The organism is Deltaproteobacteria bacterium, from assembly GCA_029860075.1.
Classification (GTDB): Bacteria; Desulfobacterota; JADFVX01; order JADFVX01; family JADFVX01; genus JAOUBX01.
Genome location: JAOUBX010000020.1, coordinates 1 through 57,671 on the forward strand (window position 1 = coordinate 1; position 57,671 = coordinate 57,671).

Below are 57,671 nucleotides of genomic sequence, written 5' to 3' on the forward strand. Positions count from 1 at the left end.
TGTGCTCTAAAGGGCCGGGAGAAACGTCCATTGGAAGAAGTCATTAACAAGGCTGCAGCTTGGCTTGAGTCAGATGAGCTTGCAGGTGAAATAAGGGGGAATGTGAATGATAAAGGGAAAGCTGTGTGAATATTTTTCAGGATTTGGCTTCAAAAGATTGTCTGCTACAGAAGTTGACCCCGAAACCTCCCATGGTCATGAGTTTCAAGGGATAGGTGCATTTAGGGAGCTTTTTGGGACGGAACGCCATGAGTTTTCAGCCACATTTATTCATCTGTCCGATATTCATGATGATGGCCTTATCAGTCAACAAGGTGATCTTAGCTGGTATGATTCCAGGGAAAACCAGCCCCATCGGTCACCGGAATACCGTCTATATTACCATGCCGAAGTCACCCTTGTACAAGAGTACATCAATCCAGAAGATCTGATAATTGTTGCCCGCGAACCGGATGGTAACATTGTAGTCATGATGGCAGAGGCTGGCAGCACTTACGAGCAACAGCTCATGTGGCTTTTTGATATTGTCGAGGAAGAACTCTTCACGAAATTCATTGTCCGAGATGTTGATGATGACGAAACGCTTAACTATGCCTCACGTATCATACTGGAAAATCTTGGTATCGAGATCATTGAAGAAGCGGAAAACTGGCTCGATGTAATGCTGGACAGGTTTGGTAAGGCATTTCCCAAAACCAGAGTTTTCTCGGCATTCGCCCAGGAAACCTTACCTGAAGTTTCACCGATAGACAACCCTGATACCGCCCTTGTCCAGTGGATGGATCAGGAAGAACTGCTTTTCAGAACCTTTGAACGACATCTGGTGACAGAACGACTAAGAGAAGGATTTGGCACCCATGGCGATGATGTTGATGCCTTTATCAGCTTTTCGCTAAGCGTTCAGAACCGACGGAAATCACGTGTCGGCCATGCACTTGAAAACCATCTTGAGCAAGTTTTTATTTCACATAACCTTAGTTATTCTAGGAACAAGGAAACAGAGAACAGGGCAAAACCTGATTTTATTTTCCCGGACATTGATAAATACCATTATCCTGAATTCCCTGATTGTCGCCTTTCCATGCTGGGTGTAAAGTCATCCTGTAAGGACAGATGGCGTCAGGTCTTGTCGGAAGCTGCGAGAATAAATGAGAAGCATCTTCTGACAATGGAGCCGGGTATTAGTGAAAACCAGACGAGCGAAATGCAATCAAACTCACTTCAGCTTGTTGTGCCTTCATTACTGCACAGTACATACAAGCCTGAGCAGCAAACTTGGCTTTTCGATGTTGCGGATTTTCTGGATATGGTGAGAGAGCGTCAATCAACTGATTAACAAGAATACAAACAAATAGATTGAACAACGGTTTATGGACTTTAAGAAAGGAATAGATGGTCACATCTGCATTATTAAGTTTTTACTGGACAAGAGCAGCAAGGAATGAGGCCGTGTCTTGAGTCCTGAATTCAAAAGTTCCATTTAGAACAAAAGATATTTACAATCAGAAATGATTGAGGTATAAGAAAACAAATGTTATGGGGGATAAGCAAATGGGGGAGAGAGTTTATATTAACGGAAAAGTAGAAAGCCCGGACCGGTAACGGTTTTGGGCTTTTTTTATATTTAGGGTCAGGGGATATGCTTTATTAAAAAATTAGAGTAAAAGAAAAAAGAACTATTTAATATTCAGTTGCCTTTTTTTGATAAGCTTCAGAAACTGAATCATTACTTGTTTGTACTAAACGGAGGTCATGTATGTTTGGAATTGGCATGCCGGAAGTTATAATCTTGACCATCGTATTTTTATTCATATGGTTTTCGATCAAGATTGCTAAATACTCTTTTCGGCAGATGAATAAGGTCGAGAATCAATCACTCGGTAGTGAATCAGAACGAGGTGATCATCAGCTAAATATTGATATCAACGACTTTCGGTTTATTGCGGATAATCTAATAAGTGAAAAGGAAGTAATTTTAACCGAAGAAGAAATCCCCCTGGACAACAGTCATGGGTCAAGCCCAATCGTGAGTGAGCATGAATTTACAAGAACTGTTATCAATTCATTTCGATTAGATAAGGTTCAAACTATGTCTGGTCTTGTAAAAAGCAGCTTATGGACTCTTGTTGAAACAGAGGTGAAAAAAAATTTGACAAAATCTATTGGTATTCAGATTGGGGAACAGATTACACGAAGAGTAAAGGTTAGGATAGAGGCAGGGCCGGGGCAAGTCGTTCGATATAAGCTTATCTGGAAGCAGAAACAGCGTGAAGGAAAAGCACTTGTTAATATTCAAAATAAAGAGATTCAAATACCATACACCACAATGTATGGTTTGTTTCATTCGGTTAAAAGTATCGAGGTATAAATAAAGAGAAATAAAGGGTCACACCTACCGCACATCTGCATTATTAAGTTTTCACTGTATAACAGCAGCAAGTAACGGGGCAGTGCCTTAAATCCTGAATTCAGGAACAAAGACCTTAGCCCCGAATTGAAAAATTGTTTTGATGGGTTGCACCCATTCTGCGAAGCTATATATAGGGGAATTAGTTGTGGTGCATTGGGACTCCTTTCAGAGTTAAATAGCTCTTTCAGGAGGATTAGTTTACCACCTGTTCAACCCAAAGATAGGTAACACTTTAACCTATAGACATGGGTAACACTTTTTGGGTACTGGTTTAGGTTGATGGACCAGCAGGGTTGGACCAAGTTAAGTAGTTGATATTTAATAGTAATGGCTTTAAAAAAGACTCTTTTCAGCCTTTAGAAGCACCATTTTGAGCTCAAAAAGAAGGTTTTAAAATAAATTTACAAATCAAGGGAGGACTTAAAGATGGGCGTTTATTATAACTGTTATCTCATACCTGAAATTGAAAAGATGAATTATACACCCGATGGAGATACACTCGTTTCACTGGCAAACAAGCTTTTCGAACTTGAGTGGGCAGGGAAGGCTGAAAGCTATGAGACCTTGCAATGCAATGGCGATTGCATGATCAGGAATAAAATGAAAGAAGAAGAGAGAGAGAAGCTACCTTGAAGCAGTTGGCCGATTCGAGAAAGGCTTTTTCCTTCGATCTCCCATATTATGGTGATGCGTCCTCTATTGACGACGAATTTCCACCGGGTGTGGTTTTCAAGGAAAACAAATCTCTTGCAACTATTAGGGATGTGCTTCTCCCCAAACTCCTCGCCGGTGAAATCTCAATAGGAGAGGCCGGGCGCAAAATGGAGGAGGTGGCATGAGCTATCTCCTTTTCATGGATGAAAGTGGACATGATCTCAGGGAATCACCTTATGAGGTTTTGGCGGGCTTCTGGAGTTGAAGGCAAAGAAACTGCTCAAGAAGAAGACATTCAAAATTGCCTCTCAACTGCCTGACATTAAGTCGACTGAAAGAACACAACTGGCGCAGCAATGCCTTATAAAAGGTCAGAAATCATTGGGGAAAGACGGCAGCGGCGCTACAAAATCTGAATTAACAGCACTGTGTCAGGCTAAAATTGCATTTGTAGAGCATTTACTGGAATTATGTGCAAACTATCGTGTAAAAGCCTTTGCCAGTATTGTAGACCGTGACGCGAAACGCCCCGAGGGCAAGGGATTTTTGAGGAAAGACTACGCTTTTTTATTTGAACGTTTTTACTACTTCCTTGAAGATCAAAGAGGTGAACCACAGGGTCTGGTTGCTTTTGATGAACTTGACAAGTCGCAGTGTCATCTGCTGCTGGACCAGATGACTCATTATTTCAGGGAAACGGCAAAGGGGCGCATGCGTTCGTCTTTAGTTATCCCTGAGCCCTTTTTCGTGCATAGCCATTTAACAACAGCGGTACAGATTGCCGATATTGTGGCCTATATTACAGCATGGGGCGTAAGGTTGCCTGGGATGAAAAGGGAAAAACGAACAGAGTTGGATGGCCTTGCAGAGCAGATTTGCACACTGCGATATAAAACGAGCCGTGAAAACAGGGGCTCAGAACATGCTATATGGAGTTTTGTTTTATTGAACGATTTGAGAACAAAAAGACAAAAGATGAAATAGTTTTTTTTTGACAATAAAAAAGGCAATGCCAACTTACGTCGACAAAGCCTCCATAAATAATTATGCTTAAGTGGCTTTAAAAAAGCAATGAAAAAGTGAGAAAAAAATTTCACTTAAAATAATGCATTTTAGAGCGATAAAAAATGCTCTTTTTAACACGGCAAAAAAGCTCCGGTCTTTTGCAGGAAATGTCCGGACCTTTAATTCACAGCTCCGGACATTTAAAGCCCGTACTGCCCATACAGGCGATAGTGCCAGTTTGGGGTCGTCATGCCAAGTACTTGATAAATAAACGATAAGGTCTTAATATAGGGCGGATTTAAGAGATATATTCACTTTTTTGAGGCTAAAAAGGGCGATATAGTCCCCAAAAGCCAAGCTGAATCGAATTATGGGGACAGGCTACTTTAAGGGTAAATAGGGCAGGGGCTCCCCTTTAAAGTTCCCCCTGAAGAGAAACCATGACCAACATAGTCGCCTTCAAAACAGATAAGATTTATGAACTGGAGATGGTTAAAGATGCCCTGAAGGAGGCGGGTATCCCCTTTTTTATCCGTGAGGATACCATGGTAGGGTTACATCTTCCTATTCCCATTGCACCCGTTCCTGTTCCGGGTGTTTCCTTCCTTGTTCTTGTTCCTGAAATTGCATTTGAAGAATCCAGAGCGCTTATCAAAACCCTTCCTGTTGAAGAGACAGAGGCTGATCCTGTGCGGCGTTTCAACCCCCCAAAAGAAGGCAAGCAGCTCTTTAAAATGGAAGGAAGGCATTATGCTGTCATAATTTTCCTTATCTTTGTTTTTTTCATATCTCGGCTTTTCTCACATTAATAAAAAGCATCACCCGGCTTGAAGAATGAAAGCCAATGCAAAAATAGAGATTAGTTAATGTGCCGGGTTTTACCACCCCCGCCCCCTCCTGAAACAGGAGGGGAGTTACAAGTTCCCCGCCTTGATAATGGATTTATGCCCCTTGAGGGTAGGGGCCAGGGGTGGTTGAAAAAAACACCAGGAGATACCCCCTCCGGCCCCCTTGACAAGAGGAAATAAAGCCGCTCTTTTTACGCTCAAAATAAGGGCTTAGGCAGCAGTATTCCATTTACCAATTTTACAGTCTCCCCTTTTTTATTATTGCACTTAAAAGCTGAATGTTCCCGGCAAAAAATGCAAAAGTGCAATATCTGTCTTGACATAACAAAATGATAGAGTAGACTCTCAGTGAGAGTTAATTGCCCTAAGTCCGACAGGCTCCTGGATGTAAGGGCGGAAAGTGGCGGATAGTTTTAAGGTGGATAAACTGCCGAAAAATGAATTTCAGGGTATGCCCGGCTTTTAATTTTTGGGGAAGGGGGGTGAATCGTAAGACCAAAAAAATGAAGTTTTCCAACCATTGCTTGATCATAAGAGAAGTAATTCATAAAAAATGAGAGAAGTTAAATAGGAATGAGTTCAATCATTAAAGTGTTCTGTTTTTTTAATCATTTTTTTCAGTATCCAATCATTCAGCTTTGAACAAAACAGGTGGTTTTTGTAAGGGTCGTATCGATTGTGGCAAATTCATTCAGTAAGGAGTTCCTCCCTGTTAGGCCACAATATGTGAAACATTGTATTATCCAAATATCTAAAATAAAAGCAGCTTGTACAGTGCAATTCTGATTTTTGATATTATCCGGCAACTGTCTGATGACAAAAGCTCAAAAAATTGCATTGATTTTACACTTAACAAGCAAAGGAGGACAAGAAATGAAAACTTTAACCAGCATTATAGGCGTGTTAACGCTTTTACTTACAGGGAGCGCTCTGGCAGGAGTATGCCCGAGTTCGAACGTTATTGAAGAACCGCCTGCTTTCCAGTGGACGGATGCAGGGGGCTATTGGAGCGGCACTCTGGAACTGGGTGAAGCTAGCCTGAACATCGGCAGTGATACTTTTACAACACGCGCCTATCGTCAGGCGGGCGGAAACTTTACTATCCCCGGCCCGACGCTCAACATGATACCGGGAGAAACTTATGTCCTGACATTTAAGAACCTGCTGCCCTATGCAGAACCCAGTCCGGAGCATAACAACTTAAAGGATCCCAATATTTCCAACATTCACACCCATGGTCTTCACGTATCACCTGAAACTCCTGCTGATGATGTGACACGCCTCATTAACGGCGGTTTCTGCGGTGACTATGTGTATGAAGTTCCGGCTAACCATATGGGTGGAACACTCTGGTACCACCCTCATCACCATGGTTCAACTTATCTGCAGGTAGCAGGCGGTGCATTTGGTCTGCTTATTGTTGACGATTCCAATGACGGTATACCGCAGGGCGTTGCCGGCATGACGGAACGTGAGCTTGTTGTCGGTTTTCTTGATCCCGGCGCTGCCGGGGCCGGTGGCGACACTCTCATGTCCGGCACACTTTCACCTGGCTGGACGGTGAACGGCCGGGCGCTGGGGAACATGTGTATGCCCGCAAATGAATGGCAGCGCTGGCGCCTTTTGCTTGCTGACCACGGCGCCAAGGTTAAAACCGTGTCTGTTCCCGGATGTGATGTGGCTCTTCTGTCTCGTGACGGTGTATGGCGAACAGTTGCACCTTTGGACCTCCCAACAAGCTCCATTGACCTGACCGGCGCCTCTCGTGCCGACCTGGCCGTGAGGTGTAGTGCTGATTCAACCATCTCGGTCGATGGGAAGCCCGTTGCCAATGTTTACGCCGACGCCGCCTTGCCTGCCGATTTAGCTGTCGGACCTTATGATAACGGCGCTTCGGGAAGCACCTGGTCTGCCATACGTCCGCCATATTTACGAGACCTTCGGGCTGAAACTCAGGTTGAAACTCGTAATGTTAGTATGGGAGCCCGTACAATCAATGGAGATAAGTTTGACGGTAACGTTCCGACCTTCACGGTCCCCGCAGGTAGTGTACAGGAATGGAAGATTAAAGGCGCTACCAATCACCCCTTCCACAAACACGTCTACCACGTTCAAATGAACGGCGCCTGCGGCGGTAATGATGCTTTTGAGGACGGTGAATACTATGACACAATTGCCGGTAACTGTCTTGTACGCTTTGATTTGAACCCTGCAACTTCCAGCGTTTATAATGGTATGACGGTTATGCATTGCCATATTCTGACCCATGAGGATGAAGGCGCCATGGGCTGGACTGATGTTGTCGGTGGTTTTCCTCCTCCGGCTTTCCCCGGTCCCGGTTATCAGGCTCTCTACCAATGTAATTAATGGCTCTACTCCTGGAGGACCATTGGATATTTCCTGCGCCGGCAGTTTTGACATGACGGCCTGATTGCCGGTAATGGTCCTCATTGCCGGGAGTGCGCCACCAAAACCCTATCAAAAACCACCTGCTTGTATAGGGGACAACAAGAATAATGTCTGTCTAAATCTGTAAGTTCAGTTGTTTTATTTTTAAGAAGAAGGGGGAGCATTAAGCTCCCCTTTTTACGTTCAAAAAGAGGATTTTAAGCAACGGCTTCTCTCAACCTTTCTTCTTTTCCGGCAGGATTATCAGGGTATTAAAAAACCTGTCACCCTCTCTTCCCGCGGGAGAAAGGATGACAGGCTGGAGTGAAGCAGATCAAGCTGAGCAGTTTAAATAATACTTTACTTTCCTTACTATTTTCCGTGAATTACCGTTCCGATTATCTGCACAACGCCCGGCTCTCCCACGATTGCCCGAAGTACAAGGCTGTTTTCGAATTCAATAGGCTGCTGAAAGCCGATGGTTACGGCATCAATGCCGACTGCCGAAGTATTGACGACAACGCCGAAAGGATTGTTCTGAGTTAATCCCCAGTTTTTGAGCGCTGCAATATTGCGCTGAACGATGACCTTTCCGTCAATTTCGAGAGATACGGCGGTGAGACCGCTGGCGCCGCCCTGTTTGGTCATACGGGCCGCAACAAAGGTTCCGGGGCCTGTAATGTTAACCAGATCGTGCGTTGAGCCGCTGGCGGGATTTGTAATCAAACCTTCGGCATCGTCAGCTTCCTTAATGGTGGCGCAGTTGCAGCATTCCTTATTCTGAAGATTTTCTGCAATGTCAGCCAGTGTATCTTTGATATCCTCGAGGTTGTCCCCCACATCTTCCAGTTTGTCGGTAATGTTGCCCAGGTTCTGTGGAACCCCCTTGTCCCCTGCATTGGCAACGAAGGTAAATGAAAATACAAATGAAAATACAATGCCTGAGATTAAAATCTTTTTAGTTCTTTCAATCATTATGTCCTCCTTCAAATAAGCGATTAAAGTAAAAGTATTTTTTAAGGTCTGCAACAAATTGACAGATAACAGCTTTTGCTTCACCTCCCCTTAAAGCTGATTTATTGTGAATAGAAGGAGGGAGTGAAGAGAGCATCCCCCCCCTTTTTTTTAGATGGAAAAAGAACCAACCCGTCCATAAATTAACATTACTTTCCATAGATTACAAGATTGATTTTTCTTTTTTTAAATATATTTTTGCTCAGCCTTGGCGGGTCCGTAAATGATGGGGCTTGATTGAGTTAACTAGTTGATATGAAAGGTAAATAATGTCAAAAGTGCCCTTTTCCTGAAAGCATGTGCCGAAAGTTAAGCCCCCTTGACAGGGGGGAGAAAAATAATCCAAAAAGACTGTTTAGATAAAAGCCCCGGCCTGGCCAGGGCTTTTGCGAAACCTGCGAACTGAATATGAGGCCAGGGTATACTTTGTGTGAGAAATATGGCAATAGAATTTGCAATGGATATTTTGTTTTGATAGTATCTGAAAATACAAACTAACCCGATAAAAAAAGGAAGGTGACCTATGAGCGAAATATATGAGGCAGCAGGAGAAGGTTTGGAAGGAAGTGTTAAAAATAATTCCGGCGGAGGGAAAGATATTGAACTTCCGGAAGGAGTAAGCGGCTGGAGCTGGGGTGCTTTTTTATTGAACTGGATATGGGCAATAGGTAACAGTACGTGGATAGGCCTTCTTGCTATCCTCCCTTATGTTGGGTTGATCTTTTCAATAGTACTGGGCTTTAAAGGAAGAGAGTGGGCATGGAGAAATAAAAGGTGGGACAGTTTCGAGCACTTTGAAGCAGTGCAAAAACGCTGGTCTTTTTGGGGTGTTTTGATCATTGTCGGTATTGGGGGGCTGGGTATATTATCCGCAATTCTTATTCCTGCTCTCCATGAATATAGAATGAGCGCTGGTGGCTCATAAGGTATGGCGTTTTTTTGTAAATGAGAATTCAGGTCTTCTATTTTAGCGGCATCTTATCTTCAAAAATTAAATGACCTTCCCCCCTCTGTTCTCATCTTAAAAGCCCCTTTTTGATCTCAAAAAGGGGCTTTATTGTTTAGTGCTTGAAGTATGAATGTTTAAGGACATATCCCTTTACCCTTAAGCGAAGTTTAAACAAAAATTCCGCATGGAAGAATTTATCCGCCAGGATCATGAAGGTTCACGGAAAGAAGAAAAGGGGAGGGGGAGAGAATAAAATCCAACAAAATGTCCGGTAAAAGTCAGCTTCTGCCTGGCTCTGCTGCAACCTGCAAAGTATTGAGTATAATAATAGGGTACCTTTATTAAAAAAACCGCAAAGGGGGACATGCCAATGCCGGAAGAAGATCTGCAGAGGACTAAATTTCTTAAACTGCCTTTTTCATTTGACAGGGACAAACTGGAGGAAGATCTATCCAGGATTGCAGATGATGAGTGGATAAATCACTTTAATGTGAAAGCCTGCGAAAAAAGATGGTGTTGCGTGCCTCTCCGTTCTGTAGAAGGCAAAAAGGACCATATTGTTTCATCGCCCCATGAAACATTTGAAGATACGGAGATACTTGATCGCTGCCCTTATTTCCGGGAGGTCATTGATAGCTTCAACTGTGAAAAGACTTCCGTCAGGCTAATGTCTCTGGAAGCAGGCGGGATTATCAAAGAACACTCCGACGGTGATACTTCTTTGGAAGATGGTATGGTTCGCCTCCACATACCTATTCAGACGGACCCGGAAGTGATATTTACTATCGGCGGTGAAAAAATTCATTTCAGCCGTGGAGATACGTGGTACATCAATGCGCATGTCAGGCATGGGGTGCAAAATAAAAGTAACCTTCGCAGAATACACTTAATGCTCGACTGCCCGACCAATCCCTGGTTGGAAAAGGTTTTTAAAGAGGCCGGATATATGGCGAATAAGAAACCTAAATATGGCGATCCCGGCGTAACAGATGAAAATGTGAGAGAGGTTATCAGGCAATTAAAATCAATGGGAACAAAAGCAGGTGATGAGCTTGCTGAAAAGCTTACGGCCAAAATGGGCCGGGAGCCTGCCGGACTTAGGGACTCGTAGTGAGGGAAAGTAATTTTGAGCCGGACTTTTCCGCAGCAGCTTCAGCCTAAGTCCGACAGGCTCCCGGTACTCACAGAGCTATGCCCTTATTGTTCGTACTCGGGGGTGTTATAGGATTAAACTTCAAAAAAATGAGTTTCAGGCAAAAGTTCCTCTTTCACACATTTTTTTTCGACAGGATTTAACTTTCTCTTTTTTCCATCATTTTCGCAGTTAAAAAATAGCTTCTCCCTGCGCCCTCTGCATTCTTTGCCGTGAGAATCCTTTTCAACCTGCAACTGTTTTTATTATGAGGATTCATGGATATTTGTTGTTGACAAGTAAATATAATTATGAGTAAATTTACTCATAGTATTGAGTAAATTGTTAAGTGGTTGAAATATAAATGTTTAAACGGCCTATTTTTTATACTCTCCTTGAGAGACTAAGCGAAGCAAGGCGCTTTATACAAGTCCTTTCGGGACCACGTCAGACGGGGAAAACGACTATTTCCCGCCAGATTATGGAAGCGTGCGGTATGCTGTCTCATTACGCGTCGGCTGATGAACCTATGTTGAAGGACCGCATCTGGGTTGAGCAGCAGTGGGAGGCGGCAAGACTGAAAGAAAGGCAGAAGGGTAAAGTGCTCCTCATTCTTGACGAGGTACAGAAAATACCGAACTGGTCTGAAACGGTCAAGCGCCTGTGGGATGAGGACAGTGCCCGGAAAAGATCGCTTTACGTGGTGCTGCTCGGTTCTTCCCCCCTGCTTATGCAGCGGGGGCTTACGGAAAGTCTGGCGGGACGCTTCGAAGTTCTCCCTGTTACACATTGGTCATATGGGGAAATGAGGGATGCTTATGGATGGGATCTCGAAAAGTATATTTTTTACGGAGGATATCCCGGTGCTGCTCCAGTGGTGGATGATTATCAGCGCTGGACGGCATATATCATAAATTCTCTCATAGAAACGTCTATATCAAGGGATATCATGTTAATGACCAGAATAGATAAACCGGTACTACTGAGGTTGCTTTTTGATCTTGGTTGCAGCTATTCAGGGCAGGTCCTCTCCTATCAAAAGATGGTAGGACAATTGCAGGATGCGGGAAATACAACGACACTGGCCCACTACCTGAACCTTCTTGAGGGAGCCGGGTTGCTTACAGGCCTTCAGAAATATGCAGGACAAAAGGTAAGGCGGCGGAGTTCCAGTCCTAAACTCCAGGTACTTAATACTGCCCTCATGACCACTTCATCGGGCCTTACCTTTGACGAAGCCAGAAAAGATTGTGATTATTGGGGGAGGCTTGTTGAATCGGCAGTCGGTGCGGCGCTGGCCAACGGAATCAGGGGATCGAATATAAAGCTCTTCTACTGGGCCGGCCGGAACAAAGAAGTTGATTTTGTACTTTGCCGGGGAAAAGAGCTTGTCGCAATTGAAGTAAAGAGTGGACGAAGAAAAGCGGTATTACCGGGCATTGAGGCTTTTGAGAGAGAATTTCCTCTTAAGAAGAAACTCCTTGTAGGAGCGCAGGGAATATCTCTCGAGGATTTTTTTATTACAAAACCGGAAGCCTTGTTTTAACCCGATAAGAGCATTTTTGTCACTGTCCCCGGCGCAACGCCTTGATTTTACATCACTTTAATAAAGATACACACTTAAGCTGTAGTGAAGCATCAGCATTTTGAAGCTAATATGCTACACTATAAATATATGTCCAGGTTTCCTTCCGGGTTTAATCAAATGCACTCAAAACTTATTATGAGGAACGATGAAAAAAACAATTATCTTGCTTTGTATTTTGTTCTCGTCAATAGCAGGGGCTGAAGATAAAACAATTTCTATTTGCAGTTTTGAATGGCCGCCCCATCACGGGAGAACTTTAAAAGATGGAGGATATACGGCTGATATCATTAAAGCTGTTTTCGAACCGCAAGGATATATAATCAAAAAAGAATATTATCCCTGGAAGCGTGCACAATCCTTAGCTATTGAAGGGAAAGAGTGTGACGCCATCACTGAAATTTACATTAATGAAGAGAGACTGGATTACTACTGGTACGGCGCCCCTTATTCAATTCACGAGGTCTATCTTATAGCGCTTAAATCCCATTCAATAAAAAATTACAATAACTTACGGGAATTAAAAGGATTAAAGTTTGGATACAATAGCGGGGGATCACTCTCTCAAGCCTTTGATTCGGCTGATTATATTCAAAAGTTCGGAACAAAAGGATATGAACTGGGGATAAAAATGTTGTTGGCACAGCGCTATGATTTTTACGTGAGCGCTAAATCAGTTGCTTTTTATGAAGCAAGAAAACTCGGGCAACATGAAAAAATTCATGCCATCGGCAAACCCTTGCAAAGCCAGGCTGTTTATATGGCTTTTTCAAAAGCAAATCCAAAAAATATATCGAGACTGCGAGACTATAACCGGGGACTTTTTTTACTCCACCAAAGTGGAAAATATTTGGAAATTATGAAAAAGCACGGCTTTGAATAAAAGGCAGAGGGTCACTATAGAATGAAGCCTGTTTTAAAGTATAGAAAGGATTATCGGCTATCCTATCAGGTATTGATTTATATCATGCTCTGCAGCGCTTTTTTTACCGTTATCGGAACGGGAACTCAGCTCTATTTTGACTATGACAGAGATATAAAAAGAATATACGAGGATTTGCGGCATATTGAACAGGGATATCTTCAGCCTATTGCAGGTAATGTATGGGCCATGGACAGCTTGCAATTAAGGAAAAATTTGCAGGGCGCTTTACAATTACCCGATATCGAATACCTGGAGGTCAATGAATTCAGAGATTCGGCTGATGCCATAAAAGAAAAAATCGGAAAAAAAGTGTCGGATAATATTATCTCCAAAACATTTATTTTTAAATACGGCCAACAGGAAATACCCTTAGGCAGTCTATTGGTCGTTGCCAGTAAAGATAATGTTTTGGAGCGATTGAAAGAAAAAGTACTTTTAATATTAGCGACGCAGGCCTTAAAAACCTTTTTTGTATCTATATGTATTCTCGTTATTTTTTATAGTCTCATTATGAAGCGCCTCAATCTTTTAGCGAGGTATTTCAGCGCCTTTGATATAAACAAATTAGATGCCCCCCTTTCCATTCAGCGAAAAAGAGAACCTGACTACCCCGATGAGTTCGGTCGTCTTGTCAATTCAGTAAATTTTATGAGAACCCGGCTGAAAGAAAGCATTGAAGAAAGAAACCGTTCCCAGGAATCCCTGAAAGCGAGTGAAGAAAGATACGAACTTGCTATGCAGTTTGCTAATGACGGCCTTTTTGACTGGAATGTGGAAACTAATGAAATCTATTATTCGCCGGGATGGAAGCGATTACTTGGCTATAAAGATAATGAAATTGAAAATAAGTTTTCCGAATGGGAAAGGCTTACCCATAAAGATGATATCAAAGCTTCCATGGAGATGCTAAATGAACTTCTTGAAGGAAAAAGAGACCGCTTCGAGAAGGAAATGAGGATGCTGCATAAAGACGGTCATTGGGTTGATATTTTATCACGGGCAAATGTTACTTACAATGAAGAGGGAAAAGAAGGCCGCGTTGTGGGAACCCATATTGATATTACCGAGCGCAAGCGATCGGAGGAAGCGCTGCGAAAGAGCGAGGAACGATTCAGAACGGTTTTTAAGGCAGCCAATGAAGTGTCTTTTATCGTAACTGACGTCCGGGACCCGGACCCCATCGTGTTGGAATTTAGTCCGGGCTCTGAAAATATATTTGGCTATAGTAAAAGCGAGATAATTGGAAAACATGTCTCTCTCTTTTATCTGCCCGATGATGCAGTGAAATTCCCTGAAGCGCATAGGCAAATGCGAGAAAGTAAAAAGGGATTTTCCGGTGAGACCACCCTGGTAAGAAAGTCGGGCGAAAAATTTCCCGCTTTATTTTCAAGCTATCCATTGTTTGACGGAAAGGGTGAAATGTACGCTACTTTAGAGGTCTGCTTTGATATAAGCGAAGAACAAAAGCTTGAAGCTCAACTCTATCAGGCACAGAAGATGGAATCAATAGGGAGACTTGCCGGCGGCGTGGCTCATGATTTCAATAATATGCTGAGTCTCATCATGGGTCATACGGAAATGATTCTCGATGATTTAGAGGAGACAAGTCCGCTTTTTCCCAGGCTTGAGGAAGTCAGAAAAGCTGCGGAACGCTCAACTAATCTCACCCGGCAACTGCTGGCCTTTGCGCGCAAGCAGACGATGGAACTAAAGGTACTCCATCTCAATGAAGTATTGGAAGAGATGTTAAAAATGTTAAGACGTTTAATCGGTGAAGACATTGATCTTTCATGGTGTCCCAAAAAGGATTTATGGCCCGTTAAGTTAGATCCCTCGCAAATAGATCAAATCCTGGCCAATTTATGCGTCAATGCAAGAGATTCTATTACAGGTATCGGCAAAGTTGTCATTGAGACAGATAATATGAGCATTGATGAGGACGCTTGCCGGGATCATGTCGGTTTGAAGGCCGGCGACTACGTTATGATCGCAGTGAGCGATAATGGTTGTGGAATGGATAAAAAAACGCTCAAGTATATTTTTGAACCCTTTTTTACGACAAAGGGCGTTGGTAAGGGAACGGGATTAGGACTGGCTACAGTATATGGCATTGTTAAACAGAACAATGGCTTCATTGACGTTTATAGCGAGCTTGATGAAGGGACTGTTTTTAAGGTCTACCTGCCTCGCTATACCGGAAAAATTGAAGAGGAAAAAAAGATAATTACCACTGCGGTGGCAGCAGGTCACGGTGAAGTTATTTTGCTGGTAGAAGATGAAAAATCAATTTTAAAGATGATGTCAGTGATGCTCGAAAGTCTTGGTTACACTGTCATTGCCTCCGGCAGTCCGGCTGAGGCTATAGATATCACCAAATCATATACCGGTGAGATTGATCTTCTTTTGTCTGACGTTGTCATGCCTGAAATGAATGGAGGGGCTCTTGCCGCCAAGCTGCTGCAATCCTGTCCCGATCTCAAGTGCCTTTTTATGTCGGGGTACACGAGAGACGTGACTGTGCATCACGGTGTGCTGGATGAAGGCGTGCATTTTATTCATAAGCCATTTACTAAGCAGGACCTGGCCGTCAAGGTGCGCCAGGCTTTAGATGAAGGCAAAGGACCGGCTCAGGGATGATTAAGCTATTCCCTTGATATCAATGGATTAAGGCTCCGGAAATACGGGAATAAACATACTTGAAACTATTGATGGATTTAAGAGTTATTCATTGACCGGGGTCACATGGCCCCGGTTTTTTTGATATTATTACAATAGTAAGGAAACCTTGCTTTCGGGGTAAGCGCTTCATGGTAAATAATAGAACCTGAAATGCCTTTTTTCAGGCATTGAATGAGTGCCGGGGCCCATTGATAGTGGTTAGCGGCATCAGGCTTGATTGATCGAGGAAGATATCGGGAATATTCGCTCAAAGCAAGAAAAAGGGGTGCGTTGTTGCCATAGATAAGTATTGGCATTTTATAAAAATTTATTTAGTAACTTTATAGCAAGAGGAGGCGATATGGAACAGGCTGATAGCGAGAGGTATATCTTTATAAGTGATTTGCATTTGGGAGATAATAACAGTTACCGGCCCGATAAGCAAGGCGCCTATCCTTATGGGTGGACCAACAAGCATGTTGTGGAGCTGGAAAATTTCCTGACTGAGCTGGATCAGCATGAGGAGACGTCCGGCACCGGGGAGGTAATGATCGTCGGTGATCTTGTGGATACCTGGGTTTGCCCCTCAGCGTTGAATCCACCGTCATTTGATGATGTGCTGAGTGCTGAGCACAATAGCGGTGTTATTTCGGCGCTCAACAGGGTGGCCTCTCAGAAGAAGCTTAAGTACATTCCCGGCAATCACGATATGCTCATCAAAAGGGAGACGCTCCTTAAATATATTTCAGGCCTGGAGGTGGTGGGCAATGCTACCGGCCATGTGAAGTTTTATGACGGTCTTCTTGTGGCTGAGCACGGTCATGAGTATTGTCTGTTTAATGCCGTTGATACCTGGTCAAGGCATAATGGGCATCTTCCGATGGGGATTTTTATGGCCCAGCTTGCGGCCGTTGGCACTTACGAGAAAAATGATAAGCCCGACTATCTGGAAATACTCGAGAAGTTCGTAAAAAGCTTCTCCCCCAATAAAGACTTTGCCAAACAAGTGCTTAACGCCATCAGGAATTATGAAATCAAGGATGTCGGTGCCGTTGCAACGGATCCTTTTCTCATGAATAACATGGATGGTTTGGGAGCGGAGGTATCCTATGACGAGGTCATAAATGTTTTCGGCGATATCTATGACCAGTGGGATAAATGTTCAGGGTCGGGAATCCCTGCAACGCTGGCCGCTGCCGGCGACGGTGGTATATTAAGGCCGGCGGCGGAGCTTAAGTACCTTATCCCCGGCCATGCGAAAATTGCCATATTCGGTCATACCCATAAGTATGAGGTTAAAAGGGGGTATGTCGGCGCAGAGGACAGCGAAAATGCCCCTCATGAAGCATCCCGGGCATCTGTCATATACGGGAACTGCGGTACATGGATAGATTCCAGGAACTGTAACTTCATCGTAACCGAAAAATGCACGGTGAAAGATGAAAACCGTATTTACCTGCGGGGCTATGAATACACCTTCTCCAGGGAGAAACGGAAGGGCGCTATATCAGGCCCGCTGGATGAGGCTTATGTTGTTGTTTGATTTTTGCAAAGCTCCCGCCAGACAAGGACAAAAGAAGAAAAAGAGGGCTCTTTTGTCAAAAATCTGATTTGAACCTTTCACTGAAGGTAACTCAGCCCAAATAGTGCAGGTGGGTTCTTTTTCAGAAGCTGGAATGACACCCTTTATTTTGATGCTAAAAGCATTGCATATATTAACAAGCTGCAAGCACTAAATGTCGAACTGGCCGATCATTCCGTATCTCATTCCCTTTATGGGAGAAAGGGCATAGGATTATGGGACAGAATTCAAGAAAAGTAGAGAGCCGGTACGATAAAATAGCAAAAGAATGGGCGGAAGCCTTTTCCGGTGAACATGAGAAGAAAAGGAAAGACCGGGAAATTCTCGGCAGGTTTGCGCAAAAAATCGAGGGCAGAAAGCCTGTCCGGGATTTGGGCTGTGGACCCGGTAATACGTCAAAATACCTGAAAGACCTCGGTATTGAAATCTCGGGAATGGACTTGTCGGAAATAATGCTGGAACAGGCCGTAAGGCTTCACCCGGAGATACACTTTAGAAAGGGGGATATTCTTGACCTCCCCTTTGAGACGGACTCAATAGCCGGTATCGTCGCATTTACGCAATTGTTCACTTGACGGAAGAAGAGGTGGAGAAAGCCTTTAGTGAAGTCTTTCGTGTGTTGCAGCCCCGTGGCCTATTCCTTTTTACATATCATATTGGAGAGGAGACAATTCACGTGGATGAGTTTCTCGGCAGGGAAGTTGACCTGGATCTCATGTTTTTTACTGCTCAATTTATTTCCGATTGTCTGAAAAAGAGGGGCTTTAAAAAAATAGAGCTAATGGAGAGAGCCCCCTATCCCGGCGTGGAGTATGAAAGCCGCCGGGCTTATGTGTTTGCAGAAAAACCTCTTTAGGCATAGTTGAAACCGCTTCCTCCCTTCACACCTTGACATGGGGTAATTTATAGGATTAACTCAATATTGTCAGCCTGTTAAAAAAGACTGCCCCTTTGGGGCGAATAGCAGTCTTTTTTTTAAAAGGCTTCCGGGGGAGTAATGTTTTATGGATGATTTAAAGGTTTTACCTGTTAAAAAAAAGAAGGATGAAATATTTGCAACACCCTCCCTTATTCTCAATAATCTTCCCCATGCGCTTATTATTATAGATAAGGACCTCACCATTATCATGGCAAATAGCGCGGTCGAGAAACTGCTGGGTTACTGTGAAGAGGAACTGAAGGGAAAAGGTTTCGGGGATATTGTCCATGATAGCAGTATTAACTCTGCCGATTTTATGGATAAACTGATTTCAGGGGTGGCTCTTAATAATTATCCCATTGCATGTATCAAGAAAAACGGTAAAAAAATCGCTATTGATTTTAACGGCTCTTCCATGCGGGACGGGGAAGGGGGCCTTATTGGAATGATTTTGATTATGAACGAGATGAGAAGTATCGACCAGCTTACCTATAAACTTGAATGTGCCCTCAAGGAATCTGAAGAAAAGAGCAAGCAGATTGCCTATCTTTATAATAACGTGGAAATTGCCAACCTTGAACTTGAAGAAAAAAACAGGGCCCTTAATGAGAGCAGAAATGAACTTGAAATCAAGGTAAAGGAAAGAACGAAAGATCTTGAAAAAACAAAAGATGATATTGAAGTGGCCTATAAGGAACTTCAGCAGGCCCAGTTCCAGTTGCTGCAAAGCGAAAAGATGGCCTGTGTCGGTCAGCTTGCTGCCGGTGTTGCCCATGAGATCAATAATCCCATTGCCTTTATCAACAGCAATCTTGGTTCACTCCGTGAATATTTAAGTGATATGAAGGGGTTTATTGAAAAGATTGAAAGTATCCTGCCTGTGGCTGAAAAAAGCGCTCATAGCGAATTGTCTGCCCAGGCAAAGGAGATTGTCGACTTTAAGGGTAAGGTAAACTTCGATTTCATTATGGCAGACCTTTCAAATATTATTGAAGAATCCATCGACGGCACAAACAGGGTCAGGGAAATTGTGGAGAACCTGAAGGAGTTTTCACATATTGACGAAGCCAAACTTATCTTTGCTGATATTAACAAGGGGATTGAAAGCACCCTTAATATCGTAAAGAATGAAATTAAATATGTGGCGACGGTAAGGAAGGAGCTTGGAGAAATACCCCGGATCAGGTGCTATCCCCAGCAACTGAACCAGGTTTTTATGAATCTGCTGGTAAATGCGGCCCAGGCCATAGAGAATGAAGGTGAGATAGCTATAAGGACGACCACTAAGGGGGAAAGTGTTTTTGTGGAGATCAGCGATACAGGGCAGGGCATTGCGGAAGAAAAAATGGGAAAGATATTTGAGCCCTTTTTTACGACAAAACCTGTCGGTGTAGGGACAGGCCTGGGCTTGAGCATGTCATTCAATATAATCAAGAATCACGGCGGCAATATTTCTGTAAAAAGTGAGGTAGGCAAGGGGACGACCTTTACCGTCGAGCTGCCCATTGAGGGTGTTAAAGCGGGGAAACAGGCAGTTTGTGAAGGCGGGTAATGTTTCCCCCTTTATACCTGTCCATAACTTGCTTTTTCCTCACATTATATCTGCTATACTCATAAAGTATGAGCCGGTCTTTTTTTCTCATAACTGTAATGCTGGCCTTTTATCTGGTTCAGGCAGGAACGCTTCCGGCCCGGGAACCGGAGTCCATGGCCGGCCGGCGGGCACCTGAAGGTTTGGCGCAGAGGGATCAAAAGGGCTTTCCCGTAAAGATGGGTTCTGAAGTGGAGACTGCTTCTCTAAGCCTCTCGGCGAGGACAACAAGCTGCTCCCTCAACGACTGTCCCTGGGACTATTCTCTGGAAGTTGAACTAAGACCTGCCGTTGAAGATTTTACCGGCAATCCGACACATAACTCTCCCCTCATCAGCAGGACTAACAGGGACTGCGGAGCCTTTGAATATGGCCCACTCAATGTGGCCGGTCTTATGCATGGCGTCGCCTACAAGTGGCAGGCCAGGGAAAAGGTTGTGGCCTATGAGGTCTTTTATCAGGAAGGGGGCCTTGCCTGCAAAAAGCCGAAAACCTACTATTCTGAATGGGAAATCCATGGCCATAGCCATTCTCCCTCATTCGTCATAAGCGCTCTCTTAATAAGAAAGACGAAAAATCCCATCAGTGTCGTAAAGCTGGTGGGGAGCGGCGCTAATGGAACAGCAAACCGGCTCAATCTCGATGACGACAGGTATTACCGTGTCTGGGCAACGGCACAGGCGCCCTATATGACTTCCTGGTATGCCCTTTTTAATGGGATAGACAGGAGGGGGCGCGATCTGAAGATAGCTTATGCGGGTAATAACAGCCAGTCTTGTTTCCAGAGCCTGCATATATGGGACTGGGACCTGGAAGTATGGATTGAACTCGATTCACGTGAGGCAGGGGAAGAGGAGATAGGCATCGATGATCTTGTCCCGCCGGGAGACCTTTCCAGTTATGTGAGCAGCTCCGGAAGAGGGGAAGTGAAGGTGCGGGTAAGCTGCTCCAGCGATCTCCTTTCTTTCAGTTCTAACGGAAATATCCTGAAGTTATCCTATGACAAGCCTATATCCAGACCTTAGGCTTTGCCGGTTGCCGATCAATTTTCTCCTGTCCCGTCATTTCGACTGCAGGGAGAAATCTTTTTTTTAAAAACCGGTTAAAATTATTACCGTCGAGGGCGCAAAAGAGTTTTTCATGAATTTTCTTGAAAATCGACGCTTGCCTGTGCTATATATATGGGCTAATTTAAATTCTAGCAGGAGATTTGTAATGGCAAAGGTATGTGAAATTTGTGGAAAAGGCCGCATGGTTGGCAACAACGTCAGTCATGCTCATAATAAGACAAAAAGCGCCTGGCAGGTTAACCTTCAGACGGTAAGAGCCGTTGTAGACGGCACGGTGAAAAAGATCAAGGTTTGTACCCGCTGTATCAGGTCAGGCGCTGTAACCAAGGCCGCTTAACCGGCCAGAGCGACTGCTTCAATCTCAACTTCTACCCCCCTGGGGAGGCTGCTTACTTCAACAGTGGCCCTTGCAGGGGGATTTTCTTTGAAGTAATTCCCGTAAATCTCGTTAACCGTTGAAAAGTCTGACAGCCTGGTAAGGTAGATCGTTGTTTTTACAATGGCTTCCATTCCTGCGCCTGCCGCTTTAAGGACAGCCTCCAGGTTCATCATTACCCTTTCCGTCTGTTCCTTTATTCCTCCCTCAACTACGTTCCCTGTCGCCGGATCGAGTGGTATCTGGCCTGAGAGGAAAATAAATCCGCCCGCTTTTACCGCCTGCGAATAGGGGCCGATTGCCGCCGGCGCATTATTTGTCTTAATGATTTCTTTGTTCATAAACTTTCCTTTCTTATGCTGAAACTCTTTCGACTTTGGACACTCCCTTTACCTTTTGAAGGGAATTAATCACTTTTTCCAGGTGTGCCAGCGACTGAACATCTATTTCAAAAATACAGCAGGCATTGGCCTGAGCCGTATTAATCTGGGCGCTGTTAATATTGAGCTTTTCGTCGCTGATCCTGGCCGTCAAATTGGCCAGAAGCCCTTTCTCATTTTTACAGATGACTTTGATTTTTACGGGCCTTGTAAAGACGGCATCTTTGCTCCACTGAAGTTCGATTCTCCTTTCGGGATCACTTTCCTGAACATGTGCACAGTCGATACGGTGGACCGTTACACCCCGCCCTCTTGTGATAAAACCGATAATTTTATCTCCCGCAATGGGATTGCAGCATTGGGCATACCTGATAAGCAGGTCATCGATTCCCTGAATTTCTACGGCGCCCTTCTTCTGAAAAGAGATTTTTTCAATGATACTGTCAAGCCTGGATTTGCTCTTCTTTTTCTTTCCACTCTCACCTTCTTCAGGGAATAATTTTTCGATTAGCTGGGTGGAAGTGATTTTTCCGTAGGAGATGGCCGACATCATATCTTCCTCGGTTTTGATGTGAAATGCTTTCATCATATCGGGAAGGCTCTTGTCTTTTAATATTTTGCTCAGGCTCTTTCCTCTTTTTCGCAGCTCTCTTTCGAGGATCTCTTTTCCAACGTCGATGCTCTGCTTTCTCTCTTCCTTCTTGCTCCAGTGCATGATGGAGGTTCTGGCTTTCGATGTTTTTACAAATCTCAGCCAGTCTTTGCTTGGCGTATGTTTGGGTGACGTAAGGATTTCGACGGTATCGCCGTTTCTAAGATGATACTTTAAGGGAACAATGGCGCCGTTTACCCTTGCCCCGGCGCATTTCATGCCAATGTCCGTGTGGATTCTGAATGCAAAGTCAACAGGTGTGGCGCTAAGGGGCAGTTCTATTACATCCCCTTCAGGTGTAAAAACATAGACTTCATCGGTAAAGAGATCGGTCCTGAAACTCTCCATGAAAGATTTGGGGTCCTGCATATCCTGTTGCCACTCCATGATCTGTCTCAACCAGCCGAAGCGTTCATCGTCATGTTCACTGAACCCTTTGCCTTCCTTGTATTTCCAGTGGGCGGCAATGCCCTGCTCGGCAACACGGTGCATCTCTTCCGTTCTCATCTGGATTTCAAGACGTTCCCCCTTGGGTCCGATTACCGTTGTATGGAGCGACTGGTACATATTGCCCTTGGGTATGGCAATATAGTCCTTAAAACGGCCAGGCACAGGCTTCCAGAGGGAGTGGATAATACCGAGGGCTTCGTAGCATTCCCTCACATTTTCGGCAATGATCCTGAATGCAATAAGGTCGTTTATCTGTTCAAAATCAATACCCTGGGTTTCCATTTTTTTATAAATGCTGAAGAAATGCTTCGGTCTTCCGTAGATTTCACAGCGGATATCATGTTCAGCCAGTTTCTCATCGAGAATCATTTTAACTTCAAGGATGTACTTTTCCCGCTCTTTTTTCTTCTTGGCAACCTTTTTAATCAAATCCTTGTATATTTCAGGTTTGATGTAGCGAAGTGAATGGTCTTCAAGTTCCGACTTTATCCATGAAATGCCGAGCCTGTTTGCCAGGGGAGCATAGATGTCGAGAGTTTCCTGGGCTATTGCCTTGCTTTTTTCGGGGGAGTGATGCTGCAGCGTTCTTATGTTGTGGAGTCTGTCGGCAAGTTTGATAATGACGACACGAATGTCTTTGGCCATGGAGATGACCATTTTTCTGAGGCTTTCAGCCTGGCGTTCCTCTTTTGTGCTGAAGACCATTTTGCTGATTTTTGTGACGCCGTCTACAAGGAACATGATTTCCGAGCCGAAGAGGGACTCTATCTCTTCAAGGGTTGCCTTCGTATCTTCAACAGTGTCATGGAGAAGGCCCGTTACGATGGTGGGGACATCCATTTTGAGCTGGGCCAGGATTCTTGAAACTTCAAGGGGGTGGTTCAGGTAAGGTTCACCGGAAAGCCGGTTCTGGCCCTGGTGGACCTTGGCGGAAAAGACGTAAGCCTTTTTAATAACAGCCAGGTCGCCGGCAGGATTATACTCTTCTATCTTTTCAAGGATGTCATTAAGTCTTACCACTGCACCGTACCTTATTGCAAATGTTAGGGACGAATCGAATGATTAGAAGAGAAAAGTACTAAAGCAGTCAGCCAGGTCCCCACTAACGATTAACCCACCCTTGCAAACCTTCATGAAACGATAGAGACCTGCATTGCCATTCATCAATCACCTGGATGGTCAAGCCTGTTACTTTCCCTGGAGTGAAAAGAAGAACCGGGAGGCTAAATCAGGAAGCTGAGTTTTTGATAACCTTAATTTTCCCATCAGCTATTTCACGCAATGCCAGCACGTGCGCCTTGTCACGCCTGGCAGTAACTCTTGGCTTTGAGCCATCAAGCAACTGCTTGGTTCTTTTTGCCGCTACCATTACCAGGGCAAACCGGTTATCAACACTTGTTAAACAATCTTCTACCGTTACTCTTGCCATTAAATCCTCCGTTGGTTATGTTAATGAATTATAAAGCATTTTTTATGAAAGTGGAAGGGAAAACTAGAAATAGTCAGGCCCTGTTCCGCATGTTAAGGGGGTGAGACTAAGGCCTCGAATATAATGATGTGCGGCATCTTTCTGCCACAATGATCGATTTTAGCGCATTTGCCGCCAGAGGAAGGTCGTCATTAGTGATGTTATAGTCATACCAGGACGAATGGGACATTTCCTCTCCGGCATTGCGGACTCTTTTCCTGATAATTTCTTCCGAGTCCTTTCCCCTTTCCCTGAGACGTTTTTCCAGTTCTTCAATGCCTGGGGGTAAAATAAAGATATAGACGCCTTCCCCCATCTTTTCCCTGATCTGTCTCGCTCCCTGCCAGTCAATATCCAGTATAATATCATTGCCTTCCCGGGTTGCCTTTTTTATGTCCTCTGTTTTTGTTCCATAGAGCTTGCCATGAACTTCCGCCCACTCTGCAAAAGCGCCTTCACTTATCATTTTCCTGAAGCTTTCTTCAGGGGTAAAATGATAGTCTTTGCCGTCAACTTCACCCTTTCTCTTATCTCTCGTCGTATAGGAAATGGAGAATTTTAAGTCGGGGAAGGTATTCATTAGCTCCCTGCAAAGCGTTGTTTTTCCGGCGCCGGAAGGCGCAGATATGACAAAAAGTATTCCCTTTCTCTTCAAGTGCATTCTCCCTTAAGCAGAGCGGATCTATTCGATATTCTGGACCTGCTCCCTGATTTTCTCAATTTCCGCTTTCATTTCAACGACTTTTCTCGAAATCCCGGCATCATTGCTTTTGGAGCCTATCGTATTGACTTCCCTGTTCATTTCCTGGATGAGAAAGTCGAGTTTTCTTCCGATCGATTCCCCCGAGTCCAGAAGCTCCCTGAATTGCTTCAAGTGGCTGTCAAGGCGGACAACCTCCTCCGTTACGTCGCTTTTTTCAGCCATAATGGCAACTTCCTGGGTGATTCTGCTCTCGTCGATCTCTATGCCTTCCGACAATTCTCCAATCCTTTTTATGAGTTTATCGGCATAGAGCCTTGTCTGCTCCGGCTGTCCCGCTTCGATCTCTCCGGAAAGGCTTCCTATTGCCGAAAGCCGGTCCAGGAGGTCCCTCTTCAATGTTTCTCCTTCCTTGAGCCTCATTTCATCGAGCGAGGCAAGGGCCTGTGACAGGACAGGAAAAAGGAGGTTTTTGACGGAAGCTTCATCGACAGGAACATCGGAAGATTTAATAATGTCTTTGACGGAAGCCAGTTCAGAGAGAGTTATATTACTTTCAACGGCAAGCTCCTCTTTTAAACTCGATATGGCCCGGTAATACTCCCTGGCCAGAGGGAGGTTGACTTCCAATGCAAGCGCTTCACCTTTTTTATCAAATGATATGAAGGTGTCCACTTTCCCTCTCATTACCACCTTTTCTATCTCTTTTCTTATCTGGCTGTCAAGGAAGGCGAGTTTTGGCGGCAGCTTTGCCGAAATATCCCTGAAACGGTGGTTTACGCTCTTTATTTCTATGGTGATTTCTCCCATTGTCGACGCTGAGGACGCTCTGCCGTAACCTGTCATGCTTTTTATCATATGCTTTTCTCAGGCTCCCTGAATTTCTTCACCGTTAATGGCGGCTTTAAGTTCTTCTACCGTAGTCGTAGCTGTTCCCAGTTTGCCGACGACAATACCTGCGGCATGGTTAGCCATGAGGGCTGCTTCTTTCAGTGTGGCTCCGCTTGCTATGGACAGCGCCATTGTTGCAATAACCGTATCACCGGCGCCGGTCACATCGTAGACATCGCGGGCGACAGTCGGTATATGGGTAACCTGACCGTCACTTTCAAATAAGGACATGCCGTTTTCTCCTCTCGTAATGAGAATGGATTTTGCCTTGTTTTTGGCAAGCAGCTTTTGCGCTGCTCCGGCAAGCCCCTTTTCAGAGTCCGTTTCCGTATCCGCCGCCGCCGCCGCTTCATGATGGTTTGGTGTTGTTACGGTAACTCCCTTGTAATAGGGAAAGTTGACCGGTTTGGGATCAACGGCTATGGGTATCCCCCTGCCTGCTATTTCAGGAAGCGCCCTGTGGAGGAGTTTTTTTGAGATAACACCCTTTCCATAATCGGAAATGATAACGGCATCTATGTCACCAAGGTTATCTTTCAGATAGGCCAGTATGCTTTTTGTCGTCGATTCCTTGATAGGGATGGATCTTTCCCTGTCGAACCTTACTATCTGCTGGTGCTGGGCAATAACTCTTGTCTTTATGGCTGTGGGCCTGTTGTCTTTAATGATGACGCCTTCACAGTTTACGTCCATGTCTTCCAGAAGGTCTCTCAACCTGTCGCCATTGGAGTCATTGCCCATAACGCCGGAAAGGGCGACCTTGCATCCCAGGGCCTTCAGGTTGTTAACCACATTGGCTGAACCACCCAGACGCAGTGACTCTCTTTCCACTTCAACAACAGGCACAGGCGCTTCCGGTGAAATTCTTCTTACCTTTCCCCATATGAATTCATCAAGGATAAGGTCTCCAATGACAAGAATCTTCCTGTCGCTGAAGTTGTCCATATGCCTGAATAATGTTTTGCTTTCAACAATCAATATCGCTCTCCTTCATGTCGATAAAGGGTGTTTTGAGATGTAAAGCCATGATAGACGAGCATTGTCCCCTCTTGGGGGGGACTGTCAATACCATTTGGGGGCTTTCTTTATCTTGATCTGCTTTGTGTGTGGAATTGGAAATATGCAGGAATAAAACCTCTGTTTGTTTATAGAAGAGATAAATTTATGAAGAATCGTTTTTATGAAAGAATAAACTCTTTTCCTGCTTCCATGAGCGATTTGAGCTTCTGGTCAGATTCAGCTTCTCCATAGAGTCTGACGACAGGCTCTGTTCCCGATTCACGCATAAGAAGCCAGCTTTTTCCATCTTCCATGAGAAACTTGGTGCCGTCAAGCTTGTTTACTTCCATTACCTTAAATCCGGCAAATTCGTCGGGGTAGGAATCGAGTTTTGTCTTAAAGGCGCTCTTCTTTTCAAGTGACAGGTGGATATTTTCCCTTTTGGTAACAATAGTTCCCACCTCCTTGTAAAGATCGTAGAGCAACTCTTTTATCGACTTTCCACCGCTTGCAACCATCTCGGTTACAAGGAGGCATGCAAGGATGCCGTCTTTTTCAGGGATATGGCCTTTAATGGAAAGGCCTGCACTCTCCTCGCCGCCGATGATGATTTTATCCTGGCAGATATACTCGCCGATGTATTTGAAGCCGACAGGAGTTTCGTACACCTCGATGCCGTGATTTTTTGCCACGGCATCGATGAGGTGGGTCGTGGCAACGGAACGCGCCACAGCGCCCGTCCATTTTTTACTTTTGATCAGATAGTCGAGAAGAAGGGCGATAATCTGGTTCGGTTCAATGTAGCTTCCGTCGCTGTCGACAATGCCGAAGCGGTCGGCGTCGAGATCGGTTGCAAGACCGATACAGATATCATTATCTTCATTGACAAGGTCTATGAGTTCCTTGATGTTTTCCTCGGCCGGTTCGGGAGGGTTGCCTCCGAAATAGGGGTCCAGGTAGCCATGAATAGTATTTATCTTGCACCCTGCCTCAAGAAGAACCGTATCCAGGTAGCCTCTCGATGTGCCGTAAAGAAAGTCTGCCGCCACCCTGATTCCCGCTTTCTTTATCATATCGAGGTCAATCTTGCTTTTCAGGTTTTCCAGGTATTCATCTCTCGGGTCGATGGACTCTATAAAATGACTGTACTTTCCCTCTTCCATGGAAATTTCCCTGTACGCCGCCTCACCCATCATCTGATTGGCCAGTTCTTCTATTCTTTTCGTTGTTTCAGGCAGGGCAGGGCCCCCTGATGCAGGAGAAAACTTAAGCCCGTTATATTCTGAAGGATTATGGCTTGCAGTGAAGTTAATGCCTCCGTTAAGGCCACGCTTGATTATTTCATAGGAAATAACGGGCGTCGGCACGTCTCTCGTGCAAAGGTAGGCTTTAATTTTGTTGGCGGCAAGAACCATGGCTGCTTCTTCGGCAAACCGCTGTCCCATAAAACGGGTATCATAACCGATGATAATCCCTTTCCGGGCTTCGTTGCTTTCTTTCAGGTAGTCGGCAATGGCCTGACAGACGATTCTTACATTGTCTACAGTAAATTCATCGGCCAGGATTGCACGCCATCCGGAAGTTCCGAATTTTATCTTTGTCACTTCATCCTCCCAAAAGTTAGAACGATCTTCAGTTATTCCGAGGATTATAGTTCTACAATTTTTATGAGTCAAGGATAAAGGATTCACCTTAAGGGAGCCAAGGGGTTTCTTTTCCGGAAAAATAATTAAACTTTTGATCGCCTTTTCATATAAAATGGCTTTTTTGAAAATGGGATCAGGGGATATCTGAAAAGGACTGAATTGAAATATTTTAGTGTGTCTAAAACGCTTCAGTGGGGTGTATAAAAAGTGCAACAGTCATGATTGTGCTGATGCTAAAAGGGGTGTTTTCGTCCTCTTTGCTGTTAAAAAAGGGCAAAAAATGAAGGAAATTGCATTGGCATGCAATTTGTATTGTATGGCCCTGTAAAAAGATTGACTTTTGCTAACTTAATTAATTAAGGGTGTATGTCATGTATCAAAGAACGATAGCCGAATCAGTTGGATGTGTAGGAATCGGGCTTCATTCCGGCAGTAAGGTAAGTCTCAAGGTAAGGCCTGCGCCGGTAGATAACGGGATAGTCTTTATAAGGACTGACCTTCCTTCTTCACCGACCATAAAGGCATCCGTTGAAAATGTTGTCGATACGACACATGCAACGACCATAGGCAGAGGCGATGCGAGGGTGTCGACTATAGAGCACCTCATGGCTTCTTTCGCCGGCCTTGGTATTGATAATGCCTTTGTCGAGGTTGATGCGCCTGAAGTGCCGATAATGGATGGCAGTGCCGGTCCTTTACTCTTTTTAATAAAAAGCGGGGGCATAAGAATTCAACATACGAGCAAGCGCTTTCTTGTTATCAGGAAGACCGTCAGGACCGGAGACGAGCATGGCTGGGCCGAGCTTTCACCTGCCAGGGAATTCAAGGTTTCCTGCTCTGTTGACTTTGATCATCCCATGTTGCAGAAACAGGCCTATAAAATGAATTTTTCCGATACAAACTTTGAAAAGGAATTGAGTATGGCCAGAACCTTCGGTTTTCTCAATGATGTCGAGTACCTCAGAAGCCGGGGACTTATAAAGGGCGGTTCTCTTGACAATGCTATTGTAATTGATGATTTCAGGGTTTTAAATGAGGGTGGGTTAAGATTCCCGGATGAGTTTGTGCGCCACAAGATGCTTGATGCCATCGGGGATATTTCTATTCTCGGAATGCCGGTAATAGGTCACCTTTCCCTGCACAAGTCAGGTCACAGGCTGAACTTCGAGTTGGCTAAAAAGGTAATTAATGATTCCAAAGCCTGGAAAATTGTTGAACTCAAGAAGAAAGAAAAGGAAAAGGTCAGGTTCAAGGTGCCTCAATTCGGTATGATGAAACCTTCCGTTTCCTGATAGCAGAGGTAATATAAGACCGGAAAGGGCAGTTTGATACTGCCCTTTTTTTATTTACCGCTTTTTAAGCCCCGGCAGGCCTTTTCCCCGCAGCTTAAGGCGGAGTGGCTCTTTATATCTTTTTGGTGCACTTGATATTTCAGTCAATTTTTTAACCCTTTTCCCTATTTACTGTTTGACATGAAGTTTGACCATAGGTTATATTCAGCAAGATAAAGCGGGGCTTCTTTTCTTGTTTCAGCCGGTTTTATGGTGGCTGTTTCTTACTTAAATCATTAAAATAATAAAGGGCCCTTTGCCGCAAATGGAGGAAATGCAGCTTGAAAAATATTGCCGCCCGGATACTTTTATCATCATTCCTGTTTAATCTGTTTTTTCCTCTTTATCTCTTTGCTGCCGAGCCTTCTTCATCGTCAATTAAAATTATTTCAAATATTGATGGCGCCAGTCTCTATCTCGATGGCAAGGATACGGGCCTTGTAACGCCTGTAAGTGAACCTTTAGCGGTAGAAGCCGGCTATCATATGATAAGAGTAGAAAAAGAGGGCTTTACCGGTTGGCGCAAAGATCTGATTTTGACTGCCGGTGAACAGATGGAGATGGAGGTTGTATTGTTGCCCCTTGAGGTATCGGAAGGGCAGAAAAAGGCCTTTAAAAATATGGACAAAAAACCGATCAACAAGCGATGGTGGTTCTGGGCCATTGTTCTGGCGGCTGTTGGCACGGCCATTGCCAATGATGACTCCACTGCCGATGGAGGGGCGGTCGTTGTCGGCTGGTAATTAAATTGGATGGGATTACTGCTATGAAAAAAACAGGGCTTGCAGCGTTATTAACATTCATTTTCTTGTTTCTGATCGCTTTTCCTCTCCATGCCATTGTGGGGGATATGGATGGATCAGGGACCGTTGATGGAAATGACCTTGCGCTTTTTTCACTGACTTTCGGCGCCGGTAAAAATTCACCTAAATGGTCTGCGGCGGCTGATTTTACCGGCAGCGGTTTCGTCGATGGCGAGGACCTTTCCTCTTTTGCGCCCAATTTCGGCGCCAGCGGCCTTGGTTCCATCGCTGCTAACGTTATCTGGAATGATGGCGGTACGCAGGGGAGGAGGCTGGGAAAAAGAACGGCAGCCGGTGAGAAAGCTTCCCGCAAGGTTGCTGATATCAGCAAAGTTCTCATTGATATATCCGGTCCTAATATGAGGTCTCTTTCGGCAGAATTCCCCTTTGCCGATAAAACAGGGTCTTTATCAGATGTTCCGGCAGGTTCAAACAGAACGCTTACCGTTTCCGGGATGAATGCGGCAGGAGCAGCCATATTCAGAGGCATGACGACAATTATCGTTTTCGAAAACAAGACGACCCATGTGTCGCTCTATGCCACTGAGGTTAAGCTTGAAACGGCGATTAAGCCTGTTATGGCAGGGGGGTTTGGTCATTCTCTGGCGCTTAAGTCGGATGGGAACCTCTGGGCATGGGGGCTTAATGATGAGGGGCAGCTTGGTAATGGGGTCACAAGCTCTACTCCATATACGTCACCGGTTCATACTTCACAGTTAACGGAGCTAATAGGGGTAATCGATCTCGATTCGGAATCGTTGCATTCTGTCGCTTTAAGGTATGATGGTTCCGTGTGGACATGGGGAGATAATGAATGTGGGCAGCTTGGCAATGGAGCGGCTGTTTTTTGTGATTACAGTTCACCTTCAGCTGGCAACGAACCTTCACCCTTCAGGGTTGTATCTTCAGTTGATGGGAGTGTTTTTGGAAATGTCAGCGCCGTACAGGCAGGAACAGCCCATACTGTGGTGCTAAAAAATGACAGCACCGTCTGGGACTGGGGTGCAAATGCTTTTGGTCAATTAGGATATAATAATTTTACTTCACATGTAACCAGACCGGTCCAGGTCAAAACGAATGCAAGTAATAATCTTACCGGTATTATGGCAATCTCCGCCGGAGCAGACCACAACCTGGCCCTTACACCGGATGGCACGGTCTGGGCATGGGGTTATAACGTTTATGGTCAGTTGGGTAATGGTTTATACGACAATATGTCTGTAGCGGCGGTGGTGGGTGATGCCGGTTTTAAGAATATAACAGTCATTGCCATAGCGGCAGGATCTTATCACAGCGTGGCACTGGATAATCACAGCGCTGTCTGGGCATGGGGAGATAATTCAGCGGGGCAGGTTGGTATCGGAAGTCCAGGAGCACCTGAAAGCTATCCTGTTCAAGTCCCTCTGACAGGCGTAAAGGCGATAGCAGCCGGTGATTTTTTTACACTGGCCCTTAAAACGGATGGAGCGGTATTGGCGTGGGGAAGGAATGATTATGGACAACTCGGTGATGGCACACTTTTGGATAAGCCTTCACCAACGGTTATTTCCGGCTTGCCAGGTGTTGAAGCTATATTTGCTGGAGATGAGCATGCTCTGGTGATGGAGACCAATGGTTCTGTCTGGGCCTGGGGGAGTAATGAGTTTGGTCAGATTGGTGACGGAAATCAGGGGGATGGTGATGTGACAAGCCCCATAATACCTGCAGATTACCAATGGACACCTACTCTTGTGCCCAATTTGGACCTTCTCAATTAATGGCCTCTTTTTTCCCTTTTTCTCCTGTCCTTTACTTTCTCCCCTTTCCTCATTGACACAACACGCTTCCCCTGCTATTCTTTGCCGATGCGTTATTTTCCCATAAATGTTGATCTGCAAAACAGGCTTTGCGTGGTTATCGGCGGCGGTAAAGTCGCTTACCGTAAAGTTCACTCGCTTCTAAAGGCAGGGGCAAAAATCAGGCTTATTTCCCCCGAGATAAAAGAGGGCGTCAAGTCATTCGTTGATGAAGGAAAGATCACCTGGGTCAGGAGGGAATATGAAGCGGGAGACCTCGAAGGAAGCACAATCGTTTTTGTCGCCGTCGATGATCCTGCCGTTGGCGCCGTGGTGGCTGAAGAGGCAAAAAAGTTAAACCTTCTCATTAACGTTGCCGATATTCCACAGCAGTGCACCTTTACGCTCTCTTCTTACATTGAGCGGGGCGACCTTCTGTTTACCATTTCCACGGGTGGAAAATGCCCTGCCTATTCGAGGCATATGAGGCACACACTGGAAGAGATCATCGATGATTCCTGCGGTGAGGTTCTTGACATTCTGGCCAGGACGAGGCAAAAAATTTTGGAACAGGGTGTTGAGTCTGATAAGTGTAGAGATTTATTGAATAATTTGATAAAAACAAATATAATGGATCTTGTGAGAGAGGGCAAGCGGAACGAGGCTGAAAAGCTGGCGGAAGAAACCATTGCCCGGGCTGCTCTCCATTAGAAAAGATAGAGACGAATTGCATGGATTTAGGACTGACACTTTTCAGATTTGCCACTACTTTTTATTTGACAGGCACCGTTGCTTACGCCGTTTATCTCTTTTTCCCCAAGAAATGGGCTTACCGGACGGCGTCACTGAGCCTGCTGGCAGGTTTTATTCTGCATACGGGCTGTTTTACTTCCCGCATCAGGACCATAGGATTTCCTCCCATCACTAACCTTCACGATGCCTTGTCCTTTATGGCATGGGCCATTATCGGCATTTACCTTATCATTCTTATCTGGTATAAAATAAGGATTATCGGCGCTTTTATTTCACCGCTGGCGCTGGTCCTTATGCTTTCAGCCTACTCTTTACCGAAGGACATTGCCCCTATCGTCGTTCCCTACCTGAAGACTTTCTGGCTGCCTGCCCATATTATTCTTGTTTTTTTCGGCAACGGTTTTCTTGCCGTCGCTTTTGCCGTGGCAATTATGTATATGATCCAGGAGTATCAGCTTAAATCCAAAAAAATAGGTAAGCTTTACCGCGCCCTTCCTTCACTCGATATTCTGGATAATGTGAATTACAAGTCCCTTCTCTGGGGCTTTCCTCTTCTTACGCTGGGTGTTATTTCAGGCGCCATCGTGGTTCAGCAGATGCAGGGAGGTTTGCTTTTGTGGGGGAAGAGAGAAATATGGACTTTGATGATCTGGCTGCTTTATGCCGTCCTTCTCCATGGCAGGATCTATTCAGGCTGGAGAGGCAGAAAGGCGTCAACCATTTCCATTGTGTCCTTCATCATTCTCCTGGTTACCTTTTTCGGCATAAATTTGACGGTAGGAGAGGGCTTCAGGTTTCACTGAGCAGATGGATTCATGAATATAGTTGTTGTAGGATTAAGTCATAAAACGGCCCCTGTAGAGATAAGGGAGAAGGTCTCCTTTCCTTCAGAGAAAATGCCTGATTATCTTCACGACCTCATTGACAGAAAAGGGGTGACCGAGGGAGTTATTCTTTCCACTTGCAACCGCGTCGAGGTTATAGCCATAACCTCCCATATCCAGGACGGTATTGAAGAACTGAAAACCTTTATTGCCGAATCGAACGGGATTTCCAGGGACCGGCTGGCTAATCATCTCTATAGCCATACTTCTGAAGATGCTATCAAACATCTCTTCAGGGTTGCATCGAGCCTTGATTCAATGGTTGTGGGTGAACCCCAGATACTGGGTCAGATGAAGGATGCCTACCAGTATGCCCTTGAACATAACGTAACGGGCATTATCCTGAATAAACTTTTCAGCAAGGCTTTTTCCGTAGCAAAACGGGTAAGGACGGAAACCAATATTGCGTCAAGCGCTGTTTCCATCAGCTATGCCGCTGTCGAACTGGCAAAAAAAATATTTGGAACCCTTGAAGATAAAAGAGTCATGCTTATCGGCGCCGGTGAAATGTGTGAACTGGCGGCAAGGCATTTTATTAACAGCGGGATCAAGGAAATCCTTGTTACCAACAGGACCCATTCAAGAGCGGAAAAGCTGGCCCGGGAATTTGACGGCAGGGCCCTGCTTTTCGAGAATGTTTACCTCGATCTCGATGAAGTGGATATTATACTCTCCTCGACAGGTTCCCCCCTGCCCATCATCAATGCCCGGCAGGTGAGTGAGGCCCTGCACAAGCGAAGGAACAGGCCCATGTTTTTTATCGACATTGCCGTGCCGAGAGATATCGACCCGGACATAAACAAGCTGGATAATGCTTATTTGTACGATATCGATGATTTACAGGGTGTCGTTGAATCGAACAAAAAAGAGAGGGAGAAAGAAGCGGCGGCGGCGGAGAAGATAATCGAGGCAGAAATAGGGCAATTTCATGCCTGGCTGAAGACCCTCGATGTTACGCCCACCATTATCTCACTGAGAGAGAAGTTTAATAAGGTAAGGGCGCTTGAGATGGAAAAACTTTTGGAAAGCTAAATGGCCTGTCGGAAAATGACAGGAAGGCAATTGAATCGGCGACGGCGGCCATGATCAACAAAATTCTCCATATGCCCGTATCGAACCTTAAAAAGATGTCCGATACGGCAGAGGGTGACCTCTACGTTGATTCGGCGCGAAAGCTCTTTGATCTAGACTGATATTAGAAAGGAATATTATGAAGAAAAAGATTACCATTGCGACCAGGGGCAGTATGCTGGCTCTCTGGCAGGCAAACCATATAAAGGATTCCATCGAGGAAGCGCATCCCGGCACAGCTGTGGAACTGCTTAAAATCAAGACGACGGGAGACAAGATACTCGACGTTCCCCTGGCAATGGTGGGGGGAAAAGGACTCTTTGTCAAGGAAATTGAGGAAGCGCTTATCGATGGCAGGGCAGACCTTGCCGTACACAGTCTTAAAGACGTTCCTACCGAGTTGCCCGAAGGTCTGGGACTGGCTGCCATTACAGAGCGGGAAGATTCCCGGGACGCTCTCATATCGAATGGAAAAAAGACCCTCGCTGAGTTGCCGGAGGGCGCGAAAATCGGGAGTTCTTCCTTAAGGCGCCAGTGTCAGCTGCTTAAGGTAAGGCCCGACCTTAATATTGTTTCTTTAAGAGGTAACCTCGATACGAGAATTAAGAAGGTCGAGGCCGGTGAGTTTGATGCCATCATTCTGGCTGCGGCGGGTATGAGACGCCTTGGCTGGGAGGAAAGAATTACCGAATGCATCTCACCGGACATTCTCCTTCCTGCCATCGCCCAGGGGGCGCTTGGAATAGAAACAAGAAATGACGACGGCCAAACCAATGAAATTATTTCTTTTTTGAACCACAGTGAAACAGCGGCGGCAGTAAAAGCTGAAAGGGCCCTTCTTAAAAGACTCGAAGGGGGCTGTCAGGTGCCTATCGCCGCTTACGGTGAACTGGAAGATGAACAGCTTCGCTTGCGTGGTCTTGTGGGCAGCCTTGACGGAAAGACACTTATTACGGATGAACTGAGGGGACGGGTGGCTGAACCCGAATCACTTGGAATTGACCTGGCTGAAAATCTTCTCGACAGGGGCGCCGGTGAAATACTGGAAGAGATCTATAAAATGGATCTTGGAAAGTGAAACTTAAGGTCCTTGTAACAAGGGCCGAAGAACAGGCCGGAGAATTTGCGGGCGCTTTGCAATCCCTCGGATTTGAACCGCTCATTTTTCCAGTTATAGAATTTCAGCCCACGGAAGATAAGGGCATAGTGGAAAGGGCTTTCCGTCATCTTTCTTCCTATGACTGGATATTGCTGACCAGCGCCAATGCCGTCAGGTTTTTTATGGGTGCCCTTAAAGAGAGGGGGATAACTCTTTCGTCTCCGGGGGATGTCCCTGTTTGCGCTGTCGGTCCAAAGACAGCTGAAGCAGCGGAAAAGGCGGGTATTACTATTGACCTTATTCCTGATAATTTCCAGGCCGAAGGCGTTATCAGCGCTTTTCAGGGTATCGGGATAAAAGGTAAGAAAGTATTGTTTCCAAGAGCGGAAGCGGGTCGGGAGCTTCTCCCTGATGCGCTGGCAAAGCTGGGCGCCCGGGTGACGCTTGTTCCCCTTTACCGCACCGTTAAACCTGAAAGAAAGGAAGATGAACTTAAGGGTCTTCTATCAAAAGGGGTGGAGGTAATTACTTTTACCAGCGGTTCTACGGTACGAAATTTTCTCGATATTCTCGGCAGGGAAAACCTTGCTCTGCTGGCCGGTACGAAAATCGCCTGTATTAGCGAGGTGACGGCCGGCATTGCCGAAGAAGAGGGCCTCAAAACGGACATTATCCCTTTAAAATCTACAACGCAATCACTTGCCCATGCCATTGGTAAATATTTTACGGGCTAGCGGTTCTATTCCCTCCTGCCTGCCCTAATTAATGGAGAAGCTTTCACCTCGCTGCGCCGCTGTTTGTGGCGTAGCGCTTGATTTACTCCCGTCATTTTGTTAAGCAAGACAGCTCAAAAGCGTTTACAGGCAAAATCTCTTAAAAAGGCAATCTATAGTCATTCCTTGACTGAAAGAACAAAAAAAAAACCTCTAAAGCAATATCTGTCGCAAAAAAAGCAATATCTGTCGCACAAATGTGATTTTTTTTTGCTAGGCTTTCTTTAACTGGTTATTTTCCCGGTCATTCAATAGACGATTTTTTGCTTATGAGCAGGCACGGATTTTGATCTTCTCTTTGCCCCTGCCCTTAAGCGGCATAAATTCTTGCCAGGGCGCTATGGCCCGAAGCTAAGGGTTCATAGCGCAGCTTGGGAGGGGGTGGTGCATATCAATGTGTAATACATTTAATTGCCCCTTTAAGTCAATGTAACTATTTCCTGAATGATTAATGGAGAGTTTCATGGGGTTTGAAAATAAGAAGTCTTGTATGAATGCTGAACACGTTAATTCAGAATATTTGCTGAAAAAAGAGAAAGTCTTCCGGAGCATTTTCGAAAATTCGACAATCGGTCTGGCTATGGTTAGTCCCGATGGATTCTTCCTCCATGCAAATAATGCCTTATCTTCTATGCTTGGCTATTCAAAGGAGGCGCTGCTCAAGAAAAACTGTTTCCACTTAATTGTTAATGATGACATGGAAGATGCCCATGCCTGCCATAAAATGATGGTTGATGGTGGAATAAACTTAATTCAATTTGAAAAGAAAACCTTAGCAGATGATGGTTCCTTCCTCTGGTTGCAGATAAGCTCAATTCCCGTGAGAGACAAGGCGGGAAATATTGAATACTACATAATTCAGATAGAAAATATTACCGATCAAAAAGCAATTGAAGAATCGCTTAAAGACTCGGAATCAAAGTGGAGAGATATTGCCCAAAATTCGCCTGATCACATTGTGCTGCTAAATAAAAAGCTGGAAGTCATCTATATAAACCGCCCCATGTATGAACTTTCTACCGAGAAAATTCTGGGCTCCCGACTCTTAAACTATATTCCACATGAGTATCATGATGGCGTCGTTGACAGTTGTATGAAAACCTTAAAAGATGGCAAGACACATACTTTTGAATCAAAGTATTTTGTTGCCGGCAATGACCTTGGGACTTTTGAATCAAGAGTAGGGCCTCTGCGTAAAGGCGGTGAAATTGTCTCCCTCGTTGTGAGCATAAGGGATGTAACGGAGAGAAAGGAGGCTGAAGCGGAGCTCAAAAAGAGTGAGGAGCGATGTTCCCTGGTCATCAAGGGAGTAAGTGACGGTATATGGGACCGAAATCTCCAGACCGGTGAAATTTATTTCTCTCCCCGATGGAAGGAAATGCTCGGTTACAAAGACGACGAAATACCTGATCGCTATGAAGAGTGGGAAAAGCGGGTTCATCCTGATGATTATCAATATGTTGTCAAAGATATTAATGATCACTTTCAGGGGGAGGCCCCCTTTTACATGAGTGAATTCAGGATGAGACATAAAGAAGGCTCATACCGGTGGATACTTGCAAGAGGAGCGACCATAAAAGACGGCAAGGGGAAACCTACCCGCTTCGCCGGGTCGCATACCGATATTACGGAGAAAAAATATATGGAAGAGGAGTTGCTTAAGGCTCGAAGAATTGAGTCTATCGGCCTCCTGGCCGGTGGCATTGCTCACGACTTTAATAATATTTTAACGGGTGTTCTTACCAATATACAGGTAGCCAAAGATTGTCTGGATGATTTTGAAAATTATGAAAATGATATCTCCACCAGTCTCGCTTATGCTGAGGCGGCGACTTTGCGGGCCACCGAGCTTACCAAACAGTTGCTTACTTTTTCCAAAGGCGGGGCGCCTACCATAAAGTCGGCTTCTGTGGCAGATCTCATTACCGAAACGGCCTCTTTTGTCCTGAGGGGCTCTAATGTAAGAAGGCGGTGCATTATTCCGGAAAATCTCTGGGATGCAAGAATTGATACCGGGCAAATCAGCCAGGTGCTGAACAACCTTCTCATTAATGCGAAACAATCGATGCCGAAAGGGGGCACCGTTTCAATCAAAGCGGAAAATAAATTTGTTGATGACGACAGCCCCTTGCCTCTGGAGCGTGGAAACTATATAAAAATAACGATAAAAGACAGGGGTACCGGAATATTGCCTGAGAATATGGACAGGATATTTGATCCTTACTTTACAACAAAGGGAGAAGGAAATGGCCTCGGACTGGCTACATCCTACATGGTTGTCAAAAAGCATAAAGGGCATATTTTTGCCGAATCAAAGGCCGGAGCAGGCACTGCCTTTTATGTCTATCTCCCGGCAAGCAGCGAAAAAGCTTCCCGCAAAAGCTCTGTCAAAGAAAAGAATGCTTATCAGGGAACAGGACGGGTGCTTCTTCTTGAAGACGAACAGATTGTTGCCAACTCGATAAAAAGTGTCGTCGTAAGGGCAGGGTATGATCTGCAACATGTTGAAGACGGTAAAGATGCCATAAAAATATATAAAAAGGCCCGTGAAATAGGGGAGCACTTTGATGTGGTCATGATGGATTTAACCATTGCAGGCGGTATGGGAGGCGTTGAAACCCTGAAAAGGCTGAAAAAAATTGATCCACTTGTAAAAGCCATCGTTTGCAGTGGTTATTCTGAAGGAGATGTCATTTCCGATTATGAAAAATACGGTTTTTGTGATGTATTACCCAAACCGTTTTCAAGAAATGAAGTTCTGGAAAAGCTGGATAAGGCGCTCAAAAAAGCACATTAATTCTTTTTTTGTACAGAATATTTTAAAAAAATAACCTCTATTATTAATTAAAAGATGAACAAGTATATTTCAGGTCTTCCCATTCTGCTTGTCGATGACGAAGAAGACATCCTCCACGCCTATAAACAGGCTTTGAGGAAAGCATTTTCCCATGAGATTATAACCTTCACAAAAGGCCGTAAGCTGCTTCATTTTCTTGAAAATAATGAAGCGGCAGTCGTTGTGCTTGATCTTTTCATGCCTTCCATTTCAGGGCTCACCCTCCTCAAGGAAATTGCTGTAAAATTTCCCCTTCTGCCGGTAATCGTTATGACCGGTACAGGCGAAGTTGATACGGCGGTAGAGTGCATGAAGGAAGGGGCCTTTGATTATCTGACTAAACCGGCTGACAGGAACCGGCTTGTTTCATCCATAAAAAAAGCGATAGAAATGGAGGAACTGCGCTCTCAGGTATCGTCACTCAAGGAGTATCTCCTAAGCGACAACCTGGAGCATGAGGAAGCATTTAAGTCGATCATTACGCGGAGCAAAAAGATCCGTTCCATTTTTCAATATATTGAAGCCACAGCCCCTTCCCCGCAACCGATTCTCATTACCGGTGAAACAGGGACGGGCAAGGAGCTTTTTGCCGGCGCCATCCATGAAGTCAGCAGTCTGAGAGGCGCTTTTGTTGCCGTCAATGTTGCCGGCCTTGATGATAATATGTTTTCCGATACCCTTTTTGGCCATGCAAAAGGGGCGTATAGCGGGGCTGAACAGTCGAGGAACGGTCTTGTAGAAAAAGCGGCAGAGGGAACCCTTTTTCTCGATGAAATAGGCGACCTGTCTGAGTCTTCCCAGGTCAAGCTTTTGCGCTTATTGCAGGAAAGCAGTTATTACCCCCTCGGTTCGGATAATCAAAAGATAAGTAATGCCCGGGTTGTTGTTTCCACCAACAGAGACCTTTCAAAAATGGTGTCACAGGGGCTATTTAGAAAAGACCTTTATTATCGCCTTAATTCACACAAAATTTATATTCCTCCCCTGAGGGAAAGAACCGGTGATACGCCACTCCTTGTCAAGCATTTCATTAAGAAATCATCCTTTATTCTTAAAAAGAAAAAACCGACACCTCCCAATGAACTATTTGACCTCCTTTCTGCTTACCATTTCCCCGGTAATGTGAGAGAGCTTGAGGGAATGGTTTTTGATGCCGTAACAAGGCATAAAACAGGTATCTTGTCTACACGAAGCTTCCGGGATTCAATCAAGCTGGAAACGGAGAAGAATCAGGTCATACATTCAACCGTCAATGATCATACCCGTGTCAGACTTGAAGTCTCGGGGCGTCTCCTCACACTCAAGGAAGCGGAAGAACTCCTTATCAGCAAGGCCATGGAAAAGGCCAACAACAACCAGCGCCTTGCATCAGAAATGCTGGGCATCACACGGCAGGCCTTAAATAAACGTCTCATTAGAAAGAAGCAGGTGAGTAATTAAAAAGGGGTGAGACATCATTTTCTTTGTCAAAAAATGTCTCTTTAACCGAAAGATCAACGACGACTGCCATCTTGCTAATCTCTTCTCAAATATCGCAATATCCGTCGCTCCCCCCGGGAAAACCATAACGGACCTGTCCGTTATAAGTACTGGATTTATAAGAGAATAAAAAAATCGTTAATGTGGCATTGTTCCTGCTCTAATAGTATTCAGTTTAAGAGAATCTCTAATAATTTTGGACAGTTGTTAATAGGGAACAGCTTAAGGAAAAATGGTGGGGAGATATTTACCTGTTGATGATGATGATCCTCAATGCCCGTTGGCAGCAGTAGCCCCGGCAAGGGCCGGCTGCAGAATTTGTGAGGCATCAAGCGGTATGGAACTTCATTTTGAGAATTTGCCGGTCCCGCTTGTAAGGTTGATATCCGGGATTTCAGGCCGGTCTCCATGACGGCGAGGAGGAAGTCGAAAGGTGCTGGAAAATATTCTTAAAACATCAATGATATTAAGGAGAAAACTATGAAGTGCCCTTATTTTGCTCTATGGGAAGTGCCTGTCAGTAAAGCCATGATTGCCGTATGCAGTGAAGTTCAAAAAAGCTACGGCCAGGCCTTCTATTCTCCCTCCATGTTTCAGGTCAAGGAGTATTGCAAGGGGGAAGCCTATAAGCGATGCCCTTTCTATATAAAGGTTTACAGGGAAAGTTTTTCGGAGCCTTACTTGCCGTCGAAAAAGGATGCCGGACGCTGAACCCGGCAGGTTTTGAACCTGTTTCGCCAAAGCCGGAGAGAAGGTGGGAAGGTCCGGCAGGGCAGTAATCATTTGTGCAAAGAGAGGAGATTTATTCCTTATGGGACAAAGGATACTTATCGTTGATGATGAAAAAAGCTTTGCTTTTGCCGTAAGAAAGTTGCTCGCTTCTCACAATATAGAGGCGGATTTTGCAGAGACTGCCAATGAGGCCATGCTCATGCTGTCAAGAAAGCGGTATGACGTTACATTAATAGATTTGCATCTGCCCTGCGTGAGAGGTATAGAACTGGCCAGGATGGTTCTCTCAAAGTATCCTCATATTAATGCCCTGTTAATGTCGGGTTCAGGGACGATAGATGATTATCTGGACGCTCAAATGACAGGTGTCATGGATTTTATACATAAGCCTTTTGAGATTAATTTTTTAGTCAAAATGCTGGGTGAGATTGCGGGACCCGCTAAGGGGAAGCTGCAGGTTTAGCGGTTGAGATTCATAGTTGAAGAGAGCATTTTCCGAAATAATTGATTTAGCAGCAGGCGCTGCATTAAAAAAAACAAATCTATAAAATAAAGGAGTGGCGGATCATGACTTATTTAACAAAAATCAAAAAAAATATGTTTAACGCTTATTATTTAAAAAAAATTGAGGGGAACAACTGGTATTACGGCAGGTTTTTTGAATTGTGCGTACTTTTCTTTTTCCTGGTGGGTTTCTTTCTGGGACTTACCCTTAGGTCTAACTGATGGCAGAGGGCAAATGTGTGCCGGTCATAATTTTTGCCTGAAAGGAGGTTGAAGAATATTATGGAAGCGACAGAAACAGTTTCAGCTCCGGCAAAGACTGCGGGAGAGCGTCTGGAGGGGGGGAAATTTCTTACCTTTCAGTTGCTTAATGAGGAGTATGGCCTTGAAATATTGACGGTGAGAGAAATTATCGGAATCATGGATATTACGACTGTTCCCAAAACGCCTGCCTACGTGAAAGGCGTTATAAACCTGAGAGGGCAGGTCATACCCGTTATCGATCTTCGGCTCAAGTTCGGCATGCCTGAGGGAGAGTACGGAAAAAGGACCTGTATCGTTGTCGTTAATGTTAACGGCCTCCAGATGGGTATTGTCGTTGATACCGTGTCGGAGGTGATGGACATTGATGCCGAAAATATTGAGGCGGCGCCCTCATTCGGCACCCAAATCAATACGGACTATATACTGGGCATGGGGAAGGTGCAGGGCGCCGTCAAGATACTCCTCGATATCGGTGAGGTGCTCACTTCCGAGGAAATGGTGATGATGGAGGAGATAGCGAAAGTGGCTCCCATAGCCGGGGAAGGAAAGAAAGGCAAAAAGAAGGATGAAGAATAAAACCTTTCTTTGCGCTTTACTATTTAATGGTGGATTAACTTTCTAGCAAACAGGGAGGTAGAAAAATGTTTGGTAATTCGAGTCTTGGGAAAAAACTGATATCGGGATTTATTGGTATCGCCCTGGTAGTTCTTGCTGTCGGCATGGTAGGGTACCGCTCTGCAACAGTTATGGAGGGGGAGACGAAAACAATTATAGAGACAATGCCTCTGGCAGACGCCTCGATGGAGATGATGTTAGCCGTACTGAAAGATGAGTTAGTGATTATGGATATGCTAGAGACTAATGATGCAGAAAAGGTGGAGGAAATATGGAAGGAACATGAGGAAAATGTAGAAAGTTTTGATTCCTTTGCTGATGGAATACTTGGGGGCGGTGAGACGGAAGCCGGAATGATATTCGCAGCGAAGGATGAGAAGTTGAGACAATTGGTGAAGGACGCTGATGAATTTCATAATGGTAGTTTCCAGCCTCTTATCAAGGAAATTCATGACTTGACCGTGGATGAAATAGCGCTTTCTAAAAAGGCTGAAGAGAATATGAGAGACGTAGAAAAAGCATATGACGAGGTTATAGAAACAGCGGAAAGCCTTGAAGGGAATATAAAAAATCGAATTAATTCACTCATTGCGAAAGGTGCTTCTGCCGAAGAGATACAGAATAAAGAAAGCGGATGGGCAGATCTGTCGATGGAGATAAAAACGACGCTTGCCGAAACGAGGATAGTCATCGAAGAGGCGGGCCAAAGCTTTGAGGCAGGGCACCTGGCTGGTCTCAGGAATGAATATGATGAAAAAATAGATGAATTTGATGGCTGGATATCGGCCCTGCTTCAGGGAGGGACTACGGCTGAGGGAATGATTGCGGCCATTGATGTGCCGGAACTTAGAGGTCTTGCCGCTAACCTGGACAAGGTTCACGATCAGCAGTTCAGTCCGGCTGCAGAAAGCTTCTTCTCTGTCCAGAACGAACTTGGCGATATAAGGGCAAAGGAGCATAAACTGGATGAAGAGGCTGATGTTGTCGGCAGCAAGATGATGACGATTTTGGAAGGTGTTGAACAAAGGGCGGGGGCAACTGTTGACGCAACAGCCGAAGAATCGGTGCAAGTAGCTGAATCATCGATTACACAGATATTTTCGGGTATCGTTGCAGGTTTTGTCCTTGCCATTGCATTGGGGATACTTATTACGCGTAGCATTACAAGGCCCATCAATGCTGTTATAGACGGTGTAGCGGAAGGCGCCGATCAGGTAGCATCAGCCTCTGCCGAGATATCTTCATCGAGCCAGTCCCTGGCGGAAGGGGCGACGGAACAGGCGGCTTCACTGGAGGAGACTTCCTCATCACTGGAGCAGATGTCCTCTACGGTGCAGCAAAATGCCGATAATGCCGGTCAGGCGCAGCAGCTTTCGACAGTGGCAAAGGATACGGCTGTTAAGGGGGCTGATTCCGTTAACAAGATGATCGATGCCGTCAACGAGATTAATACGAGCAGTGAAGAGGTCTCCAAGATTATCAAGGTTATTGATGAGATTGCTTTTCAGACCAATCTGCTGGCCCTCAATGCAGCCGTAGAGGCGGCCCGTGCCGGTGAACACGGCAAGGGTTTTGCCGTTGTTGCCGAAGAGGTGAGAAATCTTGCCGGACGCAGCGCCGAAGCGGCCAAAACAACGTCCGGACTTATTGAGGACAGCACGGCCAAGGCTAAAATGGGGAGCGAGCTTGCCACTGAATCGGGTGAAGTATTGAATGAGATTGTATCGAACACGACAAAAGCGTCAGACCTTATTTCCGAGATTGCCGCTGCATCGAGAGAGCAGGCGGAAGGTATCAACCAGGTGACGAAGGCCGTGACCCAGATGGACCAGGTGACGCAGCAGAATTCAGCCTTTTCCGAAGAGACGGCTTCAGCAAGTGAGGAACTGTCTTCCCAGGCGGAAAGCCTCAAAGATCTCGTTGACAGGCTGGGAGAGATTGTCGGTGGCGCCGCAGTAGCCGGAAAAGGACATATCGTTCACAGGGTGGCAGGCAGAGGCGTTGCCGGGCAAAGGGGGGGCGGCGTAAGGAGGGCCGCTGCTGCAAAGGCGCATATTGCTGAAAATATCCATGAAATATTACATAAAGAAGGCCCTGAAAAAGTGCCTGTCAGAAAAGTCGCTCCTGCTAAGGGAGCGACATCAAAAACGGTGCATCCCAAAGATGTCATCCCCATGGATGATGAGGAGTTTAGGGAGTTTTAGTCCCTTAAAAAGCATTTTCTGCCGGGAAAAGGCAGAAAATGCTTTTGTCAAGGTAGTCATGCCATTCAAGGGAGGACCGAAAATAGCGCCTCTCAAGGGACATTATAAAATAACCCCCCTCACTCAACGCCCTCCCCCTTTAAGGAGGGGATGATAAGATCCCCTCCTCTTTCCAGGGGAGGAAAAGATGAAAATCAGAAGGGTTGAGTCTGTTCAGGGTTGTGATCCAAAAAAGGGCCGTTGGCCTATGATTTCCGGCGCAAGCTCTTGGTCCCACAGCACTTTAAAAAAATACCCCTTTCACCTGCAGGTGAAAGGGGTATTTTTTAAAGCATCGTGAAACCGCTATGCTGCGCTATAAATTCATGGCCAACGGCCCTTTCCGGTATTATCTGTTTATAAAAAATCTGATTAGCGCCTTTCAGAGGTTTTTCTTGAATTAACGGGCTATTTGATAAAAAAAACGGTTACAAATTAGCGCTCTTGCTCCCGCTTCTCCGTATGTGACACTATCCAGTAGACGACACCAAGGACGGCAAGGGCGGCAATGAGCGATATCTGGGCGCCCACTTCCTCCGTTTTGAGAGAGGTTACCAGTATTTTCCTGATAATGGCCACCATGGCGACGCTGACAAAGACCTTGATAGAGAATTTCGCACCCTTCAGGTGATCGATTTCCGTATCGACCAGTTCGATAACTACCCAGAGAATCATGAGGCTTCCCAGTGTGGCCAGTAGTCCTTTTTCAATGTTGCCGTCAAATAAGTGGGTAATGTCGTAGGCAAAAAGGCCGAGAACGGTAACGCCGAGAAAAACGAGGCCTATAACAAGAACGAGGTTCAGACCGTAAGAGAATCTTTTCGCAAAATTGATGAGTTTGTTCTCCGCCTTTTTTGAGATAAAGAAGAGGTTTTTTTCTTCTTCGATATAGGAAGCGGTGAGAATATCCAGGTTTATATCGAGGATTTTCCCTACGGAAAGGAGCATATCGCCTCTCTCTTCACAGGCGGAAATTTCTTTCATAATAATGTCGGAGCAGAATTTTCTGACAAAACTTATGGACACATTAACATAATGTGAAGGCAGGTTAACTTTCACATGGGCATGGCCTATCCGTTCCAGGTAATAGGTGTAATCTGCATTATAGGGCCCATTAAACAGTTTTAAAAACCAACCCTTTAAAGCCCCCTTATGCTTGTTAATAATCTCATCATTTTTCAGATATTTGGATGCATTTTTAAACTGCATGGCTTTATTGTAAAAAGCATCGACAAACTCATCACCGTGTTTCTCCATAACAGGAGCAAGCTTCCTGAGCAGGTTTTCATCCCATGACGTAAAACTATAGTTTTCCTTGACCTTCTTTATGAGCAAAATGTAGCCTCCCTTATTGATTTCATGTTCCTGAATAGAAGAGTAATGATGTTTAATTCGTAAAGTCGTTTCAAAAACTTTATATCACTTTTATCGTCATTTCAACTTTTATATTTTTGCTTAACAAAATGTGTAAGAGCGTTAATTAATTTATAAAACCATTCCTTGCTTGATCTTGACTTTTTAAGACAAGCTATAATAGACTAACACTGTAGAGCACAGTGTATTGCTTTGCCTTTCTTTCAGGCATGCCGTATAGCTCACCTCATTTAACCAAAAAAAATATAATTTAAATTGTTCCCGGTCAAATATTGTTTTAAGGAGGCGCATATTGATGCTTCCAGGGAAAGTTTAAGGAGTTCGACACTTGGCAATTGATAAAAGTAAAGTACAGGCCCAGGCACAAAAGTTTGCGCTCAAAGGTCAGACTGATAAAGCGATAAAGGAATATCTCCTGCTCTTTGATGATGACCCGGAAGATATAAAGGTCTGTCAAAAGCTGGGTGATCTTTATAATAAAAAAGGTAACAAAAAAGAAGCCCAGAAATATCAGGAAAAAGTTGCCGAAGATTATACGGCAAAAGGTTTTTACCTAAAAGCGATAGCCGTATACAAGCAGATCCTGAGAGCTGATCCGTCACAGCTGGCTCTCAACCTCAAACTTGCAGACCTCTACAATAAACAGGGACTGCCTAACGAAGCCATTTCTCAATACAGGCTGGTGGCAGGCCAGTACGAAAAGAGCGGTAAAATAAGGGATGCCCTTCAAGTCATCGGCCAGATGGCTGATATTGACCCCTCCAACGTAATGATCAGAATTAAGCTTGCTGAACGTTATGTGAAGGAAGGAATCAATGATAAGGCCATAGAGCAGATACTCAAGGCTGGAGAAGAGTATAAAAAAGATGAAAAGCATGATGAGATAATTAAGCTTTATGAAAAGTTTACCGGTGTAGATCAGTCCTCTAAAGAAATATATAAAGGTCTTGCAACGGCCTGTATCGAGAGCGGTGACGATGATAAGGCCCTTGCCAAACTTCAAAAAGCGCTTCAAATTGATTCTGAAGATATAGAAACCCTTTTCCTTCTTACGGGCCTTTATAAAAAGAAAGGTGAACCGGATAAGGCAAAAAGCTCTCTCCAGCATATTCTTAAAATAGACTCCATGTCTATTGAAGCGAGAAAAGAAATTGCCGTTATCTATGTTGACGCAGGTGACCAGGAAAGGGCCCTTTCAGAGTATGAAATGCTGGTAGATCTCTACCTCAAAGACGAACTCTTTGATGATGCCTTGCAACTGATTGAAAGTTTAAAGGAAAAAATGCCCGGCAACTCGCGGGTTATGGGCAAGCTCTGTGAGATTCACTGGATAATGAAAGACCAGGATAAGCTTGTCGAATCATACAAGGAACTGGCCAGGCTTTATACTGAACAGGGTGAAGAGAGTAAAGCCCGCGAGGTTTATGGCAGAGTGCTTGAACTGAGGCCGGCCGATGAAGAAGCGAAGGCGGCGACGGCTGAGGGGAAAGTCCCTGAGGCAGAAGAAAAAGCTGAAGCCGGGGAAAAAGAAGAGGCTGCTGATGAGACGGGGCCTTTGAGTCGCGCAGAAGTTACAAAGATACTGACGGAAGTCGATGTCTACCTCAAGTACGGCATGGAAGACAAGGTTGAAGAAGCCCTCCAGGTGGTGCTCAATCGAAATCCCGATAACATTGAAGCAAGACTAAAACTTAAAGATTTCTTTGTCAGTCAGAAGAAACCCGATGAAGGGGCTTCTGTTTATTTTGAGGCCATTCATATTTATAAAAAGCTCGGCGAAGATGAGAAGGTTCTTGAAAGCCTGAAAGATCTTTTAAAAATAAAACCCGGCCATAAAGAAGCGGCAGCTCTGCATAAATCCCTGGCAGGGGAGGAAGAAGAACTTATAGCGGAAGAAGCCTTTCCTGATGAAATTGAGCTTGAAATTGAAGGTGAAGAAGAAGTTAAGGTTGAAGAAGAGGAAGAAGCTCAAGTTGTCGCCGGGGTAGAGGAAGTTGAGGAAGTAGAAGCAGTAGAAGAGATAGAGGCCGTTGAAGAAGTTGAGGAAATAGAGGAAGTTGAAGAGATAGAGGCCGTTGAAGAAGTTGAGGAAGTTGAGGAAGTTGAAGAGATAGAGGCCGTTGAGGAGATTGAAGCGCTTGAAGAGGAAGCGATGGAGCTTGAGCCTCTTGAAGCAGAGTTGATAGAAGAAGAGGAACTGGAAGAAGCAGTGGCAGAAGAACCTGCTCCCCTTGAAGAGGAAGAAGCGCTTGTTCTTGATGTTGCAGAACCTTTAAGTATTGCAGATGTGGGAGAGTTGCTTGAGGAGGCCCAGTTTTATATTCACCAGGAACTTTTTGAAAAGGCAAGAATAAGTCTTAAAGAAATTGAAGAACTTGCTCCCGGTAACAGTGAAGCTGCTGAAATGCTTGAAAAAATTGAAGACCTCGAATCTCAGAGCCTTTGTGAAATGCCGGTGCAGGAAGTGGAAGCTGCTGAAGAAAGCTTTTTTGACCTCTCGGCAGAACTGTCTGACGAAATTACCGGCACAGGGACGGCTGCAGGCTCCCTTGGGGACGAAGAAATGCTCAGTTTTGACGCTCTCTTCGATTCTTTCAAGGAAGGCGTGTCGCAGCAGGTATCCGGTGAAGATAGTGAGACCCATTACAACCTCGGTATTGCATACAAGGAAATGGGGCTCTTCGATGATGCCATTGAAGAGTTTAAAATTGCCATGAAGGACCCTGGCAAAAAGTTTGATTCCTATTCCATGCTGGGGCTTTGCAGCTTCGATAACGGTCAGCCTGAAGATGCCATTGAATATTTCAGAATTGGTCTCGATAGTGAGGGAATAACTAAAGAGGCGGAACTGAATCTTACCTATGAACTCGGCCTTGCTTATAAAAAAGCGAATATGGTCGTTGAAGCGAAAGAGGCTCTTGAAAAGGTCTATAGTTCTGATAAAACCTTCAGAGAAGTTTCCCGTGAATATGCCGAAGTTAAGGAAATGTATGGCAAAGGGGGGGGAGAAGAGATTCCGGGCATGGAAACGGTGAGTGAAAAAGATGTGCCCGGTGAGGGCGAGGGCAACCCTAAAGACAAGGTTTCTTATTTATAAAAGGAGTTTAAGTTGAGCTATCTTGAGTTTTACGGGTTGACGGAAGAACCCTTTGGCAATGCGCCCGTATCATCAAAGTTTTTTTATAACAGCGCTCAGCATTCGCAGGCGCTTCTTCGTATGATGTATGCGGCGGATGCCATGAAAGGGCTTGCCATGGTCGTTGGTGATATTGGTTCCGGAAAGACGACGCTGGCGAGAAGGATGCTCGACCAGCTTCCTGATGAAGAATATGAAGCGGCCATGCTTGTTATTATTCATTCCGCCATTACGGCTGACTGGCTTCTCAGGAGAATTGCGACACTTCTCGGCATCGATGAACCTCCCCATGACAAGGCGACCATCCTCGGTCTTATTTATGAAAAGCTTAAGGAGATCAACGAAGCAGGTAAAAAGGCCATTCTCATTGTTGATGAAGTACAGATGCTTCAGTCGAAGGAGATTATGGAGGAATTCAGGGGGCTTTTAAATCTGGAAGTGCCCGGTAAAAAACTGCTTACTTTTATCTTTTTTGGCCTTCCCGAGGTTGAGGACTATCTCAAACTTGATGAACCGCTCGACCAGCGGGTTGCCGTAAAATATCACCTTAAATCACTCAGTGAGGAATCTACCGAGTCTTACATGAAGCACAGGCTTCATGTGGCAGGGGCTAAAAGGATGTTTTTCTCCAGGGAAGCGGTGGAATCCGTATACAAACTGTCGCGAGGCGTTCCGCGGCTGATCAATACGCTCTGCGATAATGCGCTTTTTGAAGGATATCTTCTTAAAAAAGATGTTATCAGTGAATCGCTGGTAAATAGCGTCGGCAAGGATTTACGCCTCGATGAAGAATCGAGGGAAAAATTCAAAGAGACATCGGCCGCCTCAAGCGTTAAAATCGAGCAGTCGGAGAGCCTTCATGAAATCGACAATATTCTGGACAAGCTGACAGAGTAGGTTTCAAACACTTCTTTTTACAAAAACATTTGATCCTGGTCACACCATGATTAAGGATACCTGCATATTCTCTTTACTGAGAAAAAATCCGCTTCTTGAAAAAATTTATTTAATCTCCAGAGAAATCTCTTCCCCTCTCTATATTGTCGGCGGTTCCATAAGAGACCTTTTTGTAAAAGGACATTTTGCCGACCTCGATTTTGCTGTTCATGAGAAGGTTGAGGCTGTTGCTTGTGCTGTTGCCGAATCGCTGGGTGGAACATCGTTTTCTCTCGGCAGCGAAAAAAAATCCTGCTGGCGCGTTGCCCTTAGTGATGACGATGAGCTTCTTGAAATGGATTTTACCGCCTTTAAGGGGGACAATATAGAAGCGGACCTGGCGAAACGTGATTTTACTATTAATGCCATTGCCCTTTCCCTGTCAGATCTTTTCGAAGCCTCTTCACCGGGGCTTATCGATCCCTTCGATGGCAGGGGTGATCTTGAAAAAGGGATTTTAAGGCCCCTTTCGGAAGAGGCCCTTAAAGAGGACCCTTTGAGAATTATCAGAGGATTTCGCCTCATGGCCCTCTTTGATCTGCAACGGTCAGAGGATTTTTTAATACTTGCCGTGCGTTATTGTTCCGCTTTGAAAAAGGTTGCCCATGAAAGGATTAGAGCAGAACTTTTTAAAACCTTTTCTGCCGCCAGGGCTTCATCGACGCTGCAATTGATGGTTGAAACCGGTGTTCTCCAGGTAATTCTCCCCGAAATAATTGAATGGGAAAAGCTTGACCAGGGCTCATTTCATAAGTTTGATCTGCTCATGCACTCCCTGAAGACCTTTGCCTGCCTTGAGGAAATACTGCTTGATGAATCTCTTTTTTCTCCCGTCCAAAGGGAAATGATTGCAATCCATCTTGATGAAAAGATTGTTCAGGGAATTGATCGCAGGGGGCTTCTCAAGTTTGCAGCCTTTCTCCACGATTCGGGAAAGCCCCTTACTTTTAAAAGGGAAGCGGCCAAGGTTTCCTTCCATGGCCATGAAGAAGAAGGCGCCATCCTTAATAAAGGGATAGCAAGAAGGCTAAAGCTGGGAAGCCATGCCGGAAAGGTCCTTTCAAATATTACAAAAAGACATATGAGGCCGCTTCACCTGTCAAAGGCGGGCATGCTGACGGGCCGCGCCATGGACAGGATGATCAGGGATTGTGGCGATGAACTGATTGAAGTGCTTCTTCTTGCGCTGGCTGATACGCTGGCAACGAGGGATGCCAGGAAGGTCGAATTTACCGATGTGGAGGGGCTCGTTCAGAAGTTGATTGACCGCTGCGATGAAGTCAGCAAACTTTCACCGGCGCCGCTTCTAAAAGGCAATGATGTTATGCGTATAAGGGGGATAGGAGAGGGCGCCCTGGTAGGTAAATATCTGGGATTGATTGAAGATGCCCGTATTGACGGGGAGATTGAAAACAGGGATGAGGCTATCCGCTTTCTGAAAAAATTGAAGGCCCCAGGTCCTCCTGACAATTGATTTGGTCCCATTTCTCAGCAAATTTCTGCTGTAGTGGCTAAAGGTCACGGCCTGATCGTTTTTTGCTCAGCCGGGCTGTCCGACAGCGTGTTGACTATGTCTGCGCGGCTCTCAGTTGCAAAAACCAGGGATGAATCTTTCACGAATTCTGGTGAAAAATACGGGCTATCTTCCTTCTACGTGAAGCATTCTCGTATTCCTCTTTAAGGTCCTAAGGAGAAGGTAGACAGCAAGGCCAAAGATGAAGAAAATGATCCAGCCTGTATGGAGCGCAACCTTTCCCTGGAGAAGATAGTTTTTTATCACTTCCAGCAGGGTAAAGCAGAAGATGACGGCAAAAAAACCGGAGTACTCTCTTTTGAGTACGTTCCTGAGAGAAAAGGCAAGCGCCGGTGGAGCGTAGCGCTTAAAGCTGGGAATAAAGGCAGGTGTTTTTGATGCCCATGATTCATAGGCTTCGCCAAATTTTCCTCTCAAAAATTCCTCTTCGGCGTACATGATCCGTTCATAGTATAACCAGTAGATGAGTATGAATGTCAGCGCTACCCAAATTGAATGAACGTAGAGAAAAATGCCGAACCACATAAAAAAGTTGCCAACATAAAGGGGGTGCCTTACGGTAGAGTAAATACCTGTTGAGTTGACGGTACTCGCTTTTTGCTCGCTCGTATTTCTGCCGGAGGTGCTTTTCGGTGTATGGCCTATAGTAAAAACCCTGATGATGAGACCAAAAAAGGAGACAGCAATGCAGAAAATAACCCACATGAGGTGCATCGTTTCAGAATTTCCCGGAAGTGTGAAGTTTGCCATACCGGGTATGAGCAGTATGATAAGAAGGACGGGAAGGTAGCTTCTCCATCTGAAGAGCCAGTTTCCCTGTCGGCCGAATTCTTCTTTTAAAGGCATGGATCAATATCTCCTGTGAACGAAAATTGTTGAGTCGTTAAAAAATGTAAGCCTGCAAGAATAACATAAGGGCTGTAATAAAGTAAATTGCTATCTGCTTTGCGTCTTTTCTTTACTCCTTTCACGATCCATGGAGATCGCAGGGGGGATTGCCGCATTCATTTTACGTTTTTAAAGGAGGCTCTTTCAAGCTTAATGAAAAGAATGAAGGTCAGTTTTTACGGGGGACTTCAATAATAAGGGATATGGCGGGTGTCAAAATTTATAAAAGAGCAGTTGCCCCCTCTATTCGTGAGGTTAATAAAAAAGGCGAAGCATTATTGCCCGCCTTTTCTAAACGTAAATATAAAGGGTTGCTTATCTTTTTCTATTCTTTTTACTTCTAACAAGAACGACCGCTTCCTTGCGGTCCATCCTGCTTTTTGCAGCGATCGCCACCAGAGTGCCGAGAGTTACCAAAGCTATTGCTGTTATTGTCATCTCTATTCTCCTCGCTGTAATTGATTATCTAAACTTTAGACTATAACTGTACTATAAAAGTTCCACCACGTCCAGTGTATATTTTATATATACCGGTTTTGCAGCCATAAGTTCTTTCTGTTCTCTTCCCTGATATTACTTCGCCGGCCGTAAAGGGTGGCCGGAGTAAGGATTATAATAATTCTTTGCCCTTGACATGTGATTTTATTTTGATATGCTTCCTCTTAATCAAAGGGGGCAAGTGGCAGCGGTTTACATAATAGGGTCTGCTGGTGTTTGCCGCAGTCATAATTAAAAATACAGATAAGGAGAAATTGTTTATGAAGAAATTAATAATGGCAGTAATGATTTGTTCTTTTGCAACGCCGGCGATTGCGGAAGACGGTGTGGTAGTGAGTGGTGCTGTAGAGATTCAATATCGATCGAGTGATGATTATTATGATGATAATGCCCCTGCTGAATACCCAAGCATTGATCATAATGGTGAAACAGGTGGTGATGTAATTATACCGGAAGAGCTGTACCTTCAGGTTTCAAAGAAAATTGACGAGGGTGTGGAAGTACTGCTTAAACTCGATGGCGCCGATATGGACAGATATGATGATAACGCACGTGATGACAGCAAATATGTGGAAGAGGCCCAGATCATATTCAGTGAGCTTGGCCTTGACGGCCTTTCCATTGTTGCCGGTAAGGACGAAATGCCTTTCGGTCAGGACTATGAGCAATTTCTGCTTAACTCGGAAACTCATAAACTGGAGATTGACAAGGTCTGGGGGCTTCACGCCATTTATAACTTTAAAGGTTTAGGCAGCATTGCCGCCGCTGTCTTTGAAAGAGACCGGATTGCTAATACAAAGGTGCAGGACAGTTATGCCGCAAAAGCTACCCTGGACCAACTGGTAAAAAATCTTTCGGTGCAGGTTTCTATGGCCAGGATTGGAAAAGATGTGGGCGCTGCTCCTCCCGGTGAAAAGGATGAGTCTCGTTTAAGCGGAGGTGCTGTTTTTAAATGGGGTGATTTTACTTTTCATGGAGAAAGAACGATAATTATTGACCATGATCATGAAAAAGATTACGACCTGGATGTTACCCAGGTTGGCGCTGACTTCAAACTTAAAGACTTTCTCATTAAGGTAAGGCAGGAAGTAATAGACGATGAAAATCCAGACCCCACTGAGGACAGGCAGGAATTAAAGCTTGCCGGCGGGGTCAATTATTATTTCAGTGACAAGACCTTTGTAGCCGCAGAGATTGAGTTTACCAAGTGGGATATTGCCGATGATTCAGAGGAAGTCCTTTTGGGAGTCAAATTTTTATTCTGATCTGAACGTCCCCTTTAATGATCAATTCCGGTGCCCCTTCGGGGGCATTTTTTATTCATGCTTATCAAGGCGCTTGCTTTCCCCTTGCCTGTTAACGATTTAATTCTTTATAAGTGTCATCCGTTTATAGTATATTTTTATGTTCAGGGGGGAAAGGGGACGTTCCCTTGAAATCATTTCAGGAAATTAAGGGTATTTCATAACAATCACCATGACCGGTATTGGGAAAAGGATTTTTCAAAATCACGAGTTTAGGGATTTTTCAGAAGTTTATGGCCATGAACCGGGGCATTCTGCCGGTATTTTCGATCTGAATACAGAATTTATGGGCACGGTTATTCATTATTACCGTGAAATAAGTTCAACCAGTGTCAAGGCTTTTGACCTTGCCCATTTAGGCGCCGCCGAAGGGACGGTTGTTGTTGCTGAAAGCCAGAGCCGTGGAAAGGGGCGCAGGGGAAGGGTCTGGCTTTCGCCCGGGGGAAAGAATATTTATACTTCCATCATTCTTCGCCCTCCTCTTGCTCCGCCGGATGCGCCCAAGCTGACTCTTGTTGCCGCCGTCGCCCTGGCGGAAACGATCTCTTCCTTTGTGAAAGGGACTTCAATAGAATGCGCCAGGATAAAATGGCCCAACGATATTTTACTCGGCAAAAAAAAGTGTGCCGGTATATTAACGGAAATGAAGTGCAACGGAAATGATGTCGATTTTGTGGTCATAGGCATAGGTATTAACGTTAATATGAAAGAGGACCATATGCCCCCTGACCTTTTATCGCCGGCGACTTCAATGTCGATGGAAGCGGGGCAGCTTATTTCAAGAGGGGCGCTTTTGCGGGACCTTTACCGTAATATTGAAAGTTGGTATAAAAGGTACCTTCTGGAAGGGTTCCTGCCTGTGAGGGAGAAATGGAACGCCCTTTCAGGAATAGGGGGAATGCAGGTGAGAGCAGCATCGGGAATGCATGATTATGAAGAGGGCAGGGCCATGGGAATAAATGATGACGGTTCTCTTTTGCTTGAGAAACAGGATGGCAGTCTAATCAATGTCACCGTCGGCGATATAAATATATTATAAAGTGAACTTTTTATGCTTTTTGTTATCGATGTAGGAAATACAAATATAGTTCTTGGTATTTATGAAGGTGATACTCTTCTTGAAAGCTGGAGAGTGGGAACAAAAAGAGGGCGGACTGTAGATGAGTATGGAATTCTCCTTAAGGAGCTCCTCTCTTTTTCAAGTATTGACTCTCGGCTAATTAGTGATATTATTGTTTCTTCTGTTGTGCCTCCTCTGGACAGTACCCTTGTGAATATGTCCGGGAAATATTTTGGCATTAGACCCCTCTTTGTGGGGCAAGGGCTGAAAAGCGGGATCCCTATTCTCTATGAAAATCCCAAAGAGGTAGGCGCCGACAGGATCGTTAATGCCGTAGCGGCCCTGAAACGCTTCGGTGGACCTGTCATTGTTGTTGATTTTGGTACGGCAACGACCTTCGATTTCATCACGAAAAAGGGGGAATATGCAGGCGGCGTTATTGCGCCCGGTATTGGTATTTCAGTGGAGGCGCTTTTCCAGAGAGCTTCCAAATTGCCCCGAATCGACCTTGTCAGGCCAAAGAAGGTGATAGGACGGAATACAGTTAACAGTATCCAGTCAGGTATTATCCATGGTTATGTTAGTCTTGTTGACGGCATTGTCCTTAAAATGAAGGAGGAAATAAAGTCCCCGGCGAAAGTTGTTGCTACCGGTGGACTGGCGTCTTTAATAGCAAAAGAATCTCTTTGTATTGATGAGGTCGTCGACAATCTCACCCTTGAAGGATTAAAGGAAATCTTTGATATGAACAAAGGGGAGCGAGTTGATTAAGTTCTTTTTTAAGCTGGCCATTGTTTTTATTATAGCCCTTGCCGCCGTTATTTACCATAATACGGAATCGGGCAAAAAGTTTGAAAAAAAGGTGGGAGAGGAAATTAGTTTTGATAAAATGTCTGAGAGAGGCAAAGACCTTATTGAAAAGACGATCTATTTTCTTTCCCTGAAAGGCCTTGAATATAAAAAGAAGAAGGCAACCGTTGAAAAGGGGCCTCTTAAAGTCAATCAAAATGTGGAAGCGCTGCCTGAATCTGCTGTTGAAAGCAGCAGGAAAAAGGAAATAAAAAAAGAGACAACAGAAAAAATAGGAGATGAAGATCGAAAAAGACTTGAGGAAATCCTTGAACAAGAGGGATAGATTTAAAACTTTTTTGAACTTTTTTACAAACTGTTTGTCAATAGTCATGTATAGGACTTCATTTAGTGGAAAAATCCGATGCCTATCTTGTAAAGAGAAGCCAGGAAGGGGATATAAGGTCCTTTGAACTTCTTGTCGTTAAATATCAGAAAAGAATATTCAATGTGATATTCAGAATAGTAAAGGATTCTGTTGCCGTTGAGGATTTGGCCCAGGAGGCATTTCTCAATGCCTTTAAGGCGATAAAAGGTTTTAAAGGGGGGTCATCCTTTTACACCTGGCTTTACAGGATAGCGGCAAATGTAAGTATTAATTACCTGTCAAAAAATAAAAAAGCGACATTTATCGATGA

At 44.8% G+C, this 57,671-nt stretch carries 50 protein-coding genes and 2 pseudogenes (1 of these 52 running past the window's edge); 40 read left to right on the forward strand and 12 right to left on the reverse strand.

Annotation, left to right across the window (positions count from 1 at the left end):
- The first annotated feature begins 106 nt into the window (after positions 1–106).
- The 7 genes and pseudogenes from OEV42_07970 (at position 107) to OEV42_08000 (ending at position 7,284) form a co-directional block, all read left to right on the forward strand.
- Positions 107–1,336, forward strand: a complete 1,230-nt coding sequence (locus OEV42_07970) for a type II restriction endonuclease (GenBank protein MDH3974202.1) — start codon at positions 107–109, stop codon at positions 1,334–1,336.
- 420 nt (positions 1,337–1,756) lie between these two features.
- Positions 1,757–2,368, forward strand: a complete 612-nt coding sequence (locus OEV42_07975; GenBank protein ID MDH3974203.1) for a hypothetical protein — start codon at positions 1,757–1,759, stop codon at positions 2,366–2,368.
- A gap of 468 nt (positions 2,369–2,836) precedes the next feature.
- Positions 2,837–3,043 (forward strand): hypothetical protein, encoded by a 207-nt coding sequence (locus OEV42_07980; GenBank protein MDH3974204.1) that lies wholly within the window; start codon positions 2,837–2,839, stop codon positions 3,041–3,043.
- Entirely contained in the window at positions 3,040–3,249 is a 210-nt protein-coding gene (locus OEV42_07985) for a hypothetical protein (protein MDH3974205.1), read from the forward strand. Before OEV42_07980 ends, OEV42_07985 begins: the two co-directional genes overlap by 4 nt.
- Positions 3,246–4,048: pseudogene (locus tag OEV42_07990) on the forward strand (DUF3800 domain-containing protein). Before OEV42_07985 ends, OEV42_07990 begins: the two are co-directional and overlap by 4 nt.
- Before the next feature lie 461 nt (positions 4,049–4,509).
- A complete protein-coding gene (locus tag OEV42_07995; GenBank protein MDH3974206.1) occupies positions 4,510–4,878 on the forward strand; it encodes a DUF2007 domain-containing protein in 369 nt (122 codons plus the stop codon).
- Positions 4,879–5,790: 912 nt separating this feature from the next.
- The gene (locus OEV42_08000; GenBank protein MDH3974207.1) at positions 5,791–7,284 is read left to right on the forward strand and encodes a multicopper oxidase domain-containing protein; all 1,494 of its coding nucleotides are present in this window, start codon (positions 5,791–5,793) and stop codon (positions 7,282–7,284) included.
- A gap of 393 nt (positions 7,285–7,677) precedes the next feature.
- On the opposite strand, the gene OEV42_08005 is transcribed toward OEV42_08000, so the two are convergent.
- Positions 7,678–8,280 carry a hypothetical protein gene (locus OEV42_08005; protein ID MDH3974208.1) on the reverse strand — a complete coding sequence of 201 codons (603 nt, stop codon included), beginning with the start codon at positions 8,278–8,280 and terminating at the stop codon, positions 7,678–7,680.
- 562 nt (positions 8,281–8,842) lie between these two features.
- On the opposite strand from OEV42_08005, the gene OEV42_08010 reads away from it, so the two are divergent.
- The 5 genes from OEV42_08010 (at position 8,843) to OEV42_08030 (ending at position 15,547) form a co-directional block, all read left to right on the forward strand.
- Positions 8,843–9,244 (forward strand): hypothetical protein, encoded by a 402-nt coding sequence (locus OEV42_08010; GenBank protein ID MDH3974209.1) that lies wholly within the window; start codon positions 8,843–8,845, stop codon positions 9,242–9,244.
- Between the two features lie 394 nt (positions 9,245–9,638).
- Positions 9,639–10,379 carry an aspartyl/asparaginyl beta-hydroxylase domain-containing protein gene (locus tag OEV42_08015; GenBank protein MDH3974210.1) on the forward strand — a complete coding sequence of 247 codons (741 nt, stop codon included), beginning with the start codon at positions 9,639–9,641 and terminating at the stop codon, positions 10,377–10,379.
- A 385-nt stretch (positions 10,380–10,764) separates the two neighbouring features.
- Positions 10,765–11,946 carry an ATP-binding protein gene (locus OEV42_08020; protein ID MDH3974211.1) on the forward strand — a complete coding sequence of 394 codons (1,182 nt, stop codon included), beginning with the start codon at positions 10,765–10,767 and terminating at the stop codon, positions 11,944–11,946.
- Positions 11,947–12,133: 187 nt separating this feature from the next.
- Positions 12,134–12,868: a transporter substrate-binding domain-containing protein gene (locus OEV42_08025; protein ID MDH3974212.1), complete on the forward strand. Its 735-nt coding sequence runs from the start codon at positions 12,134–12,136 to the stop codon at positions 12,866–12,868.
- A 21-nt stretch (positions 12,869–12,889) separates the two neighbouring features.
- Positions 12,890–15,547, forward strand: coding sequence for a PAS domain S-box protein (locus OEV42_08030; GenBank protein ID MDH3974213.1), 2,658 nt, complete (start codon positions 12,890–12,892; stop codon positions 15,545–15,547).
- 101 nt (positions 15,548–15,648) lie between these two features.
- Here the strand turns inward: OEV42_08030 and OEV42_08035 are convergent, their stop codons facing one another.
- A complete protein-coding gene (locus tag OEV42_08035; protein MDH3974214.1) occupies positions 15,649–15,885 on the reverse strand; it encodes a hypothetical protein in 237 nt (78 codons plus the stop codon).
- Between the two features lie 44 nt (positions 15,886–15,929).
- Between OEV42_08035 and OEV42_08040 the strand changes: the two genes are divergently transcribed.
- The 6 genes from OEV42_08040 (at position 15,930) to rpmB (ending at position 21,067) form a co-directional block, all read left to right on the forward strand.
- The gene (locus OEV42_08040) at positions 15,930–17,111 is read left to right on the forward strand and encodes a metallophosphoesterase (GenBank protein ID MDH3974215.1); all 1,182 of its coding nucleotides are present in this window, start codon (positions 15,930–15,932) and stop codon (positions 17,109–17,111) included.
- Positions 17,112–17,365: 254 nt separating this feature from the next.
- Positions 17,366–17,725 (forward strand): class I SAM-dependent methyltransferase, encoded by a 360-nt coding sequence (locus tag OEV42_08045; GenBank protein MDH3974216.1) that lies wholly within the window; start codon positions 17,366–17,368, stop codon positions 17,723–17,725.
- Complete coding sequence (locus tag OEV42_08050) at positions 17,722–18,006, forward strand: hypothetical protein (GenBank protein ID MDH3974217.1); 285 nt, start codon at positions 17,722–17,724, stop codon at positions 18,004–18,006. Before OEV42_08045 ends, OEV42_08050 begins: the two co-directional genes overlap by 4 nt.
- Positions 18,007–18,154: 148 nt before the next feature.
- Positions 18,155–19,621 (forward strand): ATP-binding protein, encoded by a 1,467-nt coding sequence (locus OEV42_08055; protein MDH3974218.1) that lies wholly within the window; start codon positions 18,155–18,157, stop codon positions 19,619–19,621.
- Between the two features lie 68 nt (positions 19,622–19,689).
- A complete protein-coding gene (locus tag OEV42_08060; GenBank protein MDH3974219.1) occupies positions 19,690–20,685 on the forward strand; it encodes a hypothetical protein in 996 nt (331 codons plus the stop codon).
- A gap of 190 nt (positions 20,686–20,875) precedes the next feature.
- Positions 20,876–21,067 carry a 50S ribosomal protein L28 gene (rpmB, locus tag OEV42_08065; protein MDH3974220.1) on the forward strand — a complete coding sequence of 64 codons (192 nt, stop codon included), beginning with the start codon at positions 20,876–20,878 and terminating at the stop codon, positions 21,065–21,067.
- Here rpmB and OEV42_08070 read toward each other — a convergent pair.
- The 7 genes from OEV42_08070 to OEV42_08100 form a co-directional block, all read right to left on the reverse strand.
- A complete protein-coding gene (locus OEV42_08070; protein ID MDH3974221.1) occupies positions 21,064–21,447 on the reverse strand; it encodes a RidA family protein in 384 nt (127 codons plus the stop codon). The genes rpmB and OEV42_08070 overlap by 4 nt on opposite strands.
- A gap of 13 nt (positions 21,448–21,460) precedes the next feature.
- Entirely contained in the window at positions 21,461–23,608 is a 2,148-nt protein-coding gene (locus OEV42_08075) for a bifunctional (p)ppGpp synthetase/guanosine-3',5'-bis(diphosphate) 3'-pyrophosphohydrolase (protein MDH3974222.1), read from the reverse strand.
- Positions 23,609–23,816: 208 nt separating this feature from the next.
- Entirely contained in the window at positions 23,817–24,017 is a 201-nt protein-coding gene (gene rpoZ / locus OEV42_08080) for a DNA-directed RNA polymerase subunit omega (GenBank protein MDH3974223.1), read from the reverse strand.
- A 106-nt stretch (positions 24,018–24,123) separates the two neighbouring features.
- Complete coding sequence (gene gmk, locus OEV42_08085; GenBank protein MDH3974224.1) at positions 24,124–24,711, reverse strand: guanylate kinase; 588 nt, start codon at positions 24,709–24,711, stop codon at positions 24,124–24,126.
- Positions 24,712–24,738: 27 nt separating this feature from the next.
- Positions 24,739–25,614, reverse strand: a complete 876-nt coding sequence (locus OEV42_08090; protein ID MDH3974225.1) for a YicC family protein — start codon at positions 25,612–25,614, stop codon at positions 24,739–24,741.
- A 9-nt stretch (positions 25,615–25,623) separates the two neighbouring features.
- Complete coding sequence (gene rfaE1 / locus OEV42_08095) at positions 25,624–26,625, reverse strand: D-glycero-beta-D-manno-heptose-7-phosphate kinase (GenBank protein MDH3974226.1); 1,002 nt, start codon at positions 26,623–26,625, stop codon at positions 25,624–25,626.
- A gap of 200 nt (positions 26,626–26,825) precedes the next feature.
- Entirely contained in the window at positions 26,826–28,250 is a 1,425-nt protein-coding gene (locus OEV42_08100) for a phosphoglucomutase/phosphomannomutase family protein (protein ID MDH3974227.1), read from the reverse strand.
- 413 nt (positions 28,251–28,663) lie between these two features.
- Between OEV42_08100 and lpxC the strand changes: the two genes are divergently transcribed.
- From lpxC to OEV42_08170, 14 genes and pseudogenes are all read left to right on the forward strand, one after another.
- Complete coding sequence (gene lpxC, locus OEV42_08105) at positions 28,664–29,584, forward strand: UDP-3-O-acyl-N-acetylglucosamine deacetylase (GenBank protein ID MDH3974228.1); 921 nt, start codon at positions 28,664–28,666, stop codon at positions 29,582–29,584.
- Positions 29,585–29,904: 320 nt separating this feature from the next.
- Entirely contained in the window at positions 29,905–30,366 is a 462-nt protein-coding gene (locus OEV42_08110; GenBank protein MDH3974229.1) for a PEGA domain-containing protein, read from the forward strand.
- Positions 30,367–30,389: 23 nt separating this feature from the next.
- Positions 30,390–32,183 carry a hypothetical protein gene (locus OEV42_08115; GenBank protein MDH3974230.1) on the forward strand — a complete coding sequence of 598 codons (1,794 nt, stop codon included), beginning with the start codon at positions 30,390–30,392 and terminating at the stop codon, positions 32,181–32,183.
- Positions 32,184–32,270: 87 nt separating this feature from the next.
- The gene (locus OEV42_08120; GenBank protein MDH3974231.1) at positions 32,271–32,912 is read left to right on the forward strand and encodes a bifunctional precorrin-2 dehydrogenase/sirohydrochlorin ferrochelatase; all 642 of its coding nucleotides are present in this window, start codon (positions 32,271–32,273) and stop codon (positions 32,910–32,912) included.
- A 20-nt stretch (positions 32,913–32,932) separates the two neighbouring features.
- Positions 32,933–33,757 (forward strand): cytochrome c biogenesis protein, encoded by an 825-nt coding sequence (locus OEV42_08125; protein ID MDH3974232.1) that lies wholly within the window; start codon positions 32,933–32,935, stop codon positions 33,755–33,757.
- A gap of 12 nt (positions 33,758–33,769) precedes the next feature.
- Positions 33,770–35,031, forward strand: a pseudogene (gene hemA / locus OEV42_08130) (glutamyl-tRNA reductase).
- Between the two features lie 14 nt (positions 35,032–35,045).
- Positions 35,046–35,987 (forward strand): hydroxymethylbilane synthase, encoded by a 942-nt coding sequence (hemC, locus tag OEV42_08135; protein ID MDH3974233.1) that lies wholly within the window; start codon positions 35,046–35,048, stop codon positions 35,985–35,987.
- Positions 35,984–36,742, forward strand: a complete 759-nt coding sequence (locus OEV42_08140; GenBank protein ID MDH3974234.1) for a uroporphyrinogen-III synthase — start codon at positions 35,984–35,986, stop codon at positions 36,740–36,742. Before hemC ends, OEV42_08140 begins: the two co-directional genes overlap by 4 nt.
- A 529-nt stretch (positions 36,743–37,271) precedes the next feature.
- Positions 37,272–39,578: a PAS domain S-box protein gene (locus tag OEV42_08145; protein ID MDH3974235.1), complete on the forward strand. Its 2,307-nt coding sequence runs from the start codon at positions 37,272–37,274 to the stop codon at positions 39,576–39,578.
- Positions 39,579–39,632: 54 nt separating this feature from the next.
- On the forward strand, positions 39,633–41,057 hold the full coding sequence (locus tag OEV42_08150) for a sigma-54 dependent transcriptional regulator (GenBank protein ID MDH3974236.1): 1,425 nt from the start codon (positions 39,633–39,635) through the stop codon (positions 41,055–41,057).
- A 519-nt stretch (positions 41,058–41,576) separates the two neighbouring features.
- Positions 41,577–41,807: a hypothetical protein gene (locus OEV42_08155; GenBank protein MDH3974237.1), complete on the forward strand. Its 231-nt coding sequence runs from the start codon at positions 41,577–41,579 to the stop codon at positions 41,805–41,807.
- Between the two features lie 100 nt (positions 41,808–41,907).
- Complete coding sequence (locus OEV42_08160) at positions 41,908–42,291, forward strand: response regulator (GenBank protein ID MDH3974238.1); 384 nt, start codon at positions 41,908–41,910, stop codon at positions 42,289–42,291.
- 323 nt (positions 42,292–42,614) lie between these two features.
- Positions 42,615–43,172, forward strand: coding sequence for a chemotaxis protein CheW (locus OEV42_08165; protein MDH3974239.1), 558 nt, complete (start codon positions 42,615–42,617; stop codon positions 43,170–43,172).
- A gap of 65 nt (positions 43,173–43,237) precedes the next feature.
- Positions 43,238–45,415: a methyl-accepting chemotaxis protein gene (locus OEV42_08170; protein MDH3974240.1), complete on the forward strand. Its 2,178-nt coding sequence runs from the start codon at positions 43,238–43,240 to the stop codon at positions 45,413–45,415.
- Between the two features lie 474 nt (positions 45,416–45,889).
- On the opposite strand, the gene OEV42_08175 is transcribed toward OEV42_08170, so the two are convergent.
- Positions 45,890–46,789 carry a protoglobin domain-containing protein gene (locus tag OEV42_08175; GenBank protein ID MDH3974241.1) on the reverse strand — a complete coding sequence of 300 codons (900 nt, stop codon included), beginning with the start codon at positions 46,787–46,789 and terminating at the stop codon, positions 45,890–45,892.
- Positions 46,790–47,156: 367 nt separating this feature from the next.
- On the opposite strand from OEV42_08175, the gene OEV42_08180 reads away from it, so the two are divergent.
- Genes OEV42_08180 through OEV42_08190 form a run of 3 tightly spaced genes read left to right on the forward strand, consistent with a single transcriptional unit; the run spans position 47,157 to position 52,374 of the window.
- Entirely contained in the window at positions 47,157–49,925 is a 2,769-nt protein-coding gene (locus tag OEV42_08180) for a tetratricopeptide repeat protein (GenBank protein MDH3974242.1), read from the forward strand.
- Positions 49,926–49,937: 12 nt separating this feature from the next.
- Complete coding sequence (locus tag OEV42_08185; protein ID MDH3974243.1) at positions 49,938–50,861, forward strand: AAA family ATPase; 924 nt, start codon at positions 49,938–49,940, stop codon at positions 50,859–50,861.
- Between the two features lie 46 nt (positions 50,862–50,907).
- Positions 50,908–52,374, forward strand: a complete 1,467-nt coding sequence (locus OEV42_08190; GenBank protein MDH3974244.1) for an HD domain-containing protein — start codon at positions 50,908–50,910, stop codon at positions 52,372–52,374.
- Positions 52,375–52,539: 165 nt separating this feature from the next.
- Here OEV42_08190 and OEV42_08195 read toward each other — a convergent pair whose 3' ends face one another.
- Together OEV42_08195 and OEV42_08200 are read right to left on the reverse strand one after the other, a co-directional pair.
- Entirely contained in the window at positions 52,540–53,280 is a 741-nt protein-coding gene (locus tag OEV42_08195) for an isoprenylcysteine carboxylmethyltransferase family protein (protein MDH3974245.1), read from the reverse strand.
- A 357-nt stretch (positions 53,281–53,637) separates the two neighbouring features.
- On the reverse strand, positions 53,638–53,760 hold the full coding sequence (locus OEV42_08200; protein MDH3974246.1) for a hypothetical protein: 123 nt from the start codon (positions 53,758–53,760) through the stop codon (positions 53,638–53,640).
- A 320-nt stretch (positions 53,761–54,080) separates the two neighbouring features.
- On the opposite strand from OEV42_08200, the gene OEV42_08205 reads away from it, so the two are divergent.
- From OEV42_08205 to OEV42_08225, 5 genes are all read left to right on the forward strand, one after another.
- Positions 54,081–55,085, forward strand: coding sequence for a porin (locus OEV42_08205; protein MDH3974247.1), 1,005 nt, complete (start codon positions 54,081–54,083; stop codon positions 55,083–55,085).
- Positions 55,086–55,296: 211 nt separating this feature from the next.
- Complete coding sequence (locus OEV42_08210; protein MDH3974248.1) at positions 55,297–56,163, forward strand: biotin--[acetyl-CoA-carboxylase] ligase; 867 nt, start codon at positions 55,297–55,299, stop codon at positions 56,161–56,163.
- A gap of 12 nt (positions 56,164–56,175) precedes the next feature.
- Positions 56,176–56,955 carry a type III pantothenate kinase gene (locus tag OEV42_08215; protein ID MDH3974249.1) on the forward strand — a complete coding sequence of 260 codons (780 nt, stop codon included), beginning with the start codon at positions 56,176–56,178 and terminating at the stop codon, positions 56,953–56,955.
- The gene (locus OEV42_08220; protein MDH3974250.1) at positions 56,948–57,319 is read left to right on the forward strand and encodes a hypothetical protein; all 372 of its coding nucleotides are present in this window, start codon (positions 56,948–56,950) and stop codon (positions 57,317–57,319) included. The genes OEV42_08215 and OEV42_08220 overlap by 8 nt, the downstream gene beginning before the upstream one ends.
- A 65-nt stretch (positions 57,320–57,384) precedes the next feature.
- A protein-coding gene (locus OEV42_08225; GenBank protein ID MDH3974251.1) for a sigma-70 family RNA polymerase sigma factor crosses the window boundary here: on the forward strand, positions 57,385–57,671 show its 5' portion. 274 nt of this gene lie beyond the right edge of the window; only the first 287 of its 561 coding nucleotides appear in the window; the start codon lies at positions 57,385–57,387; its stop codon lies off the right edge, out of view.

Bases quoted from the DNA above. Each gene is read 5' to 3' on its own strand.
- OEV42_07970 (MDH3974202.1), top strand. From the start codon at position 107: ATGATAAAGGGAAAGCTGTGTGAATATTTTTCAGGATTTGGCTTCAAA.
- OEV42_07975 (MDH3974203.1), top strand. From the start codon at position 1,757: ATGTTTGGAATTGGCATGCCGGAAGTTATAATCTTGACCATCGTATTT.
- OEV42_07980 (MDH3974204.1), top strand. From the start codon at position 2,837: ATGGGCGTTTATTATAACTGTTATCTCATACCTGAAATTGAAAAGATG.
- OEV42_07995 (MDH3974206.1), top strand. From the start codon at position 4,510: ATGACCAACATAGTCGCCTTCAAAACAGATAAGATTTATGAACTGGAG.
- OEV42_08000 (MDH3974207.1), top strand. From the start codon at position 5,791: ATGAAAACTTTAACCAGCATTATAGGCGTGTTAACGCTTTTACTTACA.
- OEV42_08005 (MDH3974208.1), bottom strand. From the start codon at position 8,280: ATGATTGAAAGAACTAAAAAGATTTTAATCTCAGGCATTGTATTTTCA.
- OEV42_08010 (MDH3974209.1), top strand. From the start codon at position 8,843: ATGAGCGAAATATATGAGGCAGCAGGAGAAGGTTTGGAAGGAAGTGTT.
- OEV42_08015 (MDH3974210.1), top strand. From the start codon at position 9,639: ATGCCGGAAGAAGATCTGCAGAGGACTAAATTTCTTAAACTGCCTTTT.
- OEV42_08020 (MDH3974211.1), top strand. From the start codon at position 10,765: ATGTTTAAACGGCCTATTTTTTATACTCTCCTTGAGAGACTAAGCGAA.
- OEV42_08025 (MDH3974212.1), top strand. From the start codon at position 12,134: ATGAAAAAAACAATTATCTTGCTTTGTATTTTGTTCTCGTCAATAGCA.
- OEV42_08030 (MDH3974213.1), top strand. From the start codon at position 12,890: ATGAAGCCTGTTTTAAAGTATAGAAAGGATTATCGGCTATCCTATCAG.
- OEV42_08035 (MDH3974214.1), bottom strand. From the start codon at position 15,885: ATGCCAATACTTATCTATGGCAACAACGCACCCCTTTTTCTTGCTTTG.
- OEV42_08040 (MDH3974215.1), top strand. From the start codon at position 15,930: ATGGAACAGGCTGATAGCGAGAGGTATATCTTTATAAGTGATTTGCAT.
- OEV42_08045 (MDH3974216.1), top strand. From the start codon at position 17,366: ATGGGACAGAATTCAAGAAAAGTAGAGAGCCGGTACGATAAAATAGCA.
- OEV42_08055 (MDH3974218.1), top strand. From the start codon at position 18,155: ATGGATGATTTAAAGGTTTTACCTGTTAAAAAAAAGAAGGATGAAATA.
- OEV42_08060 (MDH3974219.1), top strand. From the start codon at position 19,690: ATGAGCCGGTCTTTTTTTCTCATAACTGTAATGCTGGCCTTTTATCTG.
- rpmB (MDH3974220.1), top strand. From the start codon at position 20,876: ATGGCAAAGGTATGTGAAATTTGTGGAAAAGGCCGCATGGTTGGCAAC.
- OEV42_08070 (MDH3974221.1), bottom strand. From the start codon at position 21,447: ATGAACAAAGAAATCATTAAGACAAATAATGCGCCGGCGGCAATCGGC.
- rpoZ (MDH3974223.1), bottom strand. From the start codon at position 24,017: ATGGCAAGAGTAACGGTAGAAGATTGTTTAACAAGTGTTGATAACCGG.
- OEV42_08090 (MDH3974225.1), bottom strand. From the start codon at position 25,614: ATGATAAAAAGCATGACAGGTTACGGCAGAGCGTCCTCAGCGTCGACA.
- lpxC (MDH3974228.1), top strand. From the start codon at position 28,664: ATGTATCAAAGAACGATAGCCGAATCAGTTGGATGTGTAGGAATCGGG.
- OEV42_08115 (MDH3974230.1), top strand. From the start codon at position 30,390: ATGAAAAAAACAGGGCTTGCAGCGTTATTAACATTCATTTTCTTGTTT.
- OEV42_08120 (MDH3974231.1), top strand. From the start codon at position 32,271: ATGCGTTATTTTCCCATAAATGTTGATCTGCAAAACAGGCTTTGCGTG.
- OEV42_08125 (MDH3974232.1), top strand. From the start codon at position 32,933: ATGGATTTAGGACTGACACTTTTCAGATTTGCCACTACTTTTTATTTG.
- OEV42_08145 (MDH3974235.1), top strand. From the start codon at position 37,272: ATGAATGCTGAACACGTTAATTCAGAATATTTGCTGAAAAAAGAGAAA.
- OEV42_08150 (MDH3974236.1), top strand. From the start codon at position 39,633: ATGAACAAGTATATTTCAGGTCTTCCCATTCTGCTTGTCGATGACGAA.
- OEV42_08155 (MDH3974237.1), top strand. From the start codon at position 41,577: ATGAAGTGCCCTTATTTTGCTCTATGGGAAGTGCCTGTCAGTAAAGCC.
- OEV42_08160 (MDH3974238.1), top strand. From the start codon at position 41,908: ATGGGACAAAGGATACTTATCGTTGATGATGAAAAAAGCTTTGCTTTT.
- OEV42_08165 (MDH3974239.1), top strand. From the start codon at position 42,615: ATGGAAGCGACAGAAACAGTTTCAGCTCCGGCAAAGACTGCGGGAGAG.
- OEV42_08170 (MDH3974240.1), top strand. From the start codon at position 43,238: ATGTTTGGTAATTCGAGTCTTGGGAAAAAACTGATATCGGGATTTATT.
- OEV42_08190 (MDH3974244.1), top strand. From the start codon at position 50,908: ATGATTAAGGATACCTGCATATTCTCTTTACTGAGAAAAAATCCGCTT.
- OEV42_08195 (MDH3974245.1), bottom strand. From the start codon at position 53,280: ATGCCTTTAAAAGAAGAATTCGGCCGACAGGGAAACTGGCTCTTCAGA.
- OEV42_08200 (MDH3974246.1), bottom strand. From the start codon at position 53,760: ATGACAATAACAGCAATAGCTTTGGTAACTCTCGGCACTCTGGTGGCG.
- OEV42_08205 (MDH3974247.1), top strand. From the start codon at position 54,081: ATGAAGAAATTAATAATGGCAGTAATGATTTGTTCTTTTGCAACGCCG.
- OEV42_08210 (MDH3974248.1), top strand. From the start codon at position 55,297: ATGACCGGTATTGGGAAAAGGATTTTTCAAAATCACGAGTTTAGGGAT.
- OEV42_08215 (MDH3974249.1), top strand. From the start codon at position 56,176: ATGCTTTTTGTTATCGATGTAGGAAATACAAATATAGTTCTTGGTATT.